Consider the following 49077-nt stretch of genomic DNA (forward strand, 5'->3'; position numbering starts at 1 on the left):
CACCACCTGGGGTGCGAGAAAGGTAAGAAGCCGGAAGCCAAAAGCGGCAACACCCGAAACGGCCACGGCAAAACCGCCATACTTCTTCTTCCAATTGTAAAACGTGGCCTCGCTGATCCCCATCTTGCGGCATACCTCGGCTACACGAGTGCCAGTCTAGGCGTGGCGCAACGCAAACGTTATCTGCTCATCTGTGAACTTGGTCTTATTAACGGCAAAATAACTCCATACATGCGTATATATTATGCCGCATTCCTCTACTTTACGCTGGTACCGTTTGCCGGGGGTGGCCAAAGGAATGATGAAATTCAAGGGCGCTTTTTTGTGTGCTTGGAAAACTTGTAGCAAGACCGATGGTAAAATAAGCCAAAAGTGCTTGGGCCCGGCAAACGATTCAACGGCTCGACCGGACAATCAGTTGCGCCATAATTATCAATCATTGGTAGGGCGCATGGTATCTATTCCGTGATCTCCACACTGCCTATCCGGCACCATCCCGACTGGAGAGCGTCTACGCGCACAGGGCCAAGGCTGGCAACAAGGACCCGTCACCGGGGCACTTGGCTAATCCTGAGCCTGGCGCTTTACCGGCGCTGGAAGCTGCTAACGCTGCCAACCTATGAAGTGGCGGCGAAGAGGACTAATCACACGGCGCCTTGCATAATTCCATTTTGGACCAGGACAATCAGTTGACCTTTTATCAAAAATCAATGTAGATTTTGAACAATTAATTAAATTCCCCTTATAGGCCTCGCAATTTATCCTATCCAAAAAGATTCCGCCGGTTGAGGGGGGGGCATGAGGCTCAGAACCAAGCTAATACTGATATTGCCGACCATTGTTATAGCCGCATCGCTGATCTCTTCGGCCCTGATGTATCTATTCGCTTCCAATGAACTTGAATGGAGGGCCAAGCGGCGTCTGATGGGAACTGCCGTACTGGTGGCGGAGTCCATCCAGCTTCGTTTCGACACCGAATTGCGCAAGTTTGAATACTGGGCGGCCATGCCCTTAGTCGTCAATACCGCCCGAAATTATAAAAATACTAGGTTGCTGTCCGAGTTTGATGATTATTTCTCCGCTGTGGTGGCCCGGGAGCCGTATTCCAGCATCTATCTGATCCACAAGAGTGGGGAATGCGTGGCCAGCGACAACCCCATCCGAGTGTATCAGCCCTACTGCACCAATGTCGTCAGCCAGCGGCCCAGCGCGAAGGCGGGCTTTGCCGGGATTGCGAACATAGGCCATACCTTAATGGGCGTGGCCGACGATCGACCTTTGGTGCCAATCACCGCACCGATTCGTCACCAGGGAGAGGTGCTGGGTATTCTGCGGGCTGGCGTGGATATGGGGCGCCTCAGCGAAGAGGTGCTTAAACTCCACACCCTGGCGCCAAAAGAAAAAATCTATTTTTTCGATTCCTCTTTGCCTGCGGTGCCGCCCGAAGGCCTTAAGCTTCAAGCCCCTACCCATTGGGAACAGTATTCACCGCCGCCTAGCGAGCTTCAAGCATCCTTCGGAAAAAGAGATGGATCCATCTTCCACTACCGCGATTCAAAAGGGGATCACCTCGCCGCCCTTGCTCAGCTGAGAGCCCCACAATGGACAATGCTGGTTTCGCAGCCCATGGCCGAGATACTCGCGCCGGTGAGATTGCTGGAAGAAATTACCCTGGTTGTGGTGGCTGTCACCATCGCCCTGTTGATAGCCCTCATATCAATGCTCACCGCTCCGGTAGTCAAAAGAATAGAAAGTTGCCGGGAATTCTCCGAAGACATATGCCAAGGTCGTCTGGAGGAGCGTTTAATTTTGGACTCCCACGATGAGGTGGGCGATCTGGCCCATGATCTTAACCAGATGGCCGCCAGGCTCCAGGAGAATTATCGCGCTTTGGAGGAGGCCGAACGTAAGTACCGCGGAATATTTGAGAACTCAGTGGAGGGTATTTTCCAGACCAACAGCCATGGAGTCATACTGGCAGCCAATCCTCGATTGGCCGAGCTGCTGGGTGTGCCTAGCGCCGAGGAACTTGTCGGCGAAAGCGCGGTTGATTTTTATGCCGATCTCATCTTGCGTGAGCGCTTGTTGGAACGGCTCCGTTTGGAAGGAGAGGTTGGCGGTTTTGATTGCGAGATCATCCGTAAGGACGGGGTCCGGTTGCAATCGGTTCTACACGCCCGCGCCGAGTTGGATGCCCAGGGGGCAATTAAATTGATTCACGGCAGTTTGGAAGACGTAACCGAATTGAGGGAGGCAGAGGAAAAGGCCGAACGCGCTCGTGAAACGGAAAACCTATTACTCAGAACCAAGCTTGAGATGCTTCGTTACCAGGTTAATCCTCATTTTTTATACAACGCCCTTAATTCATTACAGGAAATCATAATGACCGCCCCTGAAGACGGGGTGGATATGACCCGGGCCATGGCTGGTTTCTACCAAGCTTGTCTTGCCCGCCGTTCCGAACTATTATCCACGGTTTCCGCGGAATTCGACCGCATTGAAAAGTATCTCCGGGTACAAAAAATCCGATTTGAGGATCAGTTGGAGACGAGTTTACAGATGGATACGGAGGCTCGGGAGGTGCGCATACCGGTTTTTATCGGCCAGCCGGTGGTGGAAAACGCGATTAATTACGGACGTAGATCAGGCGCCAGGCCATTGAAGATTCGAATTAGCGCGAACATTGTCAATGGAAAATGCCTATTCACAGTGGCCAACTCAGGCATCTGGTTTGAACCCGGCCAATCCGGCGGCCACCAGACGGGCACCCAATTGGGTTTGGAATATGTGCAGCGCTGCCTTGCCCACCATTATGGTTCGAAGGGCTCTTTGGAGATAAAAAAAGAAGACGGGTGGGTGATCGCCCAAATCGTTTTCCCAGCGCGGGAGGAATTCCGGGATGAATGATTTGGGTGTGGTCATAGTGGATGATGAGCCCAAAGCAAGACGGCTTTTAAAACGTATGCTGGAGTCTTTTCCCGGGATCGATATCCGTGGCGAGGCCGACTCTGTGGCCATGGCGGAGAGGCTGATCAAAGAAACCAGGGCTGGGGTAGTTTTCTTGGATATTGAATTGATTGGTGAAAGCGGCTTCGACTTGGTGCCCAAGTTGGATGAAGAAACAGCCGTGGTTTTCGTCACTGCATTTAATGAATATGCCCTCCGGGCTTTTGAAGTCAACGCTCTAGACTACCTCATTAAGCCCGTCTCCGAGGATCGTTTGGCCAAAAGCATCCGCAGGCTGGGGAAGAGGCAAAGACAGCGACCGCTGCAAACCTCTTCTGAACGTCTGCATTTGGATGACGTTATCCTGGTTCAAGATGGCAAAAAGCGCCGCTGGCTTGCCCTAAAAAATTTATGCCTGATCGCGGCAAACGACAACTTCACTGTTTTACACTCCATTGACGGTGTCTCCGGCGCGGTTTGGCGCAGCCTGGAGCAGTGGGTGAAGCTACTCCCAGAAGATCAGTTCGCGCGCATCCACCGGGGGATGATCGTTAACCTTGAGCAGGTCGAGACTTTTGAACCAATTCCGGTCAACAGACTAAAACTGCACCTGACAGGCATGGCTGAGTCCTGCATTGTGAGCCGCCGCCTCACCCCTCAAATTAGAAAACGTCTTTCCTTGTAATCGGGCGGTTCTCCCAAGCAATTACCTTGTTAAAACCAGTGACCAGTCAATTCGTGTGACGCTTATTATGACCGCTTGCCAGAATCTTGGCTCCGTTCGCTAAATAGCCTCCCACCTTCCCTTGACTTGCTCAATGCACGGATATTAATAGCTTAAGTATTGAAGATTGTATTACGCAAACTGAAACGGGAGCCAAAAAGCGATCGTCAAATTTGCTGCGGCAGTTCTATTTGGAAAGGGCTTCCCTCTTCATTTTTTGATCGCCGACACTTCAATAGGCTTAAGCGCAAAAAATACGCGTGATTTGTAACAGAATGGAGAATGCATTGCGAACCATGGCTTGTCATGCACTGTTGTTTTTTGGGGTCCTAGCTTTTGTAATCAAAGGCGCGGACCCGGCCCAGGCCGCATGCGTTCATAACAAGGCTCATTATTCCATTTCCGTTAATTTTCGTCGCGGCAACATAGGCGGCAATAATTGGACAATTTACGTTGGGGAACACCAATGCTGCCCAGGCGAGGGCGGCAAAGTCTATGTGCGCCTGATGGGCGCCCATGCCGGAAAAGAGATAGATAACCATGAATGCAGGGTGGATGTGGGTGCCCACGGCTGGGTGACGGTTTACCAGTACGGCAAGCACATAACGGTCAAAAGCAGGTATAAGGACGGCTCAGACAGGATGGAGTGCAGCTTTACAATAGTAGGGGATTGATGCCACCGCGAAGCAAGCCTGCTTTGGCTGTCACGAAGCTTTTGTAAACCGTATATTGGGAAACTGAGTGAGGACCATGAAAGTAGTTTTTTGTTGGCTGACAGTGATGGTTTTGGTGCAGGTGGTCTACCTGGGCGCGGCACGTCCGGCCTCTGCCGAAGGAGGAACCATTTTTTACATGGGCGGAGAGAACAACATAACTTCGGTCCATATCATCCTGAACAACGTTTCATTGGAAAACCACAACCTGAGTATGGAAAAAATCGATGCGGAAACCGGCACTGGTTACGTTTTCAAAAAGGTAAAGGCAACAGCTCCGTTCAGTTGCATGCAGGCCAAGAGAAAGCGCGGCGACTTGGCCAATACGGCCAGGATATATATTGGAGGACCAGGCGGTTACGATCCGGTAATAGTCGAGATGTCCGATATAAACGGATTCAACAGCACACACGAACTTGTAGCTGAGTGGGATGAGTTTTATTGTTCGGCTTTTGTGAAGGCCAAACTTAAAAGCAAATAAACGCCATGACGATAACCGACGCAATGGCTCCGGCAGATAGGGCCCGGTAAATCATTGTGCATTATTATCATTTTAATATTAATGACGGCGACTGGAATAAATAAACGGTACACATTTCCAATCGTTGCCTTGTTGCTGCTTATGGCGTGTTGCCAGTTTGGTATTGCCGGCGAAAACGAAAAAGCTGAATATCTCGTAAACGGGGGAATCGGCACCATAGACGAATCGAGGGACAGCCGCTATGAGCATGGATGCATCAGTGTGTGCTACTACAACGCGCAACGCTGCGGATGGGGTAAGGTCCAAGGCGACACGGATTTAAATGACCTCTGCGATTTTGCTCAAGAGCGCGCCGATTATGCTTGTTATGCCAACTTTAAATACCCCGTGACGAAGTGTCAAAAGTATAAAACATGGTGATCTGCGGCATGTTGCCGCTACGGAAGTGCTGGCGGCAGGTGCCGATTCCGTGGCTGTGCAGTACCAGCTTGGCCACAAAAACCTCAGCACCACGATAAATGTCTATAGTCACGTCTTATCAGATGCCCAAGAGCGTGCGGCAAGGATGCTGCCTGACCTAAACGGCAACGATGAGAACTGGACAGGGTAACGCTACCTTCGTGGCTAGCGTTACCCCAAATATCGACCATTCGAGATGCAACTCGCCTGGATAATTAACAGCAAGCCGCAACCTTGAGCAGGTAAAACAGGCCCTTTCAACACCAAAAAAGGTGTTAAGGTTCGCCTTTCGGCCACCAGACACAACAGCTTGTCTTCATTGGTTATTCGTCAAAATGGTATTGTTAAAGTTTGCCTTAAAGATCGTGCAGTGAACTATAACCTTCATCTAACCAGCCACATCAAGCCAACGGCTTGTTATTTCGGTCTAAAGCAGTGTCTGGGTAGGCTGAAAAATCCTCATTTCGTGTGACAGAAATGGCCTTTTTTGCAAAAGTGTTTGATTTCATTTTTTGCCCGGCAGGTGGCGGCCCCAAATTGCATAAGCCCCCGTTAGTCCTACAATAGTCCTACGTTGGTCCCATGTTTTCCAATGGCCATGCGCTGTTTCATTTCATGTGGCAGGTGATATCGGCGGTAAGTCAATTGGCAGAAAAAACAATATAATTCATTTATTAAAGCAAAAAGTATAAAATTGCCCAGTAATCCGACAAAAAAAGGACCCTACCTGTATACCAGGTAGGGTCCTAACCAATTAATATTGGGTTCTATTTCTGGTGGGCGATGCGAGATTCGAACTCACGGCCTTTGGCTCCGGAGGCCAACGCTCTATCCAACTGAGCTAATCGCCCTTTTTTTCTTGCTGCATCAGGACTTGTACCACAGGGGGGTTCCATTGTCCACACATGCCGCGGGCTTTTACGCGAGTGTCTTTTCAAGGTCTGCGGGCGTATATTTATCCTGCCTTGATTTTACTCTGGCGAGGTTGCAAACAGCCCCATGGCAGGCGAGAATTTTTTATACGCCCCTAAATGAAGGTGCATAGGTTTTATGCATTTGAGCCTTGGCAGACCTTTAACCGTCTCCTAATTCAAATATAAATTTCAAATAGTTAATTAATTTATACAATAAACACCCCTCAGGCCCGGGTTTTGCAGTAAAGTGGGTGACGTTTTTACGAGAAGCAGGGGGGATTCCTTATGGCCGGAGCGGTTTTTGTGATCTGAATTCGGTTTAAGCATCGCCCCTTTTCACTAAAATTCAATAAAAGAGCATTGCCATGAAGCCCAACCTGCGAGTATTTATTTTTTTAAGCGGTGTTCTCTCCCTGTTGGCCGGGTTGCCTGCCCAGGCTACGGGCAAACCGGTGATCAGCCTGGATGAGGCCGTTAAATTGGCGCTCACCAAAAACCCGGCCATAACCATCTCCCAGAGCGAGGTGGAGGCGGCCCAAGGACGGGTCACCCAAGCCAGAAGCGGTTATCTCCCCCAGGTCTCGGTCTCCTCGGGCTATGACCGCAGGTACAGTTATTCCCCCGGCAGCACCGGCCGTTTAAACGATTCAGCCTATGACGACTACGCCGCCAGAGCCACAGCCTCCCAACTTATCTATGACTTTGGCCAGACCACAGGCAAGATCGGACAAAGCCGAAAAAACCTGGATGCCAGCCGCGAGTCACTCAGCGACGTGGCCTCGGCCCTGTGCCGGGATGTAAAGGTGTCCTATCTGGAGGTTCTAAAAAAGCAGCACCTGGTTCGGGTGAACATAGAATCCCTGAAGGCCAAGGAAAAGCATCTGGCCCAATCCCGGGCGCTATACAACCAGGGGCTCAGGCCCCGCATAGACCTTACCAAGGGGCAGACCGAGGTTTCCCAGGCCAAGCTCTCCCTTTTACAGGCCAGGTATTCTCTTAAAAACAACCTGACTGAACTGGAAAACCTCATGGGCGGCCCGCCTGTGGCAGGGGAATATGAACTGGCCGAGGTGGGCAAGGGCTCCAAACCGCCGGACAATCTCGAATCCCTGCGCCAAAGGGCCCTGGAGGCCAGACAAGACCTGGCCCAGCTCAAATCCAAGATAGAAGCGGCCCGGGCCGGACTGGAATCTGTGACCGGCAATTACTGGCCCTCTCTCAAGGCCTCGGGATCCTACTCCTTTTCAGACGACAACCCGGATATGGAAGACAGGGCCTGGCAGGCCGGTCTCACCCTTAACTGGGACATCTTCACCGGGTTAAGGCATTCCGGCCAGGAAAGCGAGGCCAGGGCGGAGATCAGGCGCTTGGACGCCTTTTTGAAGCAAGAGGAACTCACCGTAACCAGGCAGGTGAACCAATCCTTCCTGGCCCTTAGGGAGGCCTACGAAGCAGTTGACACTGCCCGAATCGCCTTTGCCCAGGCCAAGGAAAACTTGAACCAGGCCGAAGGCCGTTACCAGGCAGGCAAAAGCGATATAGTTGAGCTGAGCGACGCGCAGGTGCTTTACACCACCTCCCAAAGCGCTCTGGTGCAGGCAACTTACAGTCATCTCCAGGCCTGGGCCGCCCTGGAATACGCAACCGGCGAACCGGCCCCCCTCTCGGAATTAACCGCGGAAAGATGAGGACTATCATGCGCAAATACATCTTGGCCGCCTTGGCGGTGATACTCTTAGCAGCAGCAGGGTTCTTTTTCAGCCAAAACGGGGACCAATCCGCCAAAGCCGCCTATCGCACAGCCAAACTGGAGCAGAGAGACCTGGTGAAAAGCATCTCGGCCACCGGCACCTTGAACGCAGTGGTGACCGTGGATGTGGGTTCCCAGATCTCGGGGCAGGTCTCGGAACTTATGGTTGATTACAACTCGCCGGTCAAAAAGGACCAGATAATAGCCAGGATCGATCCCCTGGATTATGAAGCCAAGCTGCGCCAGGCCCAGGCCGAGCTGGATCTGTACAAGGCCAAGGTCTCTTCCCAGGAGGCCGAGGTCAAGGGCGCTGTGGCAAATCTGGAAAACGCCGAATCAAACCTGCTGGCAGCCAGGGCCGCAGTGGCCAAGAACCAGGCATCCTTACAAAACGCCAAACTGGAACTTGCCCGCAGCGAGGCCCTGATTAAAAAGGATTTCATTGCCAAGACGGAATATGACCAGGACCTCACCACCTTTCAGGAAACCAAGGCCCAGCTTGAGCAGGCCAAGGCCCAGGAAAGGGCGGCCAAGAGCCAGGTAAGGGCCAGGCAGGCCGCTTTGGAGGCGCAAAAGGCCAAGATCAAGGAAGCCCAGGCCCAGGTCCGCTTAAAGCAGGCCGCCCTTGAAAGCAGAAAGGTTGACCTGGAGCACACCATCATCCGCTCCCCTGTGGACGGAGTGGTGATCAACCGGGAGGTGGATGTGGGCCAGACCGTGGCCGCCAGTCTGCAAGCGCCTGTGCTCTTCACCATAGCCCAGGATCTGCGGGAAATGGAGGTGGCGGCATCTGTGGATGAAACCGATATCGGCAACATCCGCCAGGGCCAGGATGCGATCTTTACAGTAGACGCCTTTGGCGACCGCAAGTTCACAGGCTCGGTGAAACAGATCAGAAAGGCCGCCACCACGGTGCAGAACGTGGTTACCTATACCGTGATAATCGCGGCGGAAAACCGGGATTTGAGCCTTTTGCCGGGTATGACTGCGGAGGTGAAGATCATTCTGAAAAAGCGCCCCCGGGTTTTGGCGGCGCCTAATGCGGCCTTGCGCTTCCAACCGCCCAAGGGTGCTGCGATCATCAATGCCCAAGGTTCCGCAAACGAGCCCAACGGCAAAGACCGCATGCAAAACCGCCAAAATCAGCACATTGCCCGTTTATCCCAAGCCCTTGAGCTAAGCAGCGAACAAATACAGCAACTGAAAACGGCTTTGTCCGGCTTAAAGAAAAAGATGGCGGGACAAGGGGGCACTGGTTTCGGGCCCGGCGCGGGAAGCAGAAAAAGGGCCGCGCTTCGTCAAAAACTGGAGAGCGCCATCTTGCAGATACTCACCCCCGCCCAAAAGGACCAATACATGCAGCTTGCCCGCCAAAAGGCAACCAATCAGTCCAGACCGGGGAAGATCTACAGCCTGGAGCCGGACGGAAGCTTGAAGGCGTGGCAGGTCATGATCGGTGTTACCGACGATGCCTTCAGCCAGGTGAGGGCAAATGGTTTACGGGCCGGACTCACCGTTGTCACAGGGAGGCAATAAAATGAGCCGCCAGAGCGGTGAATACATATACCAAGCGGAAAACCTGACCAAGGACTACCAGGTGGGGCCGCAGACCGTGCACGCCCTTAAGGATGTGAGTTTAACGGTTGCTCCGGGCGAATTCCTGGCGGTGATGGGGCCTTCCGGTTCCGGCAAGTCCACTTTTATGAACCTCCTGGGCTGTCTGGACACCCCCACCAGAGGAAGGCTTTTGCTGAACGGAGAGGAGGTCTCGGCCATGAAGGGCAGGCAAAGGGCCAAGGTTCGCAACCAAAGCCTGGGGTTTGTTTTTCAGAACTTCAACCTCCTGGCCAGGACCAGCGCCCTCTATAACGTGGCCTTACCCCTGCGCTATGGTCGCACCCCCCAAAAGGAGCGACTGAAAAGGGCTGAAGAGGTGCTCAAAATGGTGGGCCTGGGGGAAAGGGCGGATCACCAGCCTTCCCAGCTCTCGGGCGGGCAGCAGCAAAGGGTGGCTATTGCCAGGGCGTTGGTGAACCACCCCAAGATAATTCTGGCCGACGAGCCCACCGGCGCCTTGGACACCCAGACCGGCCGGGAAATAATGGCCCTTTTCCAGGAACTGAACCAAAGGGGTATGACCGTTGTGCTGGTCACCCATGAGCCCGAGATAGCAACCTTTGCCCACCGGCTCATACGGTTCAGAGACGGTGCTTTGGTTAAAGACGAAATTAATCGTGAACCCGCCCAGGCGGCCTCTGAAAGGAGCCACCATGTTTGACGCGCTTATGGACGCCCTGCGCAGCCTGCGCGCCAACACCATGCGCAGCGTGCTAACCACCTTGGGCATAATAATCGGGGTTTCGGCTGTGATCGTCATGGTGGCCGTGGGCAACGGGGCCAAGGCCAGGGTGGAGAATCTTATCCAAAGCCTGGGAGCCAATATCATGATGGTGCACCCGGGAAGCAGTCTGGCCAAGGGGGTGCGGGGGGGCTCGGGCACCCTGCCCACCCTCACCGGTAAAGACGCCAAGGCCATATTGAACAATGTCTCCGGAGTGGTGGAATCCACCCCTTATGTGCGCGGCTCGGCCCAGATAATCGCCGGGAACCTGAACTGGGGCACCATTGCCTATGGGGTTGAACAGGGATACCTGAACGCCAGGGGCTGGAAAATAAATACAGGCCGCACCTTCACCCCGGAAGAGATCAAAAGTTCCGGCAAGGTGGCGATCCTGGGCCAGACTGTGGCGGATAACCTTTTCCCAGGCGAAGATCCACTTTACAGAAGCATCAGGGTCAAAAGGGTGCCCTTCACCGTGATCGGCACCTTGGAGAAAAAAGGCGAAACCGGTCACGGAGATCAGGATGACGTGGTCTTCATCCCCCTTAGCACGGCCAAGAAAAGGGTCCTGGGCGGCAGGTATCTTGGCGGTGACAGGGTGAACGGCATAGTGGTGCAGGCGGCCAGCTCGGACCTGGTCACCCTGGTGGAGGAAAGGGTGGCCGAGCTTTTACGCATAAGGCACAAAATCCTGCCGGGCAAGGAAGACGATTTCAGGGTGAGGAACCTGGCCGAGATGTTGAACACCAGGGCCAGCTCTTCCGAGGCCATGGGGCTTCTGCTCATGGCCGTGGCCTCGGTCTCCCTTTTGGTCGGCGGCATAGGCATCATGAACATCATGCTGGTTTCGGTCAGCGAAAGGACCAGGGAGATAGGCCTGCGCATGGCCGTGGGGGCAACAGCCAGGGACATTTTGGCCCAGTTCATCATAGAGGCGGTTGTCCTTTCCCTGATCGGCGGCCTGATAGGGGTTATTCTGGGGGTGGGCGGTTCACTTATGATCGCCTCCATGAGCCAGTGGCCGGCCATCATAAACTCCACCTCCATCCTGCTGGCTTTTGGCTTTTCAGCAGCCGTGGGGGTGTTTTTCGGTTTTTACCCGGCCCGCAAGGCCTCGCTTTTGGACCCCATCGAGGCGCTTCGCTTTGAATAGAAACCGACGCATCGCCGCACACGGTTCTAAAATAGCCATGAAATCAGACAAAAATCCGTGGACGGTCTTTCAAGGGGACTGTTAGAATTTGAGATCGGTTAATACAAAACGATTTTCTAAGGGACCACACAGCGGGAGGTTTTCCTTGTGAGCGATATAAAGGCCCAATACCGTACGGTTATGGATGATCATTTTCCTTCTGAAGTCACCCTGAAAGTGGGTGAAACAGAGCTGGTATACAGAAAACGCACCTGGAAACTGCCGGACAGCCAGGGCGAACTGGTGGAAAAGGGCCTGCGCTACGGGGAGAACCCGGGCCAGGAGGCGGCCCTCTACGAGCTGGTCAAGGGCGGGCTCACTGTGGGGGATGTTGAGCTTATAGAGGCAGGCAACGGCCTGGTGAGCGGCCTGGATGAAAGCCAGATGCTCCAGGCGGGGAAGCACCCCGGCAAGACCAACCTGACCGACGTGGACGGCGCGCTGCACATTCTGCGCTACCTAACCGACCGCCCGGCCGCGGCGATCATGAAGCACAACAACCCCTCCGGCGCAGCCATGGGCGCAGACATAGCCGAGGCCTATCACAAGGCCTTTATGGCCGACCTTATCGCCGCCTTTGGCGGTGCGGCGGTCTTGAACCGGCCCGTGACCGTTGAAGCGGCCGAGATGATGAACGACCTCTACCTGGAGGTGGTCGCCGCCCCGGACTATGAGGAAGGCTCCCTGGATATTCTGAAAAAGCGCAAAAACCTTCGCATTTTGCGCATACCGCGCATGGATGAGCTGGCCCGTTACAGAAACGCCCGGTTCCTGGATATCAAGTCCTTGATGGATGGCGGAATGGTCTTGCAGACCTCAAGCGTGAACCCAATCAAGACCCCGGAAGACCTTCTGCCCGCCCGTTCAGAGCACCAGGGCAAGGTATATGAACCCAAACGCAAGCCCACCCAAAGGGAGCTGGAAGACGTGGTCTTTGGCTGGGCCGTGGAGCAGGGCGTCACCTCAAACTCGGTTATCTATGTGAAAGACGGCTGCACCGTGGGCATAGGCACGGGAGAGCAGGACCGGGTGGGCGTGGCCCGCATTGCGGTTGACAAGGCCTACTCCAAATATCAAAATCGCCTGGCCTGGGAAAAGCACGGCCTTAAATACGATATTCTTTTGGCTGAGATCGCCCGGGGGACCAAAGAAGCATCCCTGAAAGAGGCGATCGATCAGGAAGCCAAAGAAGCCAAGGCCGGGCTTACAGGATCCATCATGATCTCAGACGCCTTTTTCCCCTTCCGGGACGGAGTTGACGTGGGCCTGGCCCAGGGGGTGAGCTGCATTGCCCATCCCGGCGGCTCCATGCGTGACTGGGAATCCATTGAGGCCTGCAACGAGACCGACCCGCCCACAGCCATGGTCTTTACCGGCCAGAGGGCCTTTAAGCACTGATCTTATAAAAAAGGCAACGCCTTCTTGCAAGGCGTTGCCCGATTCCCTCAACACCCCGAAAAGTTTCATCAAAAGTTTAAAGCAACCTCAAACCGCCCAAACACCGGCCAGGGCCTTCTTGGCCTCCCTGGTCAATTCGGGTTCCGCATCCTGCAAGAAATCTTCCAGATCTATCCAGTTCTTATCTTGGTAAACTTCTACGGCCATCCAGTTCTCACTGGAGACCGGGGCAAACAAAACCCGCCAGTCCCCACGTCTGGCCCCAAATCGTTTAGCCTGGTTCTTTATCTTGCGCTTAACATATTTCGGCAGCCCACTTAAGGGTGAATACCTGGTCCAACTACCAAAAGGCAGCTCCGGATCAACCTGAATCCTGGCCACCGGACAACCCATGCGCACAAGGGCCTTTCGGCCCAAGGGGCCGACCATTTCACCGCTTACCGGATCAGGAATGGATTTACGCACAGTCAACTCCCAGTCCGGGTGAATGGAAAACCAGGCGGAAGGCATCTCCTCGGGCAGGCGGGAAAAGAGAGTAAGAGGTTTTATCTCTTTTTCATCCAAAATAGAAAGCAGATTGGGCCAGATAGTGTAATGCCAGATCTTCGGACCCGCGTTTTTGCCTGCCGTGGGTTCCTTTTTATTTAGAAGACACTTGGTTACTTTCATTGAAAGCCCGGCCTTTCGATGAACAGGCGCATCTGATCAGCCTATTGCCCGTTCACCCTCAAAATCTTCTTCCCAAAGGCGATCCCGGACCCGTAAAGAGCCCCTTTCGCAAGCAGCTGAACTTAGCCTTTGAAAAATGCTTTGCCCATTCAGAAATCCGGCCTCACGGATCCAGTCACCTTTCGGCAGGGCAGCCTCAAACTGGGTGAGGGTTTGAGAAAGTTCATTTAAAAGTCTGGCCAGGAGCCTGGATCCAGCGACCCGGCAAAGTTCTTCAACAAAGGCCTCTTCCGCCTGATCATTGGCATGAGGATCGTTTTGGGACCTTGCCCTGGACCAGACCATGAACAGGGACTTAAGCTCCAGAATTTCCCGGCGTCCGGCCCGCTCCAACACTTTTTTCAGGGCCTGTTCCATGAGAACACACTTAAGATCAAAGGCATCTTTCAAGTCCCTATCCGTGATATCCCCAACCAGATAGCCACCCTTTTTCCTGCGGATCAAAAAACTTTCCTGCTCAAGCCTGTGCAAGGCCTCCCGTACAGGGGTGCGGCTGGCCCCCATCACCCTGGCCACTTCTTCCTCTTTGAGCCTGTAGCCCGGGGAAAGTTCGCCTTTTACAATCATCTCCCTCAAAAAATCCGTAACCTGTTCACCCAAGCGTTTGGGTCTGGCAACCATCCGGGACATGACGTGTTTACCTCCAACTCCTTAAGGGCAAAAAAAACCCCCGGCCCATGTAATGGACTGGGGGGATTGCACCCTGATTCCCTTGGTCTCCCCAAAAGAGACTTTTTACGCCTGGTCTTATCTGTATCCGAACGCAGGCACCGGTCCTCGCCGGCAAAGTTAAAAGCCTCGGACTAAACGGCGGGCAGGTCTTCTGACTCCCGGATCATCCCATGCTCCACGTCTTCCCACCCCAAAAAAGGCAGTGACTGGAATAAATTCCCTGCGGGCATGCTCCCCGGATACAGCGGCGGGACCGTGACGGATTCTCACCGTCTTCCCTATTAAGCCCTAAAAGGACGCCTACGCCTATGGCCATAAACTTCCCTAAACTGGAGATTTTGTCAAGTCCTAACCATCAACTTCAAAAAGAGAACACCAGCCTTGCGCAGGCAAGGCCGGTGTTCGGATGGCTTTACATAAATGAAAAGAATCGCAATTAAAACAGGTTAAAGGCTAATTTTCCTCGGCTTTGCTTTCGATCTTTTCGGTGTTTTCCTCTTTGTCGGTAAGCTCTTCTTCTTTTACACCGGTCTTGAAGTTCTTAATGGCCCTACCCAGGTTGCCGCCGATCTGGGGCAGCTTACCCGCGCCAAAAATCACAAGCACTATCACCAGTATTATAAGAAGCTCGGGAACACCCAATCCGCCGAACATTTGTATCTCCTAAATCTTATTATCGTGAATCAATTTTAAAAAGGCGGGCGAACGCCGGAATTCGTCGCTGGTCCGCATGTATTCGAGCCAAGTGCGCCAAGTGGCAAACCATTGTTCTGTGTGCCAAAAGGCTTCCCGACCTTTTTCTCCGTTTTCTTTACGTTTGTAGGCCTGGTACTCTTCGAGACAGATCCCACACAAGGGAAAGTTAAGCTCCGCAGGCAGGTTCACCTGGTCTTTTATGGGAAGACCACAGTGGGCACAACGGTGCGGACACAATCCACAGGTCAGGGCGCCGGCCACAGCGACCGCACGCTTTTTGGCTTTTTCGCGGCGGTCTTTTTCATGCTGCCGCTTTTTACCGTCAAGGTCGATTACCTCGGCCATAATACACTCACACGTATTTTCGGAAATCGTACCAGGGTAAAAGCACCCCGTCAAGATACTGGAGAAATAGCATCCAAATACTTTACATCAGTATACAATTATATCCGAAAGGCCGATCCGGCCTAAGCCAGCCCCTGGGCAATTCCCTCCACAATTTTACGGGCTGCCGCCACCGGGTCTTCAGCCTTTCTGATAGGCCTGCCCACCACAATGTGGGAAGCTCCCGCAGCAATGGCCCTTTGGGGGGTCATGATGCGTTTCTGGTCGTCCGGGTTGTCCTCGCCGCCGCCGAGCCTGATGCCGGGGCAGACCACCAGGGCTTCCGGGCCCAAGAGTTCTCTCATGGCGGCGGCCTCGTGCCCGCTGGCCACCACTCCGGCGCAGCCCGCGTCAATGGCCAGGCGCGCCCTTTTCTCCACCAGCCTGGCCGGGTCGGAGAGTTCTTCGGGATAGCCCATGGCCAAGAGATCCTCAGTCCCCAAGCTGGTCAGGACCGTAACGCCCAAAAGCCTGGTGCGGCCCAGATCCAACCCGTCAAAAATTCCCACCTGGTCGCAGTGACAGGTAAGCAGGTCCACGCCCATCCTGGCCGCCGCCTTGGCCGCGGCCCGCATGGTGGCAGGAATGTCATGCAGCTTGAGATCCAGAAAAATGGCGTTGGCCCCGGCCCTGCGCAGGCGTTCAACCATCTGGGGGCCCTGGGAGACAAAAAGCTCCAGCCCCAGTTTGAACACGCCCACTTCCGGCGCCAGCATGCGCACCAAAAGTTCAGCCTCCTCGGCTGAATCCACATCCAAGGCGAAAATCAGCCTTTCGCGAGCCTTTTCCAACATATTTTCCATCCTTTAAAAGACTTATAAATTCAAGGTCCGGTGTTCCCGGAAAAGGGCCCTGATATGACCCTGGTCCGCAAAACTGTATATGCGGTCTCCTGCCACCACCAAATGATCAAGAAGATCTATTTCAACTCCCCGACAGGCATAAAACAACCTTCTGGTAAGGTCTTTATCCGCTTGGCTGGGGGTGGGGTCGCCCGAGGGGTGGTTGTGGGCGCAGATTACCGCCCCGGCCCCGGTGGCCAGGGCCCGGGCCACCAACTCCCTGGGATATACCACAGCCTGGTCCAAAGTGCCTTCGGCCATATCCTCCACCGCCTTCACCCGCTGCCTTTTGTCCAGGTAGATCACCCGGAAGACCTCTCTTTGCAAAGAGCGCATGGTGAAACGCAAATAATCCAGCACCTGGGCGGGATCGGAAAGGCTGGGCTGATTCAAAATACCGTCTTCCAAGTAGCGTCTGGCCACCTGGGGAACCAGCTTAAGCCCCAACACATTTTTAGGGCCGATCCCTTTGACTGAGGCCAGATCCTCCACCGGCGAGTCCAACACCCCCTGTAGGTTGCCTTTAAGCTTCAACAGCTGCCGGGCCTGCTGTTTGCAGTCCCTTCTTGGCGTGGCCAGGGTGAGCAGAAGCTCAAGCACTTCCTCATCGGTGAATTTACTCAAGCCGTGGGCCAGAAACTTGTCCCTAAGCCTCTGGCGATGACCCTGCCCAGGGTGGGGGTTGCTCACGACCACACCCCTTTTATTTCAGCCCCGCAATGGGGGCAGGCCCGGTCCTTAAGGATGTTCTCCATAATGCTGAAAAGCCTTCTTTTCACCAGCACTTGGCCGCAACCGGGGCAATAGGTGCTCTCACTGTCGTGTCCCGGCACATTGCCCGCATAAACATATTTGAGCCCCGCCCTTTCACCTGCCTCAAGCGCCCTTTCCAAAGAAGACAACGGCGTGGCCGGCGGCCCCTTTTCCACATATTTGTAACGGGGGTTATAGGCGCTGACATGCCAGGGCACACTACTCCCCAGATCAGCGGCCAAAAAACCGGCGATCTGATTCAGCTCAAGGTCACTGTCATTCATCCCCGGGATCAAAAGGGTGGTAACCTCCAGCCAGACGCCTTGCTCCCTTAAACGGACCAGGGTGTCCAAAACAGGTTGAAGACGGGCCTTGCACTGATTTTTATAGAAATCGTCACTAAAGGCTTTCAGGTCCACATTGGCGGCGTGCAAAAGCCCCCGGCAGGCCTCAAGGCAATCGGCGGATTGATAACCATTGCTCACAAAAACGTTTTTAAGGCCCTTTTGAACCGCCAGCTTCATGATGTCAAAGGCATATTCAAAATAAATCGTGGGTTCGGTATAGGTGTAGGCAATTGATGAACAGCCGTATTCCAGGGCCTGATTCACAATAACCTCGGGCGGCGCGACTTTCCCTCCGGAAGAGCCGCCGGGAATTGAATCCCCGCTTTCCCGCAGAAATTGGCTGATATCCCAGTTCTGGCAAAATCCGCATTGAAAGTTGCAGCCAATGGTGGCAATGGAAAAAGACCGGGTGCCGGGTTGAAAATGAAAAAGCGGTTTTTTTTCAATGGGGTCGGGGTTTGCGGCCACGGGCTTTCCCCACACCCTGGTGTACAGCTCGCCGCCTTTATTCTCCCTCACCCGGCACAACCCCAGCCCGCCCTCCTTTATCAGGCAACCGTGGGCGCAGAGCCTGCACCTAACCTTTTCCCGGGCAAGGCTGTCCCAGAGCATGGCCTTATGCATATTCCCCTCCTTGACACGTCTTTTCCGGCAGGCAGCCGGTTTTTTAAAGACCTCTTAACCCCTATTATAGAATGGAATGCCCGTCGAGTCCCGGAGGGGTTGCAACATTCAACAATTCCATAATGGTGGCGGTGAGATCTTCCAGACGCGGGAGCGTCTCCCTTTTGGGGGGATCTTTGATGCCGGTCAAGTGCACAAAGGCCCCTTCCCTGACATGCATGCCCGGCAGATTGGCAGGGCCGAGGACAGCAGGGACATTGAGGTTGGCTTTCAGGTCAAAACCCGGATTAGGCTCCACTATCAGGTCCGCGGCCTTCCCCAGGTGGGGGCCTGAGTAGAGCTCCTCCCTGCGGTAGACCCTTCTTATCAAGGGCTCGTTTGTCTCCGGATGGCTGATTCCGGAAATTCGGTGGATAAGCTCCTGGCGCAGGTCCTCATACTCGGTGCCCTGGGGCACTGTGCCCCTTTCCTCCCTGCCTTCCAGGTTTACGAAGACCCTGCCCGGCACCAGGCTGTAGGCCCGGCTGTCCGGCAGCATGGTCAAAAGTTCTTTTTGCCCCTTGCCAAAATGGAGATAGCCGTTTTCCTCCAGCCATTGGTTTAAAAAAACCAGGGCCCGGGTGGAGGCAAAGCCATGGTCGCTTACCAGGGCCAGGCGGCAGCCGTCCGGAAGCTGCTCCAGAAGTTCTCCCAGGTAGGAATCCAGCTTCTGATAAAAGCCAAAGAAATCCCGGTTGCCTTCCTCGGTGCCGAGGATCTGGTCACTCCACAAAAAGTGATTGAGCCGGTCGGTTGACATGACGTGCAGGTGGAATATGTCCCAGCTAAAGGAGCGCATAAGGTCAAAGCAGGCCACAAACCGCCTGGTCATGGTGGTGTGCAAATCCGCCATAAAGGCGTCCATGTCTTCAAAAGCAAGGTTGGTGTCCACGTCGATGCGGTATTCCTTTTCCATAAGCTTGGGGGCCAGCTCCACCGGATAGGTGGCCTTGCTCAAATCCGGGCTCAGAAAACCGCCGACCATGAACCCATTGACCCGCCTGGGCGGATAGGTGAGGGGCAGGTTAACCACTCCCACCATTTTGCCGGCTCTGCTAAGGTATTCCCATAAAGTGGGAACCTTGATATCGTTTGAAGAGGGAATATGTACTGAAAAGGGATTGGGGTGCCGGTCTACAAAACCGAATACACCATGTTTCCCGGGATTTACTCCGGTGGCATAATTAGCCCAGGCCACTGTGCTCACTGTGGGCACCACAGAGTCAAGGGGTATGGAAACGCCCCTTTGCAATACGCCGGCCAGATTGGGCATCACCCCGCTATGGGCCGCTTTGGTCAGAAAAGTCAGCGGCACGCCGTCAAGGCCCAGAACGAAGAGCCGGTCCTCAGCTTGTTCCCGCTGGAAGAGTCGCTTGAGAAACTTCACTTACTCCCCGCAATCATAGGGTTTTTTATCAAGTGGTAAACTCTAACCCCAGCCTAGGGACAAGTCAAGGCAATTGCAAGTTGGATTTATAACCATTTTAGTTATGAAAAACCTTGCCAAAAGCCTTCTTGACTTGTATGCCCACTATGGTAGAAACGTGAGATTCTAGGAACTTGTTATAACAATATCGCCAAGGATTCCGTCATGGACTATAAAGACACCCTTAACCTTCCCAAAACCAAATTCGCAATGAAAGCGAATCTTCCCCAAAGAGAGCCTCAGTTCCTGGCTCGCTGGGAAGAATCTCGACTTTATCATCGCCTGCGCGAGGCCTCGGAGAACCGTCCCAGGTATATTCTGCACGACGGCCCACCTTATGCCAACGGCCACATTCATATGGGTACGGCCCTGAACAAAATACTCAAGGACATTATTGTAAAATCCCGCCAGATGAACGGCTTTGACGCCACCTATGTGCCCGGCTGGGATTGCCATGGCCTGCCTATTGAACACGAAGTGGACAAAAAACTGGGTCCCAAAAAGCGCGACATGACCAAGGTGCAGATCAGAAAGCGCTGCCGGGAGTTTGCAGGCAAATTCATTGATGTGCAACGCGATGAGTTCAAGCGCCTGGGCGTTTTGGGTTGTTGGGAAGATCCCTACCTCACCATGAAATATGAGTATGAGGCCATCATTGCCGAAGAATTCGCCAAGATCTATCAAAAAGGCAACGTCTATCGCTCCAAGAAACCCATTTACTGGTGCAACTCCTGCCGCACCGCCCTGGCCGAGGCGGAGGTTGAATATGCGGACCACACCAGCCCCAGCATATACGTTTCCTTTAAGGTGAAAGATGACCTCTCCGCCAAATACCCTGAGCTGAAGGGGATCGACACCTATCTGGTGATCTGGACCACCACCCCCTGGACCATCCCCAGCAACCTGGCTGTGGCCGCTCATCCGGACTTTGAGTATGTGGCCGTAAAGCACGAGGGCAAGGCCTACATCCTGGCCGCCCGCCTGGCCCCGGTCTGCATGGAGACCTTTGGATTCAGCGGTTGGGAGACTCTTTGCGAAATCAATCCCCGGGACCTGGAAGGCGTCAAGGCCAAGCATCCCCTTTTCGACCGCGAATCCGTGGGCGTTTTAGCCGACTATGTCACCCTGGAAAGCGGCACCGGACTGGTCCACACCGCTCCGGGCCACGGTCGCGAGGACTATGAAACCGGCCTGAAATACGGTCTGGAGGCCTATTCTCCTCTGGACGACGGCGGACGCTTTGAAAAAGAAGTGGAGTTCTTCGCCGGGATGGAGGTCTTTGAGGCCAATCCGCATGTCATAGCCAAGCTCAAGGAAGTGGGCGCGCTTTTGGCCAGCGAGGATATCACCCACTCCTATCCCCATTGCTGGCGCTGCAAAAAACCGGTCATCTTCAGGGCCACGCCCCAGTGGTTCATCTCCATGGATGAGAACGACCTGCGCCAAAAAGCCCTGTCCGCCATTAAAAACGATGTGCGCTGGGTTCCCAAATGGGGCAGGGAGCGCATCTACTCCATGATCGAAAACCGTCCCGACTGGTGCATCAGCCGTCAGCGCTCCTGGGGCGTGCCTATCACGGTATTCACCTGTCAGGAATGCGGCGAGGCGGTGCTCACCCCTGAAATGGCCGAGCAGATCAAAGAGGCCTTTTTGGAAGAAGGCGCAGACGCTTGGTTCAGCCGGGACGTGCACGAACTTCTGCCTAAGGGCGCCAACTGCCCCCATTGCGGAGCCGACGCCCTGAAAAAGGAAACCGACATCTTAGATGTCTGGTTTGACTCGGGCTGCAGCCAGGCCGCGGTCCTGAAACCCAGGGCCGACCAGAACTGGCCCGCTGACATGTATCTGGAAGGCAGTGACCAGCACAGGGGCTGGTTCCACAGCTCCCTTTTGTGCTCCATGGCCACCGAGGGCAAGGCCCCTTACGGCACGGTTCTGACCCACGGTTACGTGGTCGACGGCGACGGCCGCAAAATGTCCAAGAGCCTGGGCAACGTGATTCCGCCCCAGAAAATCGCCAACCAGTACGGCGCCGAGATCATGCGGCTTTGGGTGGCTGCGGAAGACTACACAGACGATATCCGCATCAGCCACGACTTTCTGAAGCAGCTCTCCGAGGGCTATCGCCGCATCAGAAACACCATGCGCTTTCTGCTCGGCAACTTAAACGACTTTAATCCGGAAACCGACCAGGTCGCCAAAGAAGATATGCGTGAGCTGGACCGCCTGATGATGCATCGCCTGCAGGAGTTCACTGCCCGCATCTTAAAGGGATATGAAGACTTCCAGTTCCACAATGTCTACCACGGAATCCATCATTTCTGCGTGGTGGACCTCTCCGGTTTCTATCTGGATGTGACCAAGGACTGCCTGTACACCAGCGCACCGGCCTCCAAGGCCAGGCGCTCGGCCCAGACGGTTCTGTACAACCTTTTGATGAACATGGTCAGGCTCATGGCCCCGATTATGAGCTTCACGGCTGAAGATATCTGGGATTTCCTGCCCTGGGCCGATGAAAAAAGGGAAAGCGTGCACCTGGAGTCCTTCCCCAAGGTGGACGAATCCTTTATGGATGAAGAGCTGAACGCCAAGTGGACCAGCCTTCTGAACGCCAGGGACTGGATCAACAAGGGCCTGGATATGATGAGAAAAGACAAGGTCGTCGGCAATTCGCTGGAGGCCAAACTCACCATGAGCCGTCAGGGTGAATTGGCCGAACTTCTTGAAAAAGAGGTCGAAAACCTGGCCGAAATCACCATGGTCAGCGAGATAGACTTCACCGACCAGGTGGAAACCCCCTTGGTGGACACCGAAGAGTCAGGCGTGCCCGGATACACCATCGAGGCCACCAGCTATGAAAAATGCCCCCGTTGCTGGAAACGCAAACCAGAGGTGGGTGGCGGTCAGGAAATCTGCCACAGCTGCCAAGAGGCCCTGGACCAACTGGGATAGGGCTCTTATATGAAGCGGCTTCAAAAAATGGCCGTCATCGCCTTTATGGTGGTGGGGCTTGATCAGCTCACCAAGGCCCTGGCTGTCCATTACCTGGGCGGCCAGGGCGGTGTGCCGATTATTCCGGGCTTTGCCGAACTGGTTCTGGTCTACAACCGGGGCGCGGCCTTTGGCATTTTCAGTGATTTTGTTCATGCCAAGTGGCTTTTGGCCGTACTCACCCTGGTGGCCCTTTTTGTGGCGGGCTGGGTGGCTCTGGGCAAAAGCGGAAACCACCCCCAGGTTCAGCTCAGTCTGGGCCTGATAGCCGGAGGAGCCCTAGGCAACCTAGTGGATCGGCTACGTTTAGGTCAAGTTATAGATTTTATTCACTTATATGCTGGAAACTGGCATTTCCCCGCCTTCAACCTGGCAGATGTGGCCATAAACGCGGGTGGTTTTCTCATCGCCTGGCTGTTGCTCAGGGGCAAAATCTGAAAACACCTGGTAATGAATGAGGGCATGACATGCACCCTGTGCTTATAAAGCTGGGTCCAGTAACCTTGCATTCCTACGGCCTTCTCCTGGCCCTGGGCGCAGCCCTGGGCCTTTGGCTTTTGGGGCGTCTGGCCAAAAAAAGCGGTCTTAATCCGGACAGGGTGACCAACCTGGCCGTATTGGTGCTTTTGTCCGGCATCCTGGGAGCCAGAGTTGCCTTTGTGCTCATAGAGCCCCGGGCCTTTCTGGCCGATCCCCTTTTATTTTTCCGTTTTTGGCAAGGCGGTCTGGTATTTTACGGAGGCGTGGCCGGAGGCCTTCTGGTGGGAGTGCCCTTGGCTCTGCGCTGGAAGCTGCCTGCCCTGCTCTTGATGGACTGTTTTGCCCCGGCCCTGGCCCTGGGCCAGATATTCGGGCGGTTCGGGTGTTTTTTCGCGGGATGCTGCTATGGCAAACCCTGGGACGGGCCCTGCGCCGTGATCTTCAACGATCCGGCCACCCTGGCGCCCAGAGGGATTTTCCTGCACCCGGCCCAGCTTTACACGGCCCTGGCCCTGGCCCTTATCCTGGCAGTGCTTTTGTGGCTCTGGCCCAAGCGGCGCTTTGCAGGCCAGATATTCTTTTCCTATGGCCTGATGCACGGCCTGGCCAGGGTGATAATTGAACAGTTCCGAGGAGACTGGCGCGGAGAAGAGATCCTGGGGATCATAACCCCCACCGCCTTGTTTGCCTTGGGCCTGGCAGCCGCAAGCGGCCTGGCCCTTTTTCTGCTTTTTCAACGTAACGCCAAGAAAGGAAACAAGAAATGAACCTTCCCGATGATCTCTATTACAGCCCTGAACATTTCTGGGTGCGCGACGAAGGCAAAGGCAGGGTCACTTTGGGCATCACGGACTTTGCCCAAAAACAGTTGGGCAGCCTGATTTTCATAGATCTGCCCCAGGTGGAAGACGAAGTTGAAGCCGACGACGAGATGGGCGCGGTGGAAAGCGCGAAAAGCGTATCAGACCTCATCTGCCCGGTCTCTGGTAAAATCATCGATGTAAACCAAGAAGTTATAAACGAGCCCACCCTGGTTAACGAAAGTCCTTACACCGATGGCTGGATGGTGGTTGTGGAATTATCCGATCCGGCTCAGCTCAAGGATCTGGACACCGCCGAAGACTACGAATCCAGGGTGGACAACGAAGAGGAAGAATAAGGAGAAAAACCATGCGGGTGGAAATGCTACCCCTGGACCTGCAAAAAGCGGTGGATTTTCACGGCCACCTCTGCCCGGGCCTTTTGATAGGCTACCGGGCGGTGAAGGCGGCCATGAAGGCTCTCAAATTGAACCCTTCCGTGGATGAAGAACTGGTGGCCGAAGTGGAGAACGACTCTTGCAGTGTGGATGCCTTTCAATCCATGCTCTCCACAACATTTGGCAAGGGAAACCTGAGGTTTTTAGACCATGGCAAACAGGTCTTCACCATTACGGACCGCAGTGAAAACCAAGCCGTGCGCATTGTCTTTATCGGCGACAAATTCAAGGATAAACGCCCCGACGGCTCCACTGACCGCAAGGCATATATGAAGGCCCTTTTGGACCGATCAGACGATGAGCTGTTAAAAGTGGAAGTTGTGGATGCCGCGCCCCCGGCCAAGGCCCGCATCGAGCCTTCCCTGGTTTGCCAAAGCTGCGGCGAAAATGTACAGCAGAGTAAATCCGTAAATAAAAACGGTAGGGTGTTCTGCAAACCCTGCGCCCAAAAGGAATCCAATTGAGATCCCTGGCCAAATTCCTCTTTGAGGCGGGCATGCTGAAAAAGATGCGCCGCACAGGTTATCCCTTTCTCGGCACAGGCAACGAGTCAGTGGCTGACCACAGCTTCAGGGCCGCTCTTCTGGGCTATATGCTTGCCTTGCAACAGCCTGAACTCGACGCCCCCAAGGTGGCGCTTTTGCTTTTGCATCACGACCTGGCCGAGGCCCGCACCGGCGACCTGAACTATATGCAGAAACGCTATGCCAAGGCAGACGAAGAAAAGGCCATCGAACACCAGGTGCGTGACCTGCCCGAGGTGCTGGCCGAGAGCGTTCGCAGCCTGACCAGGGAATTCAACGAATCCAAGACACCTGAGGCGATGTTGGCCCGGGATGCGGATCAGCTGGATTTTCTGATCGAGTTGAAAGAACAGAAAGACCTGGGCAACAAATATGCGGACGACTGGATCCGCTATGCCTTGAAACGTCTGCAGACAGACGCAGGCAAGGAACTGGCCCGGGAAATCCTGACCACAGACTGGACTGAATGGTGGTTTGAAAAAAGAGACGATCTTTGGGCCCCGCCCAATGGCGAAAACGGAGATAAATAATCCGCTCCCCTATTCTAGATAATTTGGGGGTTTTGCATAAGAGAGCCCCCTTTTTCAAACAGGACGTCCCAAAAGCATGACTCCCCGGCCCAAACTGGCCATCATAGGCTTAGACTGCGCACCCCCGGAGCTGGTCTTTGACCGACTGGCCCATCACATGCCCTTTGTAAGCTCCTTAATGGACCGGGGCGTCCATGGGCCCATGCACTCCACGGAACCGCCGATAACCGTTCCGGCCTGGAGCGCCATGATGACCAGCCTTGATCCGGGGCAGCTCGGTTTTTACGGTTTCAGAAACCGTTCGGCCTATGACTACAACTCCCTTGCCATAGCCACTTCCCGGGCGGTGAAAGAGGCCCGCCTGTGGGATTATCTGGGGCAGGCCGGGCTTAAATCCATTGTCCTGAATGTGCCCCAGACTTATCCGCCCAGCCCCATAAACGGGCTCATGGTAAGCGGGTTTCTCGCACCGGACACAGACAGCCAGTTCACCTTTCCCAGGGGGCTCAAGCTCAGGCTGGACGAATTCTGCCAGGGTGAGTACATCATAGACGCCAGGAATTTCCGCACCCACAATAAAGACCGGCTGGCCCGTGAGATAAACCTCATGACCACCCGCCGCTTCAACCTGGCCCGCACCCTGATCAGCCAAGAGGAGTGGGACTTTTTTATGATGGTGGAGATGGGGCCGGACCGGATGCACCATGGTTTCTGGCGCTTTTTTGATCCTGAACACCGCTTTTACAAGCCCGGCAATGCCTATGAAAAGGTTATTCCGGATTACTACGCCCGGCTGGACAGGGAAATCGCCTCCCTGGTCAAGGCCATGCCTGCCGACACCCTTATCATGATAGTCAGCGACCACGGCGTTCAGCCCATGCAGGGCGGTTTTCTGATCAATGAATGGCTCTGCCGCAAAGGCTGGCTGAGCCTGAAGAAGCCTGTCACCGAGCCCGGTCCCCTTAAACCCGAGATGGTTGACTGGCAAAACACCCTGGCCTGGGCCGAAGGCGGTTATTACAGCCGCATTTTCCTTAACTTGATGGACAGGGAGCCCCAGGGGGCTTTAGCGCCGGGAAAAAAGGATATTTTTTGCCTAAAACTCAGCCAAGAGCTGGAGGCGCTAAAAGGCCCGGATCAAAAGCCCCTTAATAACCGGGTGCTGAACCCGGCTGATTCCTATGTTGAACTCAAGGGGCTGCCCCCGGACCTGATCCTTTATCCCGGAGACCTGGCCTGGAGAGCCTTGAGCACAGTGGGCACGGGCTGTTTATTCAGTTTTGAAAACGATACCGGGCCGGATGACGCCAACCACGCACCCTGGGGCATATTCATGGCAGCTCCCAAACAGGGCAGCCTCAAGACGGAAAATCCCCTGCCCAAGGACTTGAGCCTTTATGACGTGGCTCCCACGGCCCTTAACTGGATGGGGCAAAAAATCCCTTCCAAGATGACCGGCAGAGTTCTTTTTCTGGAAAAAACCAATTAATGAATTAGATTATGAATCGGAAACAATAACGGGCCGGTTCCATAGTCAAACTGAATTGGCCCGACAAGGAGATATGATGTCTGAAAAGGTTTTACTCGAAGTCTTCACCGACTACACCTGACCCTGGTGCTACTTCAATACCGTGAGTATTGAGGAGTTGAGAAGAGAATTCGATATAAACGTCAAGTATATCTTCCGCTTTCCCAGCCGGGATATTCCCCCCGAGGGTCTGGACATGGAGGAGGTGCTCAAAGGCAAGGACATATCAGTCAAAGACGCCATGAACACCATGAAGTTCCAGGCTGAAACCCTGAAAATGCCCTTTGGCATGCACACCATGATGTACGACAGCCGCCTGGCCCAGGAGCTCTCCAAATGGGCCGAGGAAAAGGGAAAAGGCCACGAGTTCCATGCCGAGGTCTTCAGGATCTATTTTGTGGACGGCGAAAACATCTCAGATATGAATGTGTTGGCCAAACTGGCTGAGACAGTGGGACTTGCCCCTGAAGAAGCCCGAGAGGTGCTCGAAAACCGCACCTTTAAAGAGGCTGTTGACCGGGACTGGGAATATTCTCGGGACCAAAGGATAATGGCTATCCCGACTTACAAAAACAAGGACCGCAGAATGGTCGGGGCAAAATCCTATGATTCCCTGGCCAGCCTGGTCACTCCCCTTAAAGCCGGGGAAAAGGAAATGGTTTTCCTGTAGGACAGGTTCAGCCGTTGATCACAAGAACAGGCCGCGGTTACAATGAAAAGCCGCGGCCTGTTCTTTTCTCTATCAAGCCACCAGGTGCGGGGCCCTGGTCTCGGCCTGAACCCGGAAAAGCAGATAGTCTACTTGGGACGAAAGGCAGGTCAGTTCTTCCACGCCGGTGGGACGTCCCAAAAGGCATTGCCCCAATCCGCCCCAGAATCCGGCCAAAAAGGAGGAAAAATCACGTCCAAGTTCAGCCAGGGGCGGATTCCTCACCCCGCCCAAAAACCTGGCCTCATCCGGGTTCCATTCCACCAGGATCAGCTCACCCAGTCCCTTGTCAGCCAAACTACTCAAAAACTCTCGTAAATCCGGAAGTTGCCAATTGGCCTGCTTCTCCTGGACGGGCAAAATCTTTTCACCTTCGAGAAAACCGGCCTGAAACCACCTTTGCCTCACATCCCCTTGTCCCTTGGCCACCAGGGCCAGGGCCTGGGGTTGTATGCTTATCAGCGGGGCAGACAGAGAAGCTTGGTCGCGGTTTGTCAACCTGTCTTCAGCCTGCCCCTTGCCCATGTCCGTCACGGGGCTTCCTCCTTTGTTTGCCTCAAAAGGAATTTCCGCACCTTGCCCAAGGGAGTGCAGGGGAATTCCGAACAAAAAACTATTTTCCGCGGCTTTTTGTAAGCGGCCAGACGGCCTGAACACCAGGCCAACAGATCCTCGGCCGAAGGGCTCAGGCCCTTTTCCGCTATTACATGGGCCTCACCCACCTGCCCCCAAAGTTCATGGGGAACTGCCACCACAGCCGCATCCCTTACCTGGGGGTGGGATCTCAATACCTTCTCCACCTCGGCCGGGTAAACATTCTCTCCACCGCTTATGTACATGTCCCGAGCCCGATCCACCAGATAGAAATAACCTCCGTTATCCACCCTGGCCAAATCTCCAGTGTGCAACCACCCGTCACGTATAGTTTTTTCGGTTTCTTCCGGTTCCTGCCAATATTCCTTCATCAAAACAGGGCCCCTGGCTACAATTTCACCCACTTCTCCGGGCGCGACCTGCCTGCCGGTTTTGTCCACCACCCGCACCTCGGCGTGAAAAACCGGCCTGCCCTGAGTCCCCGGCCTGGCCAGGGAATCCTCCTCAGAGGCCCAAAGTAAAATTGAGGTTTCGGTCTGCCCCATTACCTGGCGCACCGGAAAACCGGCCTTGGAACAGGCCTGTAAAAGTTCATGGGTAACCTGTTCCCCGCCGATGGCGCAGACCTTCAGGCTTTTCAAGCTGAAATCGGTTTTCCGCTTTTGCTTCAGCAGGGCGCGGTAAACCGTGGGCACAGCCAGAAACTTGCTCACCTGATGGGACTCGATGTCGCTCAAGGTCTTTTGGGGATCAAACCTGCGGTGTAAGAGCAGGGTCCCGCCCCGGTAAAGGGTTGGGGTCGCCTGGATAAAAAGGCCGCCGGAATGAAAAAGGGGCAGAATAACCAACATCAGGTCATCTGCCGACATGTTGAAAAAAATCTCGGCGTTAAGGCAGTTGAAAAAGGTTTTCCGATGGGTGAGCACCGCGCCCTTGGGCCTGCCCGTGGTGCCTGAGGTGTACATGATAACCTGGGGTTCATCCGGATCTGACGGGCCCAGAGACAACCCGGAAAAGGGCTGACAACCTTGAAAAGAAAGGGCCCCGGCCTGAAAATCCAGGACTTCGCCCTTTAGCTCATCCTCTTTTTCCGGCGCGCCCACCCGGCTTAAAAGCATGGGAGGCCTGGTTCTGTTCAGTTTTAAAGGGGCCAGCCGATCTTCAAAACCGGCGGCAAAGACCAAAAGTACGGGCCTTGAGTGGCGCAGGATGTAATCCAACTCAGGCGGGGTTAAGCGGTAATTCAAGGGTACGCAGATAAGCCCTAGCCTGCTGGCGGCCAGGTAAAGGCTTATGAACTCTGGGCAATTATCCAAAAGTAAAGCCAGGCGATCCCCTTTTTTGAGGCCCAGGTCATTAAGCCAGCAGGCCGCCCGGCATGCCCTTTTATGCAGCTGGGCATAGGTGAGGACCTCACCCTCAAAGATCAGCGCCTTTTTTTGCGGGTTAAGCTCACTCTGGCGCTTCACCCACCAGGCAGTATTCATGGATCTGATCATTAATCCCCTTTTAACCCGGCTTTTCAGCCCCTTGATCTCACTAAGCCACAGACTTGAATTACGGTCAAGCCTTGCCTCAGGCCCGCCATTCAAGATATCATCGGAAAACACCTCCATTCAGCAAGGAGAAGAGCATCATGAAAAGCACCTTGCGCAACCTTTCCGATATGCTGCATCAGGCTGACCCCGCAACACCGTTTTGTTTTGAGTTATGGAACGGCGAGGTGATATCCAAAGGAGCCAGCCCTTGCTTCACCCTTAAATTCAAGAACAAAACCGCTGCCCAAAGGCTTCTCCGCAATCGCTTTCTGGGCTTTGGGGAATGCTACATGCAGGGGGACCTGGAGCTTGACGGCAATTTTGACGATCTTTTCCGCCTGGGCATAGCCCTTGAGATGCATAAAGACAAGTTGAGCCTTTGGCAAAAGTTCGATCTTTTCCTTAGATATCTCAAAACCCTTCCCACCCTCGGCCAAGCAGGGCAAAACATCCGCCGCCACTATGACCTGGGCAATGATTTTTACTCCCTTTACCTGGACCCCAGCCTCACCTATTCCTGCGCCTATTTCAAAAAAACCGATCAAGACCTCATTTCCGCCCAGGAAGACAAATACGACCACATAACCAAAAAGCTCATGCTGAAACCAGGGGACACCCTTTTGGATATTGGCTGCGGCTGGGGAGGCATGCTGATCTTTGCCGCTTCCAACTACCGGATCAAAGGACTGGGGGTGACTCTTTCGCCGAACCAGGAAGCCTTTGCCCGCCGTCGAATTGAAGAATTGGGGTTGGCCGGCAAGATCCAGGTTCGACTTCAAGATTACCGCCAGGTCGAGGGACAGTTTGACAAAATCGTCTCCATAGGCATGTACGAACATGTGGGCAAGCGGTTTCAAAAGAAATTCATGCAAAAAGTGTCAAGCCTTTTGAAGCCCGGAGGTTTGGGTCTTCTGCACACCATAGGCAAAGACACCCCCTCCCCCACTGATCCCTGGACCCTGCGTTATATCTTCCCCGGCGGTTATCTGCCGAGCCTGTCCGAGATAACCGGGGCCATGGGAGAAAAAGGCTTAAGCATCTGGGATGTGGAAAACCTGAGGCTTCACTATGCCCACACCCTGGATCTTTGGGCTGATAAGTTTGAAACCAACTGGGAAAAGGCCATAGAAATGACTGATCGGTCCTTTGCCAGGCGCTGGAGGCTTTTTCTGCGCAGTTCAGCGGCAGGCTTTCGCTATGGCCAAACCAGGTTGTTTCAACTTTTATTTTGCAAGGGCCTTAACAATAAGCTTCCCTTGACCAGGGAACATATTTATGCCTTGCGAGAGCCGGTCAGGCCTTGATCGCCAGGCAAAGAAAACAGCTGTCGCTCATTTCGTCAGGCCTTGCCCGCCCCACAGCCAGGCTGAGGCAACGCAGGTTTTTGGTCAAAGCGCCGAGTTCCGCCAGGGCCTTTTTTTGTTGAGTTTCTTTTCGGCAGGACACAGCCAGGACGCCGCCCGGCCCAAGCTCCAACCACAGGGACTTTAAATCCGCCTGGCTCCGAAGTCTTTCTCCGGCTACATGTATGGCTCCGGGCTGTTTCAGGCCTTCTGTGGATTGCCCCGGAGTTGTCACCTCCAGATTGGCGGCTCCATATTCTGAACAAAGGAGCTTGAGATCCTTTTCCTTTTCGGGATCGGAATGAAAAGCAACCACCCCGCCTTGCCAAAGGCGTCGGCTGGCGCAAAGGGCCATATACGGATCCGGGTTAAAGACATCCCAAAAACAATCAGCCTTGTGCAGATCAAGGTTGGCCAAAACAGCGGCCCTGATCTCCCTGCCCAGCTCCGGATCGGTGAAAACCGGCAAAAGACCTTTGCGCAAAAGCACCATCATGGACAGCTTGGCGAATTCCCGACTCTTTATTTGCTCAAGCTCCCACAGGTTCACCTTTTCAGAGGCCATGCCCAGATCTTCCAGCACCCAGGCCTGCCATTTGTCCTGCCCCCTTTGTAAAAGCAGCTCAGCCACCCTGGCCGGGGTATGCAGATGATCATTTAACACCGCCACTTGGTCGGACCGTATCAGGGCCGGAAAAAGATCCCGGATTCTGCCGCCATGCATGCAGACCACCTGGGCCCCCACCCAGGAGAGCTTGAGCCGGGCAAAGGCAGCCTGAAAAGAAGAGATATTGCAGATTATTTCAAATTCAGCTTCAGGCAATCTTTGAGCCAGCTTCCAGGCAACACCGTAAAAACCCGGATCACCGGAGGCCAGCACCACCACATGACTGGTCTTGGAATGGGTGACTATCTCATCCAAAAACTTCTCCAGATCGGCTTTTTTCAATCGCCTGGCGGTGCTTTCGGCAAAAAGCGCAAGGTGCCTTTCGGCTCCGGCCAACACCTCGGCCTTTTTTACGGCCTTTTGCACCTCGGGGGTAAGGGAATCAGCCCCCAGGCCCAGGCCTACAACCGTAACCATGAAAAAACCTCCCCAGTCTGGGGCATCTTTAGAACAGGCTCCTTACTTCCTGAAAGTAAGGGAGTTATCGCACTATCTATTACTTTTTCACTTTGTCGGGTCAGACGACAAGGCTTTTTAACAATTTGTGAGTGAGAACAAATCCAAAAGCCCTTGCACCACGGGCATATCCATTGAAAAATGCTCTTAAGCCGTGTATTCTTTCTGAGTCAACAAATAATCCAAGCAACTTAAATGAATCGCGCCCAGCCGGTTCAGCAACCGGTCCGTGCGTATGTCTTCCTTTCAATCAATCGTGTCCTATAATCTACCGCTTTTCGGTAATGGCATTAACAAAAACAGGAGGAATTAATTAATCGTGGAAGTCAGGGTCGCAGATAACAACGTTGAAAAAGCAATTAAGGTCCTTAAAAGAAAACTTATTAAAGAAGGTGTTTTTCGTCAGCTGAAGGAAAAACGCTGGGCCGAAAAACCCTCGGACAAACGCCGCCGCAAGGAAAGACAGGCCGCTCGCCGTCTGCGTCGTCAGATGTCCCGAGCCCGCGCCCGCACCACCGGCCGCCCCCACTAAAAATAAATATTTTTTCCTGATCCCCGTTTAAGGGATACACTACTGTTTCGGCAGCTTGATCACTCCATCTGACCTTGGCAATTATTCCAAAACGTGCTTGGTCAATGGGGTGAATCTTGCGCCGAGGCTTTTTTTCTGTTCTCTTTTTCTCTCCTTTTGCTCCTTCAAATTTAAATTTTTTGTCCGGTTCCGAATTTCCGTAAAAAATCTGTTACTTTCCTTGCTACTTAAGTTTGCTATAATTTTTGAATGACGCTCCTAACTGAACGCCGAAAAAAAACGGCCTGACCACGGGAGACAATATGGAACCAATTTACCGCAGAAAAGACTTTTTCGAGGCCCTTTATGAAGTGGCCAAGGTGATTAACGCTTCCCTTGAGCCCAAGGAGGTGTTGTCAAAAATCGTTAACTCAGTGGCTGAGGCCATGGATGTCAAGGCCTGCTCTTTACGCATCCTGGGCAGCCGGGGCAGAAGGCTGACCTTGGGGGCATATAAAGGCCTCAGCGAAGATTACATTCAAAAAGGCCCCATCCTGGTTGCCGAAAGCGGGCTCGACAGACGTGCGCTTTCCGGAGAGTCGGTTTATCTGCATGACGCCCAGACTTCGGATGAATGGCAGTACAAGGACAGGGCCAAGGAGGAGGGCATCCGCTCGGTTCTGGTGGTGCCTTTAATGGTGGAGGAAAAGGCCATTGGCATACTCAGGGCATACAGCGGGGAAATAAGGGAGTTTGACCCGGATGAGATGAAATTTCTCGAGGCCTCGGCCAGCTTAAGCGCCCTGGCCCTGGAAAACGCTCGCCTGCATGAGGCCTTGAAACGGGACTATGACCTTCTCATTCAACATGAATACCGTCTGGACGACAACTAGGAGGTGACTGATGATCCGCCTTGGCATAAACGGATTCGGCCGCATAGGCCGTCAGGTTCTCAAGGCCATCATTGAGCGTCACCCTGATGACCTGTCTGTGGTGGCGGTAAATGATCTGGGCGATGTAAAGACAAACGCCCATCTCTTTAAATACGACACCAGTTACGGCCGTTTTAACGGGACAGTTGCAATTGAAGAAAACCGTTTTCTGTTAAACGGCAACCCGGTGGAAAACTTAAGCTATCGAGACCCTGCCCAGATCCCCTGGTCTGACCTGGGGGTGGAGATTGTGCTGGAGAGCACCGGTCTTTTCCGCACCGGGCCCACGGCGGAGGCCCATTTAAGGGCCGGGGCCAAAAAAGTTCTGATCAGCGCACCGGGCAAGGAAGTGGACGGCACCTTTGTCATGGGGGTCAACCACAAAGACTACAACCCCAAGGAGCATGAGATCATCAGCAACGCCTCTTGCACCACCAACTGCCTGGCTCCGCCGGCCAAGGTGGTTCACGAGCGCTTCGGCATCACACGCGGGGTGATGACCACGGTCCACTCCTACACCAATGACCAACGTATCCTGGACTTGCCTCACAAGGACCTGAGAAGGGCCAGAACCGCGGGGGCCAACATCATCCCCACCACCACCGGAGCGGCCAAGGCCGTAGCCCTGGTGGTGCCGGAGCTGGAAGGCAAATTCGACGGTTTTTCCCTGAGGGTGCCGACGCCCACGGTCTCGGTGGTGGATTTTACTGCACTCTTGGAAAAAGACACCGACACCGAAGGCCTGCGACAGGCCCTGATAGAGGCTGCCGAAGGAGAGCTAAAGGGCATCATGGCCTGCCAGGATGAGCCTCTGGTCTCAAGCGACTACAAGGGCGATCCCCATTCCTCGATCATTGACCTGCCCTTTACCATGGTCTATTCCAAGAACATGGCCAAGGTGCTCACCTGGTATGACAATGAATGGGGCTATTCCTGCCGCCTGGCCGATCTGGCCCAATATGTGGCCTCTTTCATGGGCTGAAAAAAACCCGCCAGACAAATAAACTGCGTCCCGGCCTGAAATATGCCGGGACGCAGTTTTTCATTACTTGGCCTCAATTGGTCTCGGCCGTAAACAACGTCTCGTCTTTCAATGATTTACCGAACTTACTCACCACCTCGGGCACGGTTAGCTCCTGTTTTTCACTGCCCTTGACATCCAGTTGAACCCTGCCCTGATGCAGCATGATCATGCGGTCGCCATGGCTTAAGGCCTGGTTCATATTGTGGGTGACCATAAGGGTGGTGAGCCGGTTTTCCTCGACCATCCTGTTGGTCAGTTCCATAACCTTGGCTGCGGTCTTGGGGTCCAGGGCGGCCGTATGCTCATCTAAAAGCAAAAGCCTGGGCATGGTGAGGGTGGTCATCAATAGGGCCAGGGACTGACGTTGACCGCCGGACAAAAGGCCGACTTTATCATTCAGCCGATCTTCCAGCCCCAGTTCCAGCACCTTGAGAATCTCGGCGTAACGCTTGCGCCTGGCCTTGGTGACTCCCCACTTAAGCCCCCTTTTCTGTCCCCTCAATTCAGCCAGACACATATTCTCGGCAATGGTCATGCTGGCCGCGGTCCCCAGGGTGGGATCCTGAAACACCCTGGCCAGATAAGCCCCCATGGCGTACTCATGGGTCTTGGTGACATCCTGGCCGTCTATAAAAACCTTTCCCTTTTCCGCCTGATAGGTTCCGGCGATTATATTCAACATGGTTGATTTACCGGCTCCGTTTGAGCCGATAATAGTCACGAACTCACCTGATTTAACCGCCAGTTCCAGACCGTTAAGGGCCCATTTTTCATCCTGGGTGCCGAGGTTGAACACCTTGGAAACCTTCTTTAGATGGAGCATGTCACGGGCCATGATCACACCCCCCTCAGGTGAATCTTGGCCTGTTTGCCTCCTCTTATGGAAGGAATCCCCAAGGCCAGGATAACCATTAGACCGGTGGCCAACTTGAGATCTGTCGGGGCCAGGCCCAGGCGCAGGCCCACCACGATTATCAAACGATACACCACCGACCCGACCACGGCGGCCAGAGTCAGGCGGAAGGCGGTCACCGGTTTAATCAAGCCCTCTCCGATTATGATCGAGGCCAGGCCGGCCACGATCATGCCTATACCCATGCCCACATCGGCAAAACCCTGGTCCTGAGAGATCAAGGCTCCACTCAAGGCCACCAGGCTGTTGCTGAGGCCCAAGCCGAATACAGTGGCCTTGTCCGTGTTAAGCCCCAGGGAGCGTATCATCTGTTCGTTATCGCCGGTGGCCCGGAGCGCCAGGCCGTATTCTGTTTGCAGAAAATAATCCAGGCCGAACTTGGTGACCAAAATCACCAGGAAAAGAATTAGAATCACCGGGATATCCCGGCTTATGGCCAATTCTTCAAAGGGGCTGAACATGGTGGGGATCGTCAAAAGTTGGATATTGGCCCGGCCCATTATCCTTAAATTCACCGAGTAAAGAACCGTCATCATGAGGATGCCGGACAAAAGGCTGTTTATGTGCAGCCTTGTATTCAGTATCCCGGTAAGGCAACCGGCCAAAAAACCGGCCAGGGTTGCCACCAGGGCCGCCAATATGGGGTCAACCCCCAGTACGATGAGTTTGGCTGCCACAGCGCCGCCAAGGGGAAAGCTGCCGTCAACCGTCAAATCCGGAAAGGCCAAAACCCTGAAGGTCAGGGCAATGCCCAGGGCCACAAGGGCATAGGCAAAACCCTGTTCAAGGGTGATGGGCACAATGCTCTCTAACATGCGCGTCAATCCTTAACTAGCAATTGGCTCCCGGAGGCAGCCCTCCGGGAACCGGCAACCAAAATCGAAAAACCGTTTACTTAAAGACCTTTTCCGCCTGGTCAATATACTTTTGGGGAATCTTGAATCCTTGTTTTTTGGCGTTGATCAGGCTTATGTGCAGGCTTAATTTCTCTGTGTAGCCCGAAGGAATGTCACCGGGCTTTTTACCGTCCTTGAGAATCTGAACCGCCTTTTTACCGGCCGAGTAACCCACCTGAAAATAGTCAAACCCCAAGGCCACACTCGCGCCCTGGGGCACTGAGCCGGTGTCGCCTGCAAAAAGCGGAATATCCTTGTTGCCCGCCACCTTGGCCACCGAGCCCATGGCGGAAACCACAATGTTGTCACTGGTGATATAGATGGCGTCCACCCTGCCCACCAGGGACTGGGCCGCAGTGTAGACCTCGTTTGAGTTGGAGACTGTCACCTCCACCAGCTCCAAACCCAGCTCCTTCATGGCCGCCTTGGTTTTTTTGATACTCACCAAGGAGTTGGCGTCGCCCGCGTTATAGATGGTGCCCCACCTTTTTGCTTTAGGGAGCATCTCTATGTATAGCTTGATCTGCTTGGCAATGGGCCAGGCATCCGACACACCGGTCACGTTCTTGCCCGCAGGGCCCATGGTGGAGACCAGGCCCGCATCGACCGGATCTGTGACCGAGGAATATACCACCGGGATCTCTTTGATCACCTTCACCGCCGCCTGGGAGGTGGGGGTGGCAATGGCATGCACCAGATCCACCTTGTCGTCTACGAATTTCTGGGCAATGGTCTGGGCATTGGACATTTCACCCTGGGCGTTTTGCAAGTCATAAACCACCTTTACCCCGGCATCGGCCAAGGCCTTTTCAAAGCCCTTCTGATCTGCCTGAAGCGCAGGGTGAGCCACGATCACCGTCACCCCGACCTTAAACTCCTTGGCGAAAGCCCCTCCGGGCATTGCCAGTAAAAGGCCAATGCACACAAGCAAGCTGATCTTCAAAAATCTTTTCATAAAATACCCTCCCAATGATCAATGATTAAATCTATATGATTTTATTCTCCGCCAAACCGGTGTCCGGTTTAAAAACCATAAAGACGACAGATCAACAAGGATAAGGAGCGTCACGTTTCAGGGGCCGGGGAGCGTGGATGCGCCGGTTCAAATATTCGGTGTCGCCTATGCAGGAGAAATAAATCAGCCGTTTAACAGGATGAAGATCCAGGCAGGAAACAGTTGCGATAACAAGGGCTGATCCTTTGCAAGCGGCCTCAATTTAGCATAAACCACCGGGGTGAACAACGATAAGGCTTTTGGGCTGCTGGTTTTTCGAAAACCCATTCAATACTCCGTTGTATTTAACGGGTTCTCTCTGTGATATTAATTAGGCATCGCCAAGTCTTGATCAGCCCTTCGGCGGATCAAAACGGGCCGCTAAAAAAACCTTGCGAGATGTTTGGGGCCTTTACCATACAAATAACTCTGATGCATTTTAAGAAGAGAAACTCGGAGCCGTCTTTTTATTCTCCGCCATCTCCCGCCTGTGGAACAAAAGCAAGGTCAAATCGTCGAACTGTTCAACTTCCCCGGTGAATTCCCTTTGCGCAGCAACCAGTGATTCCACCATAAGGGGGGCCTTTTGAACGGAACTTTTTTCCAGCCATCGAACGGCCCTATCGATGCCGAACATATTTTCATCAGAGTCAATGGCCTCGTCCAAGCCGTCGGTAAAAATCAGAAGCAGGTCACCTTCCGACAGATGGACTTCAGCCGGTTCCAGGCCCATCTCCTCAATGATTCCCACTGCCATGCCTCCCACCCTGGGGAGCTGTCTGGTTTCACCGGCATGCCGTTTGAGTATTGGGGCTGGATGTCCCGCGCTGGCATAGGTCAGGTTGCCGGAGCCCAGGTGATAAACCCCGAAAAAAATCGTCACAAACATGCACATTTCATTTTCAGGCAGGATCTGGCGGTTAACCTCTTTTAAAACCTCCACCGGCTCGGAGTGGTGCATGGCCGCGTTTTTAATCAAGGTCCGGGCCACGGTCATGAAGAGCGCCGACGGCACCCCCTTGCCCGAAACATCACCGACCACCAGGGCCAGGTGTTCAGGATCTATAAAGAAAAAGTCAAAGAAATCTCCGCCCACTTCCCGGGCGGGAATGTTTTTGGCAAAAAGATCAAACTCAGGCTGATCGGGAAAAGGCGGGTAGCTCCTGGGCAGAATTGACTGCTGTATCCTTCGGGCCAGATCAAGCTCGCCCTCGATACGCTCCTTGGCCGCGGTGGTCTCGGTGAGTTTGTTTATATAGCCGTTTAAATCAGTGATCATGTGGTTAAAGGAATCGGCCAGATCCCCGATTTCATCACCGGGCTTTATGCCCTCCACCCTGGTGGAGAGGTCGCCTTCCGCAAGCCTCCTGGCTGCCGCGGAAAGGAGGGTCAGGGGCCTGGTCAGCCCCACAACCAAAAGCCACACCACCACTACCAGAAATATAAGGCCTATGAATGCGGTAATCGCCTGTTCCCTGGCCAGATCCCAGGCCGGGGCCAACACCTGGCTTTCGGGCACCACCGCTCCCAGGCTCCACCCCACCTCCATGATGGGGGCATAGGCCAACCAATCCCTAACCTCACTATCGGTCCAGTCCTTTACACGCACCACTCCGGCCGAGCCGCGCACCATCCTGCGGCCCAAGTCTCTTAATCCCGGTGCATTTAGAGCCTCGGCCAGGGAAAAAAGGGTCTGACGCATAATCAGGCTTTTTTGAGGCGCGGCCAAAAAAGACCCCCTTTTGGAAAGCACAAAGGCCCAACCCTTTTCACCAACCCCCAAGCGGGCCATCTCCTCGGCCAGGAAATCCAGGGAAAGATCTGCGGTGACAACCCCGATAAGCTTACCGTCCCGGTAAAAGGGTACGGAATAGGTGGTCATGACAATATTGCCGCCGCCCTTGTCCATGTAGGGCTCGCTCCACAGGGAGCGACCGCTCAAGGCAGGGGCCTGGAACCAATTCTGCAAAAGGTAGCCATACTCCCTGTCCTTCAAGTTCAGTTTTTCATAGCCTTTTTGGGAGCGGTGGATATAGGGGCACATAAGCCTTTGGTTTTTATCAAAGGCATAAGGAGCATAAGCGACTGCGGAACCGTAGACCCGGGGGGACCTGCTTAAAAAACTTTTCACCAGGGCCAGAACCGGTTCGATTTGACCCGGCTCAATCACCTCCAGGGCGGCCGCCAGGTTTGTGGCCATGCCGGAAACCTCGCCCATCTCAACCGCCAGTCTGGTGGCCTGGTACGAAGCGACCTGGAACAAAAGCTCCTGATTGGCCTCTGTCAAAGAATCACGGCTCTCTTCAAAGCTGACCCAGGCCATGACCACGGAGACCAGCCCCACGCCCAACAGCACCACCAGGGCAAAACGGCTCCGCAATCCCAAAAGGCGCTTTTTCATGGCTGTCTCTCCAAATGCTCCATCCGGCTTTTTATAGCTCAAAGTTAATGGGGAATATCATTAGCATGTTAGCTGCTGGAGCTCACTCAGGCAAGGGATTCGCATAACAGAACTGAACTGATCCCGCCAAATAGCAAAAAACGGGCCGCCTTAAAAAAGGCGGCCCGATAGCTTATTGACCAAGTCTCTCGAACTTTTTCAGGCTTCGGCCCGGGAAAACCCGTCAGGCCGGCGGCTTATCTCATAATGTCCCATTACCGGGCGCAGATTCTCCCTGGTGGCGGATAACCTCGCCTTCAACCAGGTAAACCACCTCTTCGGCCACATTGGTTGCCTCGTCGGCAATACGCTCTATGTGACGGCTCAAAAGAATCATCTCCACCCCGCTTCTGACCACCTTCCGCTCTTGGGTCATGCTCTGGATATTATCCTCCAGAAAACGCCGGGTGAGCTTATCCACTTCGTCGTCTCTTTCGATAATGCTGCGGGCCCTGTCCGGATCGCCGTTGACAAAAGAGTCCAGGCTGTCGTGAAGCATGGAATGGGAGATCTCGTAGATGCGTTTCAGCACATCCGGGACCTCAACCTGCTCCATCTCGGACAAGGTGATAACCCTCCAGCTGAAGTTAACCGCCTGGTCGCCCACCCGCTCCAAAAACGAGCATATCTTGGTGGTGGCCGCCAAAAACCTCAGGTCAATGGCCACCGGCTGCTGGGTGGCCAAAAGGGTGATTGATTTTTCATCAATTTCGTTTTCCATCAAGTCAATGCGGCGGTCGCCGTTTATAACGTCCTTGGCCAGCCTGGGATTCCTCTGCAAAAGGGCGTTGTAGGCGTCATTCACCGCTGTCTCGACCAGCCCGGCCATGGCCAGGAGGTCTTCCCTAACATCCTGCATGCGACGATGAAAAAAGCTATGCGTTTTCATTATTCGACTCCCTACCCCTTAACGTCCTAGCCAAACCGGCCGGTTATGTATTGTTCGGTCTGTTCCTCGGAGGGGCGGGTAAAGATCATCTCGGTGTTCCCCACCTCCACCAAACGGCCGACATAGAAAAAGGCGGTGGTGTCTGATACGCGGGCGGCCTGCTGCATATTGTGGGTGACTATCACCACTGTGTAATCCTTTTTCAACTCCTTAACTAGTTCTTCTATCCGAGAAGTGGCTATTGGGTCAAGTGCGCTGGTGGGTTCATCCATCAAAAGTATCTCGGGCTTCATGGCTATGGCCCTGGCCAGACAAAGCCTCTGCTGCTGGCCACCGCTTAAACCAAGGGCCGACTGGTCAAGGATATCCTTGACTTCATCCCACAAGGCCGAGGCCTTGAGGGAATCCTCCACCATCTTATCCAGTTCCGAACCGCCGGCCATGCCGTGCAGGCGCGGGCCATAGGCAACATTGTTGTAAATGGATTTGGGAAAAGGATTGGGCTTTTGAAAAACCATCCCCACCCTTCTGCGCACCTCCACCACATCCACTTCCGGATCATAGAGGTCCACACCGTCGAGCAAAACCTTGCCTTCAACCCTGGTGCCGGGGATAAGCTCGTTCATGCGGTTCAAAAGGCGCAAAAAGGTGGATTTTCCACAGCCTGAAGGGCCGATCAGCGCAGTCACCTCGTTTCGCACCACTTTAAGATGAATATCATGCAAGGCGCGAAAATCACCGTAATAAAAATTGAGGCCCTCCACTTCTATGATGGGGGGCATTATTGATTCTACCATTGTTTTGTCCTTCTCATGCGGGCCCGCAACAAAATGGCCAGAAGACTTAAACCCAACACCATGGAGATAAGCACCAGGACAGTGCCGTACTGAAGCGGTCTTGTCTGCTCTATATGGGTTCCGGCGGTGGCCAGCACATAGATGTGATAAGGCAGGGCCATTACTTCATCCATTACGCTCTCGGGCAGATATCTGGCGAAAAAGGTGGCCGCGGTAAACATGATGGGAGCGGTTTCACCGGCGGCGCGCCCCAGGCCCAGAATGCTTCCGGTCAGGATGCCCGGCAGTGCGGCGGGGAGCACCACCTTTCTGATGGTCTGCCAACGGGTGGCGCCCAGGGCCAACGAGGCCTCGCGGAAGGTGCTCGGCACCTGGCGCAAGGCCTCTTCCGAAGCACCGATAACCGTGGGCAGGATCAAAAGACCCAGAGTTAGTGACCCGGCTATGATGCTGGTTCCAAAGCGGAAAAAGACCACAAAAAGCGCCAGCCCGAAAAGCCCGAAGACCACCGAAGGCACACCGGCCAGATTCTGGATTCCGAGCCTGACCACTGTCAGCAGCTTGCCTTCCTTGGCATACTCGCTTAAATAGATGGCCGCGCTCACCCCCAGGGGCAAGGCCACCACCATCGCCCCCACAGTGAGGTAAAAGGTGCCCACAATGGCGGGGAATATGCCACCTTTGGTCATGGAGTCGCGGGGCGCGTCTGTCAAGAATTCCCAGCTGATGGCCCCAAGGCCGTGGATCAGCACAAAAAGGATGATCCCTCCCAAGGCTCCGAGAACCAGTACGATAACCCCCCTTAAGACCCAAAAAGCCGCTTCCTCTTTCAGATGGCGTTTTTTCAGCATGGCCTGGTTCATAGGGTGGCCGCTCCTTTCTGCTGGAAGCGGTTGCTTATATAGGCTGCCACCAGGTTAAAGCCCAGGGTGATAAAGAACAGGACAATACCAATGGCAAAAAGGGCCAAGTAGTGTTCGCTGTCCACCGGGGTTTCCCCCATCTCAGCCGCAATGGTGGAAGGCAAGGGCCTCACCGAATCAAATATGCTGGTGGGTATCTGAGACGCTCCGCCCGCCACCATTAAAACAACCATGGTCTCTCCCATGGCCCGGCTCATCCCCAAGATGGTGGCCGTCCCCATACCGGAAAGAGCACCGGGGATGGTGACTTTGGTAAGGGTTTCCCATCGGGTGGCGCCTAAGGCCAGGGAGGCTTCCTTGAGTTCTCTGGGCACTGAATGCAGGGCGTCTTCACTGATGGAGGTGATGGTTGGTATGGCCATCAAAGCCAGCATCATGGAGGCGTTGAAAATGTTCAGGCCCGAGGGTATATCGAGCCATTCCTGCAGCATGGGTGCAATCACCACCATTCCCACAAACCCCAGGACCACTGAAGGTAGGCTGGCCAGAAGCTCAACCGCGGGTTTAACGATCTCCCGCATCCGATTGCCCGCCACCTCGGCCAAGTAAAGGGCTGCGCCCAGGCCGAGCGGCACTGCAATGACCGAGGATATAATCGTGACTGCCACAGATCCCATGATCAGGGGCAATATCCCGAAATCCGGAGGATCATAGGTGGGATACCATAGTTTTCCGAAAATGAAATCAATGGGATTCACCGTTACAAAAAGGCCGGCGCCTTCAGCAAATAAAAACAAAACAATAAGCGCCATCACCAACACGGAAAAAAGACCGGCCAAGGTGAAAAACAAGCGCACTCTGGCGTCGTGGGAGCGTCTGCGCCCGCCGCCTTTGGCCAATGATTCCCGGTCGCGGTCGGTTTGCCGGGTTTGGGCTCCAACACAAGGGGCCGTTGCTGCTGTTGTCATTTATCTTCCTGCCTTTTTAGGCGAAAGGTTTTTGTTTAGTCCTGAATAATTAACTTATGATTGAACTATAAGGTGTGATTGATCCCGGGGTGGTGACAATTCAGTTACAACCCCCCTATCCGGCAAACAGCGCCCCCCAAAAAGTCGGGGGGCGCTTCAGGCTCATTCAAATCCAGAGTAAAATACAGGTTTTATTTGAAGGGCACAAAACCCTCTTCCTTGACGATCTTCTGACCGGCGTCGCTCTTGACAAAGTCCAGGAAGGCCTTGACATCGCCCTTGGGCTGGCCGTTGGTGAACATGAACAGGGCGCGGGCCACAGGGTAGGATTTATCCATGGCTGTCTTGGCCGAAGCCTGGACGCCGCCCACGGTCAAGCCCTTGATCTTGCTGTTCAGGTAACCGATGCCCACATAACCGATGGCATACTTGTTACCGGCCACGGCCTGGGCCACGGCGCCGTTGCTGGCCTGGAGCTGGGCGTCGGGACGCACGCGCTCTTTTTTCAGGACCTTTTTATTCCACACTTCAAAGGTGCCGGAGCTGGAATCGCGGGAAATCACCACTACGGGCTTGTCGGCTCCGCCGACCTCTTTCCAGTTTTTGACTTTACCGGTGTAGATATCCTTCAACTGGGCCAGGGTGAGATCACGGAGCTGGTTGGAGGGGTTGACGATCGGCACGATGCAGTCTAAGCCAACCACGTGTTTGACCGGGGTCACGCCCTTGTCCTCGGCGCGCTTGATCTCTTTTTTCTTCATGTCGCGGGAGGCGTCGCCGATGTCGGCGGTGCCGTCGATGATGGATTTAATGCCGTCACCGCTGCCGGTGCCCGCCACCGTGATGTTCAAACCCTGATGTTTGTTCATAAAGACCTCAGCGGCCTTTTGAGCCACCGGCAATACGGTGGTGGAGCCGGTGATGGTAATCTTTCCGCCCGCCAGAGCCGGGGCAGCCATCATTGCGATCGCCGTCAGGGCCACAGCGGCCTTGACTACCAAACCTTTACGCATCTTGTTTCCTCCAAAGTACTTAAAAAAATTTAAAGTAATCTCGTGTTCGGTGTTGATGCGAAAGATAACGACAGGATATTACAGCGATGTTACGGCGTCTTGACAATTCGGATACATAACCACCCCCCCCAAAAAAAGCCATCTTAAACATCTGAAATCCCAAGCCCCGTCGGCTCGCCCTTAATCCGGAAATAACTCCTTATAAAAATCACCTGTATCAGTCTTTTAAAAACAGTCATTTTCCCCCGGCAAACACCCTTTTTTATGACCCCTGGTGTAATTAACCTTGGGTTAATGACTTTTTCTTCTGTTTAATTTCTTCCGATCTACATTGTAGCCATAATATAGCCATAAGTTTCTTGTCATCATCTTCCGGTTGGGCTATAAATATTCATCGGAAAACTGGTCACATCCGGCCGTCCGCCCCGGCGGGATATCCCGGTGAGGCACCAATGTTGTCCTTTGAAAACCACGAGAGTTTTCGCAGCTATATTGAAGACTTTGTGCAAAAAGAGATAGCGCCCCTGGCTCCGGCCATAGAGTCGGAAGAAACCTACCCGCAAAAAGCTCACAAGGCTTTTGCCAGGGAAAAACTCTTTTGCCTGGCCATGCCCAAATCCCATGGCGGCGGCGGAGCGGACACCCGCAGCCTGGCGCTTTTGGTTGAGAGTATTGCCAGAGTCAGCCCCAGCGCCGCCCTTTTGGTCTTCCCCACCAATGCGGTGATGCGCACCATTGATCTTACCGGCACCCAAGAACAGAAAGACCGCTTTTTCACCGAACTCTCCCAAGGCGACATGGCCATGGCCTTTTGCCTCACCGAGCCGGAGCACGGCTCAGACGCCTTTGACATGGTCACCACCGCCCGCAAGGAAAACGGCCATTACCTGGTAAACGGGGTTAAGAGCTATACAACCCTGGGATCTAACGCCCGCTATTATCTCACCTTTGTCCGCACCGGCCCCAGACCCAAGGCAGGAGGAATAAGCGCGCTTTTGATTCCCAAAGACGCGCCCGGCCTTGAATTCGGACCACCGGAAAAGAAGATGGGCCTGCACGGCTCCATGACCTCGCAGATGTACATGTCAGATGCCAAGGTGCCGATTGAAAACCGTCTTTGGGATGAAGGCGAGGGCTGGAAGGTCCTGACAAGAGTGGCCAACCCCATGCGGGTCTGGGGAGCCGCCTCCCTGGCCCTGGGCACTGCCCAGGGACTTTTCGACACCTCGCTGGCCCATGCAGCCCATAAAAAGAAAAAAAGCCAGGCCACTGGTTTCACCCTGGCGGATATGGCCATGAAAATCGAGTCATGCCGGGCCTTTATCTACAAGGTCTGTGAAATGGTGGATAAAGAAAACTACTCTCCCAAAAAAATTGAAACCTATACATCCATGGCCAAATGCCTGGCCGCGGATACGGCCATGGAGGTCTCGGAGCTGGCCGGAAGGGTTCTGGGGACGGGCATGATGCAGGCTGACAGCCAGGCGGCGCGTTTCTTTTGCGTGGCCAAGGGTATTCAGATATTTGACGGTTCCAATCAGATCCAACGGCTTATTATCGCCAGGAATCTGCAGAAAAGCGGCTTATAACAAAAGGGCTCGCCAGGCATAAAGGCGCCTTTTCAATTCCAATCGGGAAAGGAAAGCAAGGAAAAATGAATTTTGAACTTTCTGAAGAACTCCAGATGCTAAGAGAGATGGCCCAGGACTTTGCCAAGGAGCAGATCGCGCCGAATGCCGACCAGTGGGACGAAGACCATTATCTGCCCCACGAGGAAGTAATGAAGCCCATGGGCGAATTGGGTTTCTTTGGCACGGTTATTCCCGAGGAATACGGCGGAAACGAAATGGGCTGGCTGGCCGCCATGATCCTCACCGAGGAGATCGCCAGGGCCAGCAGCTCCTTGAGGGTGCAGATCAACATGCAGACCCTGGGCTGCGCCTTTACCATCTTCCGCTACTCCCAAAACGAAGAAGTCAAACAAAAATATATCCCCAAACTGGTGAGCGCCGAATACCTCGGCGGATTCGGCATAACCGAGCCCAACGCCGGTTCAGACGTCATGAGCCTGAAATCAGTGGCCGAAGACAAGGGCGACCATTACCTGATCAACGGCTCCAAGACCTGGATCAGCAACGCCAGCGTGGCCAAATGCGTCATTTTCTACGCCTACACAGATAAATCCGCCGGTTCCAGGGGCCTCAGCGCCTTTGTGGTGGATCTGCGCGACGAAGACGGCAACCCCACCGAAGGCGTCTCGGTTACAGACCTGGACAAGCTGGGATCCCGCAGCTCCCCCACCGGCGAAATCTATCTTGAAAACGTCAAGGTGCCCAAGGAAAACCTCTTGGGCAAGGAAGGCGACGGCGCCAAGATCGTCTTCGGCTCCCTGAACCAGACCAGGCTCTCGGCCGCGGCCGGCGGCGTGGGCCTGGCCCAGGCCTGCCTGGACGAAGTTATCAAATACGCCAATGAGCGCGAGCAGTTCGGAAAGCCCATCGCCTCTTTCCAGATGATTCAGGACCAGGTGGCCCAGATGGCCATAGAGATCGAAGCCACCAGGCTTTTGGTTTACAAGGCCGCGGTGCAGAAAGATAACGGTCAGCTCGGCAACACCCTGGAAGTGGCCATGGCCAAATACAAGGCCGGAGAACTGGCCACCATGTGTTCCCAGTATGCCCTGCGCATCTTGGGAGCCTACGGCTATTCCACTGAATATCCGGTGGCCCGTTTCTACAGGGACGCCCCCACCTACTTCATGGTGGAAGGCTCGGCCAATATCTGCAAGTGGATCACCGCCTTGGACGCCCTGGGCATCCGCAAGGCCAACCGATAGTTACTTTAGCTCCGGCCGGGCCCGGCGGGCCCGGCCGGAGCTTTTCGAAAAAAATCCTGAAGCGGGCCGTGATTCCTCCATTGCCGGGCAGATCAAAAGCCCCGGGGAGGTTTGAAAGACCCTTTTCTTTAGCCCGGTTTTAGCGGCTCAAGACTTAAGGCAGTAGAAACCGGACAGCAGGGGCCCCTAGAAGGGGGCAAGGAGATCTAAGCCATGCATCCCTATTTTGAGAACATGCCCACCTTTGGCAAGGCGCTAAGCGACAAGAAAAAAGAAAAGCTCACCCCCAACCGGGACCAGATCACCGAGGCGCTGGACGTGGTTCTGGCTGAGGTTGAACGGGTCAAGAACGCCGGAATTCCCGCTGAGAAGGTTCACAAACGGGGGCAGATGACGGTCTGGGACCGGTTGGAATATCTGGTTGATCCCGGCACCTTCCGGCCCTTGCACACCCTTTACAATCCGCGTCAGAACGTGGAAGGCACCACCGGCGTGGTCGACGGCCTGGCCAAGATCAGCGGCAAGTGGTGCGTTGTGGCCGGTTTTGACAACAAGGTCATGGCAGGGGCCTGGATCTCGGGTCAGGCCGAGAACCAGCTCAGGATCACGGACCTGGCCAAGAGGTTGAACGTGCCCCTGGTGTGGCTGGTAAACTGCTCGGGTGTGAAGCTCACCGAGCAGGAAGAGGTCTATGCCGACCGCCGCGGCAACGGCACCACCTTTTTCCGTCATGCCGAGCTGGAGATAAAGGGCGTGCCCATCCTGGCCGGGATCTACGGCACCAACCCGGCGGGCGGCGGGTATCAGGGCATCAGCCCCACCTATCTCATTGCCCACAAGGATGCAAACATAGCCGTGGGCGGCGGCGGTATTGTGGGCGGCATGAGCCCCAAGGGATTCTTTGATCTGGAAGGCGCGGAGCAGCTCATAGACGCCACCCGCCACTTCAAGGCCGTGCCTCCGGGATCCGCCCCGATTCACCACGACGCCACCGGCTTTTTCAAGGAAGTGCACGACACGGAAAAGGGCGTGCTCGACTCCATCAAGGAGCACATGAAGCAGATGCCCGCCTATGACCCGGATTTCTTCAGGGTGGATCAGCCCAAGGAGCCCCTCTTCCCGGTGGAGGACCTGAACTACCTGGTCTCCTTCAACCAAAAAGCCACCTATGACTTTGACCAGTGCCTGGCCAGGCTGGTCGACGGAAGCGAGCACATGGAGTTCAGGCCGGATTACGGGCCAGAGGTCTACACCGGCCTTGCCAAGCTAAACGGTCTTTTAGTCGGCGTCATCGGCAACCGTCAGGGCTTCATGCCTCCGGGTTATCCAGCTTATGCCGAAGGGGCCTACCCCGGCATCGGCGGCAAGCTCTACCGCGAGGGTCTTATCAAGATGAACGAGTTTGTCACCCTCTGCGGCAGGGACCGGACGCCGATCGTCTGGTTCCAGGACACCAGCGGAATCGATGTGGGCGACATTGCCGAAAAGGCAGAGCTCCTGGGCCTGGGCCAAAGCCTCATCTACTCCATTGAGCAGACCAATGTTCCCATGATGCTGGTGGTTCTGAGAAAGGGCACCGCCGCGGCCCATTACATCATGGGCGGCCCCACCGCCAACAACCATAACGCCTTCAGCCTGGGCACACCCACCACTGAAATCTACGTCATGCACGGCGAGACCGCCGCGGCGGCATCCTTCAGCCGCCGACTGGTCAAGGAACAGGACGCGGGCAGGGAACTGGACCCGGTCATCGACAAGATGAACCAGCTGGCCCAGGAATATCACGACAAGTCAAGGCCTGCCTATTGCGCCATCAGGGGATTTGTGGACGAGGTGATCAGCTTTGACAACATGCGGGAATACATGACCGCTTTTGCAGAAAGCGCATACCAGAATCCGCTTTCCATTTGCCCTCATCACCACATGATGATCCCGAGGATTATCAAGGGATAA

General features: G+C 54.4%; 44 protein-coding genes, 1 tRNA gene, 2 pseudogenes and 1 riboswitch. Of the genes and pseudogenes, 25 read left to right on the forward strand and 22 right to left on the reverse strand.

Going from position 1 to position 49077, the window contains the following annotated elements; genetic code table 11:
• Positions 1-243: pseudogene (locus X474_RS25665) on the reverse strand (transposase); the annotation flags it as partial.
• A gap of 555 nt (positions 244-798) precedes the next feature.
• Here X474_RS25665 and X474_RS15760 point away from each other — a divergent pair.
• The 5 genes from X474_RS15760 to X474_RS27295 all read left to right on the forward strand — a co-directional run bounded on the left by X474_RS15760 (position 799) and on the right by X474_RS27295 (position 5474).
• Positions 799-2907 carry a histidine kinase gene (locus tag X474_RS15760; RefSeq protein ID WP_052515286.1) on the forward strand — a complete coding sequence of 703 codons (2109 nt, stop codon included), beginning with the start codon at positions 799-801 and terminating at the stop codon, positions 2905-2907.
• Entirely contained in the window at positions 2900-3631 is a 732-nt protein-coding gene (locus tag X474_RS15765) for a LytR/AlgR family response regulator transcription factor (RefSeq protein ID WP_044350246.1), read from the forward strand. Before X474_RS15760 ends, X474_RS15765 begins: the two co-directional genes overlap by 8 nt.
• Before the next feature lie 335 nt (positions 3632-3966).
• The gene (locus tag X474_RS15770; RefSeq protein WP_156360798.1) at positions 3967-4344 is read left to right on the forward strand and encodes a hypothetical protein; all 378 of its coding nucleotides are present in this window, start codon (positions 3967-3969) and stop codon (positions 4342-4344) included.
• 76 nt (positions 4345-4420) lie between these two features.
• Positions 4421-4864, forward strand: coding sequence for a hypothetical protein (locus tag X474_RS15775; RefSeq protein ID WP_056009642.1), 444 nt, complete (start codon positions 4421-4423; stop codon positions 4862-4864).
• A gap of 421 nt (positions 4865-5285) precedes the next feature.
• Entirely contained in the window at positions 5286-5474 is a 189-nt protein-coding gene (locus tag X474_RS27295; RefSeq protein ID WP_353743136.1) for a tyrosine-type recombinase/integrase, read from the forward strand.
• 623 nt (positions 5475-6097) lie between these two features.
• Here X474_RS27295 and X474_RS15785 read toward each other — a convergent pair.
• Positions 6098-6174, reverse strand: a tRNA-Arg gene (locus X474_RS15785).
• Between the two features lie 428 nt (positions 6175-6602).
• Between X474_RS15785 and X474_RS15790 the strand changes: the two genes are divergently transcribed.
• The 5 genes from X474_RS15790 (at position 6603) to X474_RS15810 (ending at position 12918) form a co-directional block, all read left to right on the forward strand.
• Positions 6603-7925 carry a TolC family protein gene (locus tag X474_RS15790; protein WP_044350251.1) on the forward strand — a complete coding sequence of 441 codons (1323 nt, stop codon included), beginning with the start codon at positions 6603-6605 and terminating at the stop codon, positions 7923-7925.
• 8 nt (positions 7926-7933) lie between these two features.
• Entirely contained in the window at positions 7934-9523 is a 1590-nt protein-coding gene (locus X474_RS15795; RefSeq protein ID WP_044350252.1) for an HlyD family secretion protein, read from the forward strand.
• A gap of 1 nt (position 9524) precedes the next feature.
• The gene (locus X474_RS15800) at positions 9525-10265 is read left to right on the forward strand and encodes an ABC transporter ATP-binding protein (protein ID WP_044350253.1); all 741 of its coding nucleotides are present in this window, start codon (positions 9525-9527) and stop codon (positions 10263-10265) included.
• Entirely contained in the window at positions 10258-11481 is a 1224-nt protein-coding gene (locus X474_RS15805; RefSeq protein ID WP_044350254.1) for an ABC transporter permease, read from the forward strand. Before X474_RS15800 ends, X474_RS15805 begins: the two co-directional genes overlap by 8 nt.
• A gap of 147 nt (positions 11482-11628) precedes the next feature.
• Positions 11629-12918, forward strand: a complete 1290-nt coding sequence (locus X474_RS15810) for an IMP cyclohydrolase (RefSeq protein WP_044350256.1) — start codon at positions 11629-11631, stop codon at positions 12916-12918.
• Between the two features lie 87 nt (positions 12919-13005).
• Here X474_RS15810 and X474_RS15815 read toward each other — a convergent pair whose 3' ends face one another.
• The 8 genes from X474_RS15815 to X474_RS15850 all read right to left on the reverse strand — a co-directional run bounded on the left by X474_RS15815 (position 13006) and on the right by X474_RS15850 (position 19391).
• The gene (locus tag X474_RS15815) at positions 13006-13587 is read right to left on the reverse strand and encodes a hypothetical protein (RefSeq protein WP_044350257.1); all 582 of its coding nucleotides are present in this window, start codon (positions 13585-13587) and stop codon (positions 13006-13008) included.
• 36 nt (positions 13588-13623) lie between these two features.
• Positions 13624-14277, reverse strand: a complete 654-nt coding sequence (locus X474_RS15820) for a GntR family transcriptional regulator (protein ID WP_044350258.1) — start codon at positions 14275-14277, stop codon at positions 13624-13626.
• 166 nt (positions 14278-14443) lie between these two features.
• A riboswitch (cobalamin riboswitch) is annotated at positions 14444-14638 on the reverse strand.
• Between the two features lie 134 nt (positions 14639-14772).
• Positions 14773-14973 (reverse strand): twin-arginine translocase TatA/TatE family subunit, encoded by a 201-nt coding sequence (gene tatA, locus X474_RS15825; protein ID WP_044350259.1) that lies wholly within the window; start codon positions 14971-14973, stop codon positions 14773-14775.
• Positions 14974-14982: 9 nt separating this feature from the next.
• A complete protein-coding gene (locus X474_RS15830) occupies positions 14983-15360 on the reverse strand; it encodes a hypothetical protein (RefSeq protein ID WP_044350260.1) in 378 nt (125 codons plus the stop codon).
• Positions 15361-15482: 122 nt separating this feature from the next.
• Positions 15483-16193 carry an orotidine-5'-phosphate decarboxylase gene (gene pyrF / locus X474_RS15835; protein WP_052515287.1) on the reverse strand — a complete coding sequence of 237 codons (711 nt, stop codon included), beginning with the start codon at positions 16191-16193 and terminating at the stop codon, positions 15483-15485.
• Between the two features lie 21 nt (positions 16194-16214).
• Positions 16215-16931 (reverse strand): RadC family protein, encoded by a 717-nt coding sequence (radC, locus tag X474_RS15840; RefSeq protein WP_044350264.1) that lies wholly within the window; start codon positions 16929-16931, stop codon positions 16215-16217.
• The gene (amrS, locus tag X474_RS15845) at positions 16928-17965 is read right to left on the reverse strand and encodes an AmmeMemoRadiSam system radical SAM enzyme (protein ID WP_044350265.1); all 1038 of its coding nucleotides are present in this window, start codon (positions 17963-17965) and stop codon (positions 16928-16930) included. The genes radC and amrS overlap by 4 nt, the downstream gene beginning before the upstream one ends.
• Positions 17966-18029: 64 nt before the next feature.
• Positions 18030-19391, reverse strand: a complete 1362-nt coding sequence (locus tag X474_RS15850; RefSeq protein ID WP_044350266.1) for an alkaline phosphatase family protein — start codon at positions 19389-19391, stop codon at positions 18030-18032.
• 204 nt (positions 19392-19595) lie between these two features.
• Here X474_RS15850 and ileS point away from each other — a divergent pair, with 204 nt between their 5' ends.
• The 8 genes and pseudogenes from ileS to X474_RS15890 all read left to right on the forward strand — a co-directional run.
• A complete protein-coding gene (gene ileS, locus X474_RS15855) occupies positions 19596-22382 on the forward strand; it encodes an isoleucine--tRNA ligase (protein ID WP_044350267.1) in 2787 nt (928 codons plus the stop codon).
• A 9-nt stretch (positions 22383-22391) separates the two neighbouring features.
• The gene (lspA, locus tag X474_RS15860) at positions 22392-22859 is read left to right on the forward strand and encodes a signal peptidase II (protein WP_044350268.1); all 468 of its coding nucleotides are present in this window, start codon (positions 22392-22394) and stop codon (positions 22857-22859) included.
• A gap of 29 nt (positions 22860-22888) precedes the next feature.
• Positions 22889-23668, forward strand: a complete 780-nt coding sequence (gene lgt / locus X474_RS15865; protein ID WP_044350269.1) for a prolipoprotein diacylglyceryl transferase — start codon at positions 22889-22891, stop codon at positions 23666-23668.
• Positions 23665-24060 carry a glycine cleavage system protein GcvH gene (gene gcvH / locus X474_RS15870; RefSeq protein WP_044350271.1) on the forward strand — a complete coding sequence of 132 codons (396 nt, stop codon included), beginning with the start codon at positions 23665-23667 and terminating at the stop codon, positions 24058-24060. The genes lgt and gcvH overlap by 4 nt, the downstream gene beginning before the upstream one ends.
• Positions 24061-24071: 11 nt before the next feature.
• Entirely contained in the window at positions 24072-24623 is a 552-nt protein-coding gene (locus X474_RS15875; RefSeq protein ID WP_052515289.1) for an FmdE family protein, read from the forward strand.
• Positions 24620-25213, forward strand: a complete 594-nt coding sequence (locus X474_RS15880) for an HD domain-containing protein (RefSeq protein WP_044350273.1) — start codon at positions 24620-24622, stop codon at positions 25211-25213. The genes X474_RS15875 and X474_RS15880 overlap by 4 nt, the downstream gene beginning before the upstream one ends.
• Before the next feature lie 76 nt (positions 25214-25289).
• Positions 25290-26702: an alkaline phosphatase family protein gene (locus X474_RS15885; RefSeq protein ID WP_044350275.1), complete on the forward strand. Its 1413-nt coding sequence runs from the start codon at positions 25290-25292 to the stop codon at positions 26700-26702.
• Positions 26703-26835: 133 nt separating this feature from the next.
• Positions 26836-27411: pseudogene (locus X474_RS15890) on the forward strand (DsbA family oxidoreductase); the annotation flags it as partial.
• A 72-nt stretch (positions 27412-27483) separates the two neighbouring features.
• Here the strand turns inward: X474_RS15890 and X474_RS15895 are convergent.
• Complete coding sequence (locus tag X474_RS15895; protein ID WP_044350277.1) at positions 27484-27984, reverse strand: hypothetical protein; 501 nt, start codon at positions 27982-27984, stop codon at positions 27484-27486.
• Positions 27981-29543 (reverse strand): class I adenylate-forming enzyme family protein, encoded by a 1563-nt coding sequence (locus X474_RS15900; protein WP_052515294.1) that lies wholly within the window; start codon positions 29541-29543, stop codon positions 27981-27983. The genes X474_RS15895 and X474_RS15900 overlap by 4 nt, the downstream gene beginning before the upstream one ends.
• 137 nt (positions 29544-29680) lie before the next feature.
• Between X474_RS15900 and X474_RS15905 the strand changes: the two genes are divergently transcribed.
• Positions 29681-30886, forward strand: coding sequence for an SAM-dependent methyltransferase (locus tag X474_RS15905; protein WP_044350279.1), 1206 nt, complete (start codon positions 29681-29683; stop codon positions 30884-30886).
• On the opposite strand, the gene cbiE is transcribed toward X474_RS15905, so the two are convergent.
• Complete coding sequence (cbiE, locus tag X474_RS15910) at positions 30876-32009, reverse strand: precorrin-6y C5,15-methyltransferase (decarboxylating) subunit CbiE (protein WP_044350280.1); 1134 nt, start codon at positions 32007-32009, stop codon at positions 30876-30878. The two genes, X474_RS15905 and cbiE, sit on opposite strands and share 11 nt — an antisense overlap.
• Before the next feature lie 358 nt (positions 32010-32367).
• Between cbiE and rpsU the strand changes: the two genes are divergently transcribed.
• The 3 genes from rpsU (at position 32368) to gap (ending at position 34473) form a co-directional block, all read left to right on the forward strand.
• Complete coding sequence (gene rpsU, locus X474_RS15915; protein WP_044350281.1) at positions 32368-32580, forward strand: 30S ribosomal protein S21; 213 nt, start codon at positions 32368-32370, stop codon at positions 32578-32580.
• 302 nt (positions 32581-32882) lie between these two features.
• Positions 32883-33452, forward strand: coding sequence for a GAF domain-containing protein (locus tag X474_RS15920; RefSeq protein WP_044350282.1), 570 nt, complete (start codon positions 32883-32885; stop codon positions 33450-33452).
• Between the two features lie 10 nt (positions 33453-33462).
• Positions 33463-34473 carry a type I glyceraldehyde-3-phosphate dehydrogenase gene (gene gap, locus X474_RS15925; RefSeq protein WP_044350283.1) on the forward strand — a complete coding sequence of 337 codons (1011 nt, stop codon included), beginning with the start codon at positions 33463-33465 and terminating at the stop codon, positions 34471-34473.
• 73 nt (positions 34474-34546) lie between these two features.
• Here the strand turns inward: gap and X474_RS15930 are convergent, their stop codons facing one another.
• From X474_RS15930 to X474_RS15970, 9 genes are all read right to left on the reverse strand, one after another.
• Entirely contained in the window at positions 34547-35338 is a 792-nt protein-coding gene (locus tag X474_RS15930) for an ABC transporter ATP-binding protein (protein ID WP_044350295.1), read from the reverse strand.
• A 14-nt stretch (positions 35339-35352) separates the two neighbouring features.
• Positions 35353-36243, reverse strand: a complete 891-nt coding sequence (locus X474_RS15935) for an ABC transporter permease (protein ID WP_044350284.1) — start codon at positions 36241-36243, stop codon at positions 35353-35355.
• Positions 36244-36319: 76 nt separating this feature from the next.
• Positions 36320-37279: an ABC transporter substrate-binding protein gene (locus X474_RS15940; protein WP_052515291.1), complete on the reverse strand. Its 960-nt coding sequence runs from the start codon at positions 37277-37279 to the stop codon at positions 36320-36322.
• A gap of 478 nt (positions 37280-37757) precedes the next feature.
• Positions 37758-39719 (reverse strand): SpoIIE family protein phosphatase, encoded by a 1962-nt coding sequence (locus tag X474_RS15945; protein ID WP_052515292.1) that lies wholly within the window; start codon positions 39717-39719, stop codon positions 37758-37760.
• Between the two features lie 241 nt (positions 39720-39960).
• Positions 39961-40647, reverse strand: coding sequence for a phosphate signaling complex protein PhoU (phoU, locus tag X474_RS15950; protein WP_044350285.1), 687 nt, complete (start codon positions 40645-40647; stop codon positions 39961-39963).
• 26 nt (positions 40648-40673) lie between these two features.
• Positions 40674-41444: a phosphate ABC transporter ATP-binding protein PstB gene (gene pstB / locus X474_RS15955; RefSeq protein WP_331456627.1), complete on the reverse strand. Its 771-nt coding sequence runs from the start codon at positions 41442-41444 to the stop codon at positions 40674-40676.
• Positions 41438-42307 carry a phosphate ABC transporter permease PstA gene (gene pstA / locus X474_RS15960; protein WP_044350286.1) on the reverse strand — a complete coding sequence of 290 codons (870 nt, stop codon included), beginning with the start codon at positions 42305-42307 and terminating at the stop codon, positions 41438-41440. The genes pstB and pstA overlap by 7 nt, the downstream gene beginning before the upstream one ends.
• Positions 42304-43275 (reverse strand): phosphate ABC transporter permease subunit PstC, encoded by a 972-nt coding sequence (gene pstC, locus X474_RS15965; protein ID WP_082464423.1) that lies wholly within the window; start codon positions 43273-43275, stop codon positions 42304-42306. Before pstC ends, pstA begins: the two co-directional genes overlap by 4 nt.
• A gap of 191 nt (positions 43276-43466) precedes the next feature.
• Complete coding sequence (locus tag X474_RS15970; protein ID WP_044350287.1) at positions 43467-44288, reverse strand: phosphate ABC transporter substrate-binding protein; 822 nt, start codon at positions 44286-44288, stop codon at positions 43467-43469.
• 452 nt (positions 44289-44740) lie between these two features.
• On the opposite strand from X474_RS15970, the gene X474_RS15975 reads away from it, so the two are divergent.
• From X474_RS15975 to X474_RS15985, 3 genes are all read left to right on the forward strand, one after another.
• A complete protein-coding gene (locus X474_RS15975; RefSeq protein ID WP_044350288.1) occupies positions 44741-45877 on the forward strand; it encodes an acyl-CoA dehydrogenase family protein in 1137 nt (378 codons plus the stop codon).
• Between the two features lie 65 nt (positions 45878-45942).
• Positions 45943-47124 (forward strand): glutaryl-CoA dehydrogenase Acd, encoded by a 1182-nt coding sequence (gene acd / locus X474_RS15980; protein WP_044350289.1) that lies wholly within the window; start codon positions 45943-45945, stop codon positions 47122-47124.
• Positions 47125-47337: 213 nt separating this feature from the next.
• The gene (locus tag X474_RS15985) at positions 47338-49077 is read left to right on the forward strand and encodes an acyl-CoA carboxylase subunit beta (RefSeq protein WP_044350290.1); all 1740 of its coding nucleotides are present in this window, start codon (positions 47338-47340) and stop codon (positions 49075-49077) included.

Source organism: Dethiosulfatarculus sandiegensis (genome assembly GCF_000931935.2).
Taxonomy (GTDB): Bacteria; Desulfobacterota; Desulfarculia; order Desulfarculales; family Desulfarculaceae; genus Dethiosulfatarculus; species Dethiosulfatarculus sandiegensis.

Coding starts and splice junctions, on each gene's coding strand:
- X474_RS15760 (WP_052515286.1), top strand. CDS start 799: ATGAGGCTCAGAACCAAGCTAATACTGATATTGCCGACCATTGTTATA.
- X474_RS15765 (WP_044350246.1), top strand. CDS start 2,900: ATGAATGATTTGGGTGTGGTCATAGTGGATGATGAGCCCAAAGCAAGA.
- X474_RS15770 (WP_156360798.1), top strand. CDS start 3,967: ATGGCTTGTCATGCACTGTTGTTTTTTGGGGTCCTAGCTTTTGTAATC.
- X474_RS15775 (WP_056009642.1), top strand. CDS start 4,421: ATGAAAGTAGTTTTTTGTTGGCTGACAGTGATGGTTTTGGTGCAGGTG.
- X474_RS15790 (WP_044350251.1), top strand. CDS start 6,603: ATGAAGCCCAACCTGCGAGTATTTATTTTTTTAAGCGGTGTTCTCTCC.
- X474_RS15795 (WP_044350252.1), top strand. CDS start 7,934: ATGCGCAAATACATCTTGGCCGCCTTGGCGGTGATACTCTTAGCAGCA.
- X474_RS15800 (WP_044350253.1), top strand. CDS start 9,525: ATGAGCCGCCAGAGCGGTGAATACATATACCAAGCGGAAAACCTGACC.
- X474_RS15805 (WP_044350254.1), top strand. CDS start 10,258: ATGTTTGACGCGCTTATGGACGCCCTGCGCAGCCTGCGCGCCAACACC.
- X474_RS15815 (WP_044350257.1), bottom strand. CDS start 13,587: ATGAAAGTAACCAAGTGTCTTCTAAATAAAAAGGAACCCACGGCAGGC.
- X474_RS15820 (WP_044350258.1), bottom strand. CDS start 14,277: ATGTCCCGGATGGTTGCCAGACCCAAACGCTTGGGTGAACAGGTTACG.
- tatA (WP_044350259.1), bottom strand. CDS start 14,973: ATGTTCGGCGGATTGGGTGTTCCCGAGCTTCTTATAATACTGGTGATA.
- X474_RS15830 (WP_044350260.1), bottom strand. CDS start 15,360: ATGGCCGAGGTAATCGACCTTGACGGTAAAAAGCGGCAGCATGAAAAA.
- pyrF (WP_052515287.1), bottom strand. CDS start 16,193: ATGTTGGAAAAGGCTCGCGAAAGGCTGATTTTCGCCTTGGATGTGGAT.
- amrS (WP_044350265.1), bottom strand. CDS start 17,965: ATGCATAAGGCCATGCTCTGGGACAGCCTTGCCCGGGAAAAGGTTAGG.
- ileS (WP_044350267.1), top strand. CDS start 19,596: ATGGACTATAAAGACACCCTTAACCTTCCCAAAACCAAATTCGCAATG.
- lspA (WP_044350268.1), top strand. CDS start 22,392: ATGAAGCGGCTTCAAAAAATGGCCGTCATCGCCTTTATGGTGGTGGGG.
- lgt (WP_044350269.1), top strand. CDS start 22,889: ATGCACCCTGTGCTTATAAAGCTGGGTCCAGTAACCTTGCATTCCTAC.
- gcvH (WP_044350271.1), top strand. CDS start 23,665: ATGAACCTTCCCGATGATCTCTATTACAGCCCTGAACATTTCTGGGTG.
- X474_RS15875 (WP_052515289.1), top strand. CDS start 24,072: ATGCGGGTGGAAATGCTACCCCTGGACCTGCAAAAAGCGGTGGATTTT.
- X474_RS15885 (WP_044350275.1), top strand. CDS start 25,290: ATGACTCCCCGGCCCAAACTGGCCATCATAGGCTTAGACTGCGCACCC.
- X474_RS15900 (WP_052515294.1), bottom strand. CDS start 29,543: ATGATCAGATCCATGAATACTGCCTGGTGGGTGAAGCGCCAGAGTGAG.
- X474_RS15905 (WP_044350279.1), top strand. CDS start 29,681: ATGAAAAGCACCTTGCGCAACCTTTCCGATATGCTGCATCAGGCTGAC.
- cbiE (WP_044350280.1), bottom strand. CDS start 32,009: ATGGTTACGGTTGTAGGCCTGGGCCTGGGGGCTGATTCCCTTACCCCC.
- X474_RS15920 (WP_044350282.1), top strand. CDS start 32,883: ATGGAACCAATTTACCGCAGAAAAGACTTTTTCGAGGCCCTTTATGAA.
- gap (WP_044350283.1), top strand. CDS start 33,463: ATGATCCGCCTTGGCATAAACGGATTCGGCCGCATAGGCCGTCAGGTT.
- X474_RS15930 (WP_044350295.1), bottom strand. CDS start 35,338: ATGCTCCATCTAAAGAAGGTTTCCAAGGTGTTCAACCTCGGCACCCAG.
- X474_RS15935 (WP_044350284.1), bottom strand. CDS start 36,243: ATGTTAGAGAGCATTGTGCCCATCACCCTTGAACAGGGTTTTGCCTAT.
- X474_RS15940 (WP_052515291.1), bottom strand. CDS start 37,279: ATGAAAAGATTTTTGAAGATCAGCTTGCTTGTGTGCATTGGCCTTTTA.
- X474_RS15945 (WP_052515292.1), bottom strand. CDS start 39,719: ATGAAAAAGCGCCTTTTGGGATTGCGGAGCCGTTTTGCCCTGGTGGTG.
- phoU (WP_044350285.1), bottom strand. CDS start 40,647: ATGAAAACGCATAGCTTTTTTCATCGTCGCATGCAGGATGTTAGGGAA.
- pstB (WP_331456627.1), bottom strand. CDS start 41,444: ATGGTAGAATCAATAATGCCCCCCATCATAGAAGTGGAGGGCCTCAAT.
- pstA (WP_044350286.1), bottom strand. CDS start 42,307: ATGAACCAGGCCATGCTGAAAAAACGCCATCTGAAAGAGGAAGCGGCT.
- pstC (WP_082464423.1), bottom strand. CDS start 43,275: ATGACAACAGCAGCAACGGCCCCTTGTGTTGGAGCCCAAACCCGGCAA.
- X474_RS15970 (WP_044350287.1), bottom strand. CDS start 44,288: ATGCGTAAAGGTTTGGTAGTCAAGGCCGCTGTGGCCCTGACGGCGATC.
- X474_RS15975 (WP_044350288.1), top strand. CDS start 44,741: ATGTTGTCCTTTGAAAACCACGAGAGTTTTCGCAGCTATATTGAAGAC.
- acd (WP_044350289.1), top strand. CDS start 45,943: ATGAATTTTGAACTTTCTGAAGAACTCCAGATGCTAAGAGAGATGGCC.
- X474_RS15985 (WP_044350290.1), top strand. CDS start 47,338: ATGCATCCCTATTTTGAGAACATGCCCACCTTTGGCAAGGCGCTAAGC.